33 protein-coding genes and 2 pseudogenes are annotated in these 44,799 nt (G+C 73.2%); 21 read left to right on the top strand and 14 right to left on the bottom strand.

The window, feature by feature from the left end:
• Positions 1-163 precede the first annotated feature (163 nt).
• On the bottom strand, positions 164-1,480 hold the full coding sequence (locus tag LZF96_RS23820) for an ROK family transcriptional regulator (protein ID WP_233876457.1): 1,317 nt from the start codon (positions 1,478-1,480) through the stop codon (positions 164-166).
• Between the two features lie 462 nt (positions 1,481-1,942).
• Here LZF96_RS23820 and LZF96_RS23825 point away from each other — a divergent pair, with 462 nt between their 5' ends.
• The 4 genes from LZF96_RS23825 (at position 1,943) to LZF96_RS23840 (ending at position 7,885) form a co-directional block, all read left to right on the top strand.
• Complete coding sequence (locus tag LZF96_RS23825; RefSeq protein ID WP_233876459.1) at positions 1,943-3,646, top strand: ABC transporter substrate-binding protein; 1,704 nt, start codon at positions 1,943-1,945, stop codon at positions 3,644-3,646.
• Between the two features lie 82 nt (positions 3,647-3,728).
• Positions 3,729-4,718, top strand: a complete 990-nt coding sequence (locus tag LZF96_RS23830) for an ABC transporter permease (RefSeq protein WP_233876461.1) — start codon at positions 3,729-3,731, stop codon at positions 4,716-4,718.
• 51 nt (positions 4,719-4,769) lie between these two features.
• On the top strand, positions 4,770-6,749 hold the full coding sequence (locus LZF96_RS23835) for a dipeptide/oligopeptide/nickel ABC transporter permease/ATP-binding protein (protein ID WP_233876463.1): 1,980 nt from the start codon (positions 4,770-4,772) through the stop codon (positions 6,747-6,749).
• Positions 6,746-7,885, top strand: a complete 1,140-nt coding sequence (locus LZF96_RS23840; RefSeq protein ID WP_233876465.1) for an ABC transporter ATP-binding protein — start codon at positions 6,746-6,748, stop codon at positions 7,883-7,885. Before LZF96_RS23835 ends, LZF96_RS23840 begins: the two co-directional genes overlap by 4 nt.
• A gap of 397 nt (positions 7,886-8,282) precedes the next feature.
• On the opposite strand, the gene LZF96_RS23845 is transcribed toward LZF96_RS23840, so the two are convergent.
• Positions 8,283-10,505, bottom strand: coding sequence for an alpha-galactosidase (locus LZF96_RS23845; protein WP_233876468.1), 2,223 nt, complete (start codon positions 10,503-10,505; stop codon positions 8,283-8,285).
• 256 nt (positions 10,506-10,761) lie between these two features.
• Between LZF96_RS23845 and LZF96_RS23850 the strand changes: the two genes are divergently transcribed.
• The gene (locus LZF96_RS23850; RefSeq protein WP_233876470.1) at positions 10,762-13,278 is read left to right on the top strand and encodes a glycoside hydrolase family 2 protein; all 2,517 of its coding nucleotides are present in this window, start codon (positions 10,762-10,764) and stop codon (positions 13,276-13,278) included.
• Positions 13,275-14,240 (top strand): LacI family DNA-binding transcriptional regulator, encoded by a 966-nt coding sequence (locus tag LZF96_RS23855; RefSeq protein WP_233876472.1) that lies wholly within the window; start codon positions 13,275-13,277, stop codon positions 14,238-14,240. The genes LZF96_RS23850 and LZF96_RS23855 overlap by 4 nt, the downstream gene beginning before the upstream one ends.
• 63 nt (positions 14,241-14,303) lie before the next feature.
• Here LZF96_RS23855 and LZF96_RS27200 read toward each other — a convergent pair whose 3' ends face one another.
• The 3 genes and pseudogenes from LZF96_RS27200 to LZF96_RS27210 form a co-directional block, all read right to left on the bottom strand.
• Positions 14,304-15,122: a TerD family protein gene (locus LZF96_RS27200; protein WP_308294276.1), complete on the bottom strand. Its 819-nt coding sequence runs from the start codon at positions 15,120-15,122 to the stop codon at positions 14,304-14,306.
• 381 nt (positions 15,123-15,503) lie between these two features.
• Positions 15,504-15,644: pseudogene (locus LZF96_RS27205) on the bottom strand (BRCT domain-containing protein); the annotation flags it as partial.
• Between the two features lie 196 nt (positions 15,645-15,840).
• Positions 15,841-16,311, bottom strand: a pseudogene (locus LZF96_RS27210) (exonuclease domain-containing protein); the annotation flags it as partial.
• A 134-nt stretch (positions 16,312-16,445) separates the two neighbouring features.
• Here LZF96_RS27210 and LZF96_RS23865 point away from each other — a divergent pair.
• On the top strand, positions 16,446-16,883 hold the full coding sequence (locus LZF96_RS23865) for a PPOX class F420-dependent oxidoreductase (protein WP_233876473.1): 438 nt from the start codon (positions 16,446-16,448) through the stop codon (positions 16,881-16,883).
• Here the strand turns inward: LZF96_RS23865 and LZF96_RS23870 are convergent.
• A complete protein-coding gene (locus LZF96_RS23870) occupies positions 16,852-17,658 on the bottom strand; it encodes an ATP-binding protein (protein ID WP_233876475.1) in 807 nt (268 codons plus the stop codon). The genes LZF96_RS23865 and LZF96_RS23870 overlap by 32 nt on opposite strands.
• Before the next feature lie 534 nt (positions 17,659-18,192).
• Here LZF96_RS23870 and LZF96_RS23875 point away from each other — a divergent pair.
• The 4 genes from LZF96_RS23875 to LZF96_RS23890 all read left to right on the top strand — a co-directional run bounded on the left by LZF96_RS23875 (position 18,193) and on the right by LZF96_RS23890 (position 23,317).
• Positions 18,193-19,089, top strand: coding sequence for an NAD(P)H-binding protein (locus LZF96_RS23875; RefSeq protein WP_233876477.1), 897 nt, complete (start codon positions 18,193-18,195; stop codon positions 19,087-19,089).
• Between the two features lie 98 nt (positions 19,090-19,187).
• A complete protein-coding gene (locus LZF96_RS23880; RefSeq protein ID WP_267941300.1) occupies positions 19,188-20,261 on the top strand; it encodes an AraC family transcriptional regulator in 1,074 nt (357 codons plus the stop codon).
• Positions 20,262-20,322: 61 nt separating this feature from the next.
• Positions 20,323-21,420, top strand: coding sequence for a glutamate--cysteine ligase (locus LZF96_RS23885; protein ID WP_233876479.1), 1,098 nt, complete (start codon positions 20,323-20,325; stop codon positions 21,418-21,420).
• Positions 21,421-21,622: 202 nt separating this feature from the next.
• Positions 21,623-23,317 (top strand): BCCT family transporter, encoded by a 1,695-nt coding sequence (locus tag LZF96_RS23890; protein WP_233876481.1) that lies wholly within the window; start codon positions 21,623-21,625, stop codon positions 23,315-23,317.
• 74 nt (positions 23,318-23,391) lie between these two features.
• Here LZF96_RS23890 and LZF96_RS23895 read toward each other — a convergent pair whose 3' ends face one another.
• Positions 23,392-24,816, bottom strand: a complete 1,425-nt coding sequence (locus LZF96_RS23895; protein ID WP_233876483.1) for an endo-1,4-beta-xylanase — start codon at positions 24,814-24,816, stop codon at positions 23,392-23,394.
• Between the two features lie 392 nt (positions 24,817-25,208).
• Between LZF96_RS23895 and LZF96_RS23900 the strand changes: the two genes are divergently transcribed.
• Positions 25,209-26,168 carry an oxygenase MpaB family protein gene (locus LZF96_RS23900; protein WP_233876485.1) on the top strand — a complete coding sequence of 320 codons (960 nt, stop codon included), beginning with the start codon at positions 25,209-25,211 and terminating at the stop codon, positions 26,166-26,168.
• Here the strand turns inward: LZF96_RS23900 and LZF96_RS23905 are convergent.
• A complete protein-coding gene (locus tag LZF96_RS23905) occupies positions 26,138-27,490 on the bottom strand; it encodes a D-arabinono-1,4-lactone oxidase (protein WP_233876487.1) in 1,353 nt (450 codons plus the stop codon). The genes LZF96_RS23900 and LZF96_RS23905 overlap by 31 nt on opposite strands.
• Before the next feature lie 282 nt (positions 27,491-27,772).
• On the opposite strand from LZF96_RS23905, the gene LZF96_RS23910 reads away from it, so the two are divergent.
• On the top strand, positions 27,773-29,089 hold the full coding sequence (locus LZF96_RS23910; protein WP_233876489.1) for an amino acid deaminase/aldolase: 1,317 nt from the start codon (positions 27,773-27,775) through the stop codon (positions 29,087-29,089).
• Between the two features lie 40 nt (positions 29,090-29,129).
• Here the strand turns inward: LZF96_RS23910 and LZF96_RS23915 are convergent, their stop codons facing one another.
• Positions 29,130-30,560, bottom strand: a complete 1,431-nt coding sequence (locus LZF96_RS23915) for a sodium/glutamate symporter (RefSeq protein WP_233876491.1) — start codon at positions 30,558-30,560, stop codon at positions 29,130-29,132.
• 613 nt (positions 30,561-31,173) lie between these two features.
• Here LZF96_RS23915 and LZF96_RS23920 point away from each other — a divergent pair.
• Together LZF96_RS23920 and dhaL are read left to right on the top strand one after the other, a co-directional pair.
• Positions 31,174-32,172, top strand: a complete 999-nt coding sequence (locus LZF96_RS23920) for a dihydroxyacetone kinase subunit DhaK (RefSeq protein WP_233876493.1) — start codon at positions 31,174-31,176, stop codon at positions 32,170-32,172.
• 134 nt (positions 32,173-32,306) lie between these two features.
• Positions 32,307-33,068 carry a dihydroxyacetone kinase subunit DhaL gene (gene dhaL, locus LZF96_RS23925; RefSeq protein ID WP_233876495.1) on the top strand — a complete coding sequence of 254 codons (762 nt, stop codon included), beginning with the start codon at positions 32,307-32,309 and terminating at the stop codon, positions 33,066-33,068.
• Between the two features lie 87 nt (positions 33,069-33,155).
• Here dhaL and LZF96_RS23930 read toward each other — a convergent pair whose 3' ends face one another.
• Positions 33,156-33,896 (bottom strand): HAD family phosphatase, encoded by a 741-nt coding sequence (locus tag LZF96_RS23930; RefSeq protein WP_233876497.1) that lies wholly within the window; start codon positions 33,894-33,896, stop codon positions 33,156-33,158.
• A gap of 184 nt (positions 33,897-34,080) precedes the next feature.
• Here LZF96_RS23930 and LZF96_RS23935 point away from each other — a divergent pair, with 184 nt between their 5' ends.
• Positions 34,081-34,218, top strand: a complete 138-nt coding sequence (locus LZF96_RS23935; protein ID WP_233876499.1) for a hypothetical protein — start codon at positions 34,081-34,083, stop codon at positions 34,216-34,218.
• A 280-nt stretch (positions 34,219-34,498) separates the two neighbouring features.
• Positions 34,499-36,205: a putative glycoside hydrolase gene (locus LZF96_RS23940; RefSeq protein WP_233876501.1), complete on the top strand. Its 1,707-nt coding sequence runs from the start codon at positions 34,499-34,501 to the stop codon at positions 36,203-36,205.
• A 74-nt stretch (positions 36,206-36,279) separates the two neighbouring features.
• On the opposite strand, the gene LZF96_RS23945 is transcribed toward LZF96_RS23940, so the two are convergent.
• The 3 genes from LZF96_RS23945 to LZF96_RS23955 form a co-directional block, all read right to left on the bottom strand.
• Complete coding sequence (locus LZF96_RS23945; RefSeq protein ID WP_233876503.1) at positions 36,280-36,636, bottom strand: STAS domain-containing protein; 357 nt, start codon at positions 36,634-36,636, stop codon at positions 36,280-36,282.
• 401 nt (positions 36,637-37,037) lie between these two features.
• Complete coding sequence (locus tag LZF96_RS23950; protein WP_233876505.1) at positions 37,038-38,015, bottom strand: sensor histidine kinase; 978 nt, start codon at positions 38,013-38,015, stop codon at positions 37,038-37,040.
• Positions 38,012-38,890: an MEDS domain-containing protein gene (locus tag LZF96_RS23955; protein WP_233876507.1), complete on the bottom strand. Its 879-nt coding sequence runs from the start codon at positions 38,888-38,890 to the stop codon at positions 38,012-38,014. Before LZF96_RS23955 ends, LZF96_RS23950 begins: the two co-directional genes overlap by 4 nt.
• A 272-nt stretch (positions 38,891-39,162) precedes the next feature.
• Here LZF96_RS23955 and LZF96_RS23960 point away from each other — a divergent pair, with 272 nt between their 5' ends.
• Both LZF96_RS23960 and LZF96_RS23965 read left to right on the top strand, forming a co-directional pair.
• The gene (locus LZF96_RS23960) at positions 39,163-40,467 is read left to right on the top strand and encodes a VanZ family protein (protein ID WP_233876509.1); all 1,305 of its coding nucleotides are present in this window, start codon (positions 39,163-39,165) and stop codon (positions 40,465-40,467) included.
• Between the two features lie 144 nt (positions 40,468-40,611).
• Positions 40,612-41,112, top strand: a complete 501-nt coding sequence (locus LZF96_RS23965) for a hypothetical protein (protein WP_233876511.1) — start codon at positions 40,612-40,614, stop codon at positions 41,110-41,112.
• A gap of 54 nt (positions 41,113-41,166) precedes the next feature.
• Here the strand turns inward: LZF96_RS23965 and LZF96_RS23970 are convergent, their stop codons facing one another.
• The gene (locus LZF96_RS23970) at positions 41,167-42,195 is read right to left on the bottom strand and encodes a glutathione S-transferase family protein (RefSeq protein ID WP_233876513.1); all 1,029 of its coding nucleotides are present in this window, start codon (positions 42,193-42,195) and stop codon (positions 41,167-41,169) included.
• A gap of 357 nt (positions 42,196-42,552) precedes the next feature.
• On the opposite strand from LZF96_RS23970, the gene LZF96_RS23975 reads away from it, so the two are divergent.
• Positions 42,553-43,275, top strand: coding sequence for an ion transporter (locus LZF96_RS23975; RefSeq protein WP_233876515.1), 723 nt, complete (start codon positions 42,553-42,555; stop codon positions 43,273-43,275).
• 387 nt (positions 43,276-43,662) lie between these two features.
• On the top strand, positions 43,663-44,697 hold the full coding sequence (locus LZF96_RS23980; RefSeq protein WP_233876517.1) for an arabinan endo-1,5-alpha-L-arabinosidase: 1,035 nt from the start codon (positions 43,663-43,665) through the stop codon (positions 44,695-44,697).
• The last annotated feature ends 102 nt before the right edge of the window (positions 44,698-44,799 follow it).

Here is a 44,799-nt window from a genome sequence, read left to right on the forward strand (position 1 = left end):
GGCCCCCCGGGGGGACCCCACCCCCCGCGACGCCCTCGGCACCGCCTCCGAGCCGCGACGCCGGGCGCCGCGCCGGCCGGTGGCCGGACGGGTCCCGGGAATGCTCGGACGTGGCAACCCCCGGCCGCCGATGGTCGCCGGGTCCGGCCGACGGGACGGCGCCTCAGCTCGTCACCGGGGGCCGGGCGGCGGCGTCCGGCAGCTTCTCGGGCAGCCGCAGCCCCTCCCGCAGCGGCACCAGCTCCGACCGCAGCACCAGTGCCGCCGCGCCGATGGCGGGCGCTCCCGCCGCCGACTCCGACAGGCGGACGGCCACCCCGTGCGCCCCGCGCGCGAAGAACGCCCGGTTCAGTTCCTCCTCCACCACCGGCAGGTAGAGCGACCCCGCGACGGCCAGGCCGGGACCGGTCAGGACGATCTCCTCCAGGTCCATCACGTTGGCCAGGGTGCGCACCGCCAGGGCCAGGTACCGGGCGGAGTCCTCCAGTAGTGCCCGGGCCCCGGCGTCGCCGCGCAACGCGGCCCGGGCCACGGCGGCGAACTCCGCGGCGGGGGTGCCGGGCCCGCCCCGGGGCCGTTCCGCCCGTCCGTCCGTGCCGTTCAGGCCCGCCGCGGCGGCGACCGCCGGATCGGCACGGGCCGCCTCCACCACGGCCGCCGGTCCGGCCAGTGCCTCCGTGCACCCACGGGCGCCGCACCAGCACTCGGGCCCGTCCGCCCGCAGGCAGATGTGTCCGATCTCCCCGGCGTTGCCGCTCACCCCCCGGTAGGTGACGCCGTTGATGAGCAGCCCGGCGCCGATGCCGGTTCCCAGGTACACGGCGGCGAAGGTGGCGGTTCCGCCCACCCCGCCGGACCAGTGCTCGCCCAGGGCCGAGGCGGTGGCGTCGTTGTCCAGGACCACCGGCAGGCCGGTGGCCGCGCCGAGTGCCCGGTCCAGGGGGAACGCCTCCCAGCGCCGCATGGCGGGCGGGGTGAGCCGCATCCCGCCGCCCCGGGCCAGGGGACCGGGCACGGCGAGGCCGACGCCCAGCACCCGGCCCCCCGCGACCCCGACGCTCTCGATCAGCGAGGCGATCTCCTCGGCCATCCCGCCGACCATGATCTCCGGGTCGGGGGAACCGCCGGGGCGGAAGACCCGGGCGACGACCGCGCCGCCGAGGTTGGTCAGCACGTACGTCACGCCGCCCTGGTCGAGGTGGACGCCCACCGCGTACCGGGAGGAGCGGTTCAGCGCCAGCAGCACCCGCCGCTTGCCACCGGTGGACTCGGCGTGGCCGGTCTCCACGACCAGCCCGTCGTCGATGAGCCGGCGCACCACGGTGGAGATGGTGGCGCCGGTGAAGCCGGTGGTCTCGACGAGGCCGACCCGGCTGATGGTGCCGGCGGCACGGATCACGTCCAGTACGGCCGCCCGACTGTTGGCGTGGAAGGCCGGACGTCCACCCGTCCGGCCGGTGGGTTCCTCGGATCCGCTCACTGGTCGCACTCGCCCCTGTTCCGACCACGGGCCGGCGGCCCCGGTCCGGTGGGGGCGATCGCGCCCCCACCCGTCGTTCCTCGCGTCGTCCACGGCCCCCCGGCTTTTCCCGGGGGGACCGGCTCCCACGGGTTCGCCGCCGTTCCCGTGACGTGTCGTCGATCGCGCCGGTCGGCGCCGTTCGCGGTCCGCGCCCGGCGGCCCCTCGCCGCGGTCGCCCGGTCCCGGCTCCGGGCGTCGCCCTCGGGCGGGCACCGGACGCGCGACACCGTGCGACATCGATCATCCCGGGCTTCCGGGTGGTGCCGCACACGCCGGCCCGGCTGTGCTTCCCCGTGCCCGTTCGGTGACGGCTAGTGGCGGCGGAGTCGCGCGAGGAGGCCGCGTCGCGAGGGTTGACTTTCTTTCTTCGGCTGCTTAACAATCACGACACCCCGGAGTCCCTCGAGAGGACCGAACATCATGAACCAGAACAGAAGGCGCCGAATCGCTCGACTGGTCGCGGCGGGTACGGCCGTGACGCTGCTGGCGACCGGCTGTTCCGGTGGCTCGTCGAACGGCGGGGGAGGTGACGGGTCGGGCGACACCGCGGCGGACACCCTGGTCGTCTACACCGGCCAGGCCGGCGACTACCAGAGCAACTTCAACCCCTACTCCCACAGCGTCATCGAGGGCCCGGGCACCATCTTCGAGCCTTTGTTCTATTTCAACCAGGCATCCGACGCGGACCCCGTACCGAGGCTGGGCACCGACTACTCATGGAACGAGGACGGCACCGAGTTGTCGATCACCGTCCGCGAGGGCGTCACCTGGACGGACGGCGAGCCCCTCACCGCCGACGACGTGGTCTTCACCCTGGAACTGATCGCGGAGAACCCCGCGATCAACAGCACCGGCTTCGAGGGACGTGCCGAGCGGGTGAGCGACACCGAACTGGTGGTCCGCTTCGACGAGCCCGCCTTCCTCGAGGGACCCCAGGTGCTGGGACGCATCTGGATCGTCCCCGAGCACATCTGGAGCGGGCTCGAGGACCCCGCGACCGACACCGTCCCCGAGCCGGTGGGCACCGGGCCGTTCCGCCTGCGGGAGTTCCGCCCCCAGGCCTTCACCCTGGAGGCCAACCCCGACCACTGGAACGGCGAACCGGAACTGAAGCGGGTGCGCTTCGTCGCCCTCTCCGGCAACCAGGCCGGTGCCGACGCCCTGGCGGCCGGGACCGTCGACTGGCAGACCGGCCCGGTCCCCGACATCCACAACGTCGAGGACAACTATCCCGGCTACCGGAGCATCACCGTCCCGCTCAACCAGATCGCACTGCTGACCTGCTCCGACGAGGAGCTGGGATGCGCCGGTCCGCAGACCGACCCGGCCGTGCGCAAGGCGATATACCACGCCCTGGACCGCACCCAGATCAACTCCCTCGCCTTCGAGGACACCGCGAGCGAGATATCCCCCGGCTTCGCGCCGGCCGGTCGCGACGACGCGGTGATCAGCGAGGGCCTGGAGGACCGGACCGCCCCCATGGAGCCCCGGGCGGAGGTCGCCGGGGCGCTTCTGGACGACGCCGGTTGGGAGATGGGCGGCGACGGCGTGCGGACCCGTGACGGCGAGCGCCTGGAGCTGACGGTCAGCGTCGTCACCGGTTGGACCGACTACATCACCGCGGTCGACGTCATCGGTCAGCAGCTGGCCCCGCTGGGCATCGACCTCACCACCCACCAGTCCTCCTGGAACGAGTGGTCCGACTCCCGTGGCCGGGGCACCTACCAACTGCTCATCGACTCCCTCTACCAGGGGCCGGCGCCCGACCCGTACTACCTGTACGGGTACTTCTTCCACTCCGAGAACACCGCCCCCGTGGGCGAGGTCGCCCAGCCCAACTTCGCGCGGTACACCAACCCGGAGGTCGACGCGGCGCTGGACGAACTCAAACGCACCGACCCGGCGGACACCGCCGCCCGGCAGCCGCTGCTGGACACCGTCCAGGTGGCGATCGAGGAGGACATGCCCTACATCCCGGTCCTCACCGGCGGCACCACCAGCCAGTACAACGCGGCGAAGTTCGAGGGCTGGCCGACCGTGGACGACCTCTACGCCTTCCCGGCCGTGTGGAGCCGCCCCGACCACTCGCAGATCCTCATGAACCTGCGTCCCGCCGCCGACTGACCGCCCCCCACCGAACCACCGTCGCCCGAACCCCCGACGACGTCCCGTCCGAGAAGCAGCCCACCCCGATTGGCGGCCGCCCATGAGGTACTACGCCCGCAAACTCGGCTTCTACCTGGTCGCCCTGTGGGCCGCCCTGACGTTGAACTTCTTCATCCCCAGGCTGATGCCGGGCAACCCGGTGGACATCCTGATGGCGAAGCTCCAGCAGCGGGGCGGCTCACCCGACCCGGCGGTCCGGCGGGCCTACGAGCTGCTTCTCGGCACGGACGGCGACGAGCCGCTGATCGTCCAGTACCTCGCCTACCTGGGGGCGATGGCCCGCGGCGACCTGGGGATATCCGTCAGCGTCTTCCCCACGCCGGTCTCCGAGGTGATCGGGCAGGCGCTGCCCTGGACCATCGTCCTGGTGGGGATCGCCACCTTCCTGTCCTTCCTGCTGGGGGTGTTCCTCGGGGCGGTCGTCGGTTGGCGGCGCGGCTCCTGGCTGGACTCCCTCGTCCCCGCCACCACGATCCTGGCCGCCGTCCCCTACTTCTGGCTCGCCCTGCTGCTGGTGGCGCTCCTCTCCTCGGTCCTGGGTTGGTTCCCCCTGCTGGGCGGTTACGACGTCTCCCTGATGCCCGGTTGGAACGCGGAGTTCATCGGCTCGGTCCTGCACCACGGCTTCCTGCCCGCCGCCACCATCGTCATCTCCTCGGTCGGCGGCTGGCTGCTGGGGATGCGCAACATGATGGTCTCCACCATGTCCGAGGACTACGTCCTGACCGCCCGGGCCAAGGGACTGCGCGAGAGCCGGGTGATGATCCGGTACGCCGCCCGCAACGCGGTCCTGCCGTCCATCGCCGGATTCGCCGTCTCCCTCGGGTTCGTCGTCGCCGGCTCGATCATCACCGAGCAGGTCTTCTCCTACCCCGGCATCGGCTCCAAGCTGCTGCAGGCGGTCCAGAACAACGACTACGCCCTCATGCAGGGGATCTTCCTGGTCATCACGGTGGCGGTGCTGGGCGCCAACCTCGTCGTGGACCTGCTGTACGGCGTCATCGACCCGCGCACCCGCGTCGAGAGCTGAGGACACGACCGTGGCCGTCCGAGGGACCGTCGAGGGCAAGGAGCCGTCACCGTGACCAACCCCGTCCACCTCACCGAACCGACCGGCGAACCCACCGCCCGGGTCGCCGAGGCCGAGGAGATCGCCCCCCGGCCCCGGCGCCGCTCCGCCGGTGGTTGGCGCTCCCTGCTGCCGACCCCCTCGCCCAAACTCGTCATCGGCCTCCTCCTGGTCCTCGCCATCGCCCTGTTCGGCCTCCTCGGCCCGTTGCTCGTCGGCGACCCCGACGCCATCGACAGCCGGGGCATGACACCACCGGATGCCCAGAACCTGCTGGGCACCACCCGCACCGGCCAGGACGTCCTCGCCCAACTCGCCCACGCCACCTCCGGTTCGCTGCGGATCGGGCTGCTGGTGGGCATCATGGCGACCCTGCTCTCCGCCCTGTTCGGCATCATCGGCGGCTACCTCGGCGGCCCGGTGGACGAGGGGTTCTCGCTGCTGTCCAACGTCATGCTGGTCATCCCCGGCCTGCCGCTGGTCATCGTCATCGCCGGGTTCGTGCCCGCCAACCAGCGCGGGGCGTGGACCATCGCGGTGGTCCTGGCCCTCACCGGCTGGGCCGCCTCCGCCCGGGTGCTGCGCGCCCAGACACTGTCACTGCGCAACCGGGACTACGTGGCCGCCGCGAAGGTGGCCGGGGAACGCCCATGGCGGATCGTCTCGGTGGAGATCCTGCCCAATCTCCTGCCGCTGCTGGCCTCGCAGTTCGTCTTCGCGGTGCTCGCCGCGATCCTCGCCGAGGCGGGCCTGTCCTTCCTGGGGTTGGGCGCCTCCAACTCCACGACCCTGGGCACGATGCTCTTCTACGCCCAGAACGGCTTCGCCCTCCAATGGGGCGCGTGGTGGTGGTTCGTGCCGCCCGGCCTGGTCATCGCCCTCTTCGGCTGCGGCCTGGCACTCATCAACTTCGGCATCGACGAGATCATCAACCCCAAGCTGCGCACCGGCGCCCGGCGCGACGCGGGAGGTCCCGGCGCCGTCGCCGGGCACGTCACCGCGAACGCCGGCGCCCCGGAGCCGACCGGCGGGGCCCCGGCCCCCGACCACGCGGCCCGCGAACCGGTGCTCACGGTGCGCGGACTGAACGTCGTCTACCGCGTGGACAAACCGGTGCACGCGGTCCGGGACGTCTCACTGACCCTGGGCCGGGGGGAGATCCTCGGCCTGGCCGGCGAATCCGGCTGCGGCAAGACCACCCTCGCCTACGCCGTGGCCCGGCTGCACCGACCACCCGCCGAGGTCACCTCGGGCACGGTCGTCTTCCACGACCGCTCCGGTGCGGACATCGACCTCCTCGCCCTGACGGGCGAGGACCTGCGCCGCTTCCGCTGGGACCGGATGTCGGTGGTCTTCCAGGGGGCGATGAACTCCCTCAACCCGGTCCTCCCCATCCGGGAACAACTGGAGGACGTCCTGATCACCCACCGGCCGGGGATGACCGCCGGGAAACGCCGGGCCCGCTGCGAGGAGGTGCTGCGCCTGGTGCGGGTGGACCCCCGTCGGCTGAACTCCTTCCCGCACGAACTCTCCGGCGGCATGCGCCAACGGGTGATGATCGCCATGGCCATGCTGCTCGACCCGCAGGTCATGATCATGGACGAACCCACCACCGCGCTGGACGTGGTGGTGCAGCGCGGCATCCTCGGCGAGGTCCTGCGGCTGCGCGAGGAGTTGGGCTTCGCGGTGGTCTTCATCACCCACGACCTGCCGCTGCTGCTGGAACTGGCCGACCGGATCGTCGTCATGCGGGACGGCGAGGTCGTGGAGCACGGCCCCGCCGAACGTCTCCACCGGTCCCCCGAACACCCCTACACCCGGCACCTGCTCCAGTCCTTCCCCAGCCTCACCGGGGAACGCGGGGCGTTCCTGCGGGACGGGGCAGGGGAGGCGGGGACCGTCGGGCCCCCCGACGGTCCCGCCGACCACCCCGGGTCCGACCGCGCGCGGACCCCGAACGGCACCGACAGCGGCGAGAGGGCACCTCGATGACCACCCTGCACGTTCGCGATCTCGTCAAGGAGTACCGACTCCGTTCCGGTCCGCGCCGCTCCACCCTCCGCGCGGCCGACCGGGTCTCCCTCACACTGCGCCCGGGCCGCACCGTCGCCCTGGTCGGGGAGTCGGGTTCGGGCAAGTCCACCGTCGCGAGGATCATCGCCCGGCTGGAACGACCCACCGGCGGGGAGATCGAGGCCGTCGACGCGAAGGGCCGGCGGATCCGCGACCGCGACTACCGTCACCACGTCCAGATGGTCTTCCAGGACCCCTTCGCCTCCCTGAACCCCTTCCACACCATCGAGCACCACCTGGTCCGCCCGCTGCGGCTGCACGGCCGGGCCCGGGACCGGGAATCGGGACGGACGATGGCCGGGGAACTGCTCGAGCGGGTGAACCTCACCCCGGCCGCCGACATCGCCGGTCGCCGTCCGCACGAACTCTCCGGCGGCCAGCGCCAACGGGTGGCCATCGCCCGCGCCCTGGCCCCCGGCGCCAGGGTCGTGATCGCCGACGAACCGGTCTCCATGCTGGATGTCTCCATCCGGCTGGGCGTGCTCAACCTGCTGGCCCGGCTCCAGCGTGAGGAGGACCTCGCGGTTCTCTACATCACCCACGACCTGGCCACCGCCCGGCACTTCTCCGACGACATCCTGGTCATGTACCGCGGCCGGGTGGTGGAACGGGGGCCGGCCGACGACGTGATCCTCGCCCCGGCCCATCCCTACACCCGGCTGCTGGCCTCCGCCGCCCCCGACCCGGAGGCGCGCGGACGCTCCCGGCAGATCACCGTGCCCGAGTCGGCCGGGAGTCCCACCGCTCTTTCCGGACGTGGCTGCCACTTCCGGGACCGCTGTCCCTCCGCGATGGAGATCTGCTCGCGCACCCCGGAACCGGTCGAGGTGGCACCCGACCACGCCGCCGCCTGTTGGCTGCACACCCCGGAGTCGGGCGACGGGACCGGGACCGCCCCGGGCGGGGCGCCGACCGGCGGTGCCGGCCGCCCGGCGGGGGCCGACCCCGACCCGGAGGCGCCCGCGGTGGGGAGGGGCGCGGGGGGAAGGGCCGGGTCGACCGACACCGGCACCGATCCCGGGACCGGCGGGGACTCCGACACCGGTGGGGAGTGAGAGCGGGCCGCCGAACCCCTCGCGGCGTCGAACCCCGCCCCCGGGTGGGGTGACCATCCGCTCCCCCCGCTCCCCGTACGCCCGCCGGGGGCCGGCACCGACCCGAACCCCGACACCGGTGTCCGACCCGGATCCCCACCGACGGGGCCCCGGGTCGGACACCGGTGTCGGGGACGCTTCCCCGGCGGCCACCGCCACGCCGACACCGTCATCGGCGCGCGTCCGCGGTACGCGGAATCACACCACCCGTCGGGACAGCGCGCCCGACCTGTCCGAACCGTGTCCGCGCCGGCGCGGACACGGTTCGGACAGGTGGCCACCACCGTGTCGGTCGCCTCCGACGGGGTGCCGGCCGCGCGCGCCCACACGGAGCCGGCGGTGGGGTCCGCCCGCCGGCTCAGCTCTCCCCATCTCCCACCCGGTCGGCCCGCAGCAGCACCAGCCGTTCGGGGAAGAGCACCGGGGCCCGCACCCCCACCCGCTCCAGCGTCCGCCCGGACAGGACGACCCCCTCCGGGGTCCACCACGGCAGTGGCTTGCCCCACCGGGCGGCGTTGCCGTCGGGCACGTCACCCGGAGGCTGTGGTCGGACCCGGTAGCGGACGGCCGGGTCCAGCCCCGGCAGCCGGACCGGGCCGGGTGGGTACTGCTCGCTCGACGCGAGGGCCACCAGCGAGTACAGCGCCCGTGAGCCGTCCCGCGCGACGACCCCGTGCAGCCGGAAGGCCGGATCGGGGAGATCGGCGTGGACGGCGGTCCCGGTGTGCAACAGGTCGCGGTTCTCCTTGAAGAGGGCGACCCACTCGGCCAGGCGCTCCCGCTCCGCCGGGGACGCGGCGGTCAGGTCCCACTCGACGCCGAAGTGGCCGAAGAGCGCGGTGCCCGCCCGGAAGTCCAGCGGGTGGCGGCGGTCGGTGGTGTGGCACAGTTCGGCCCCCACGTGGGTTCCCATGAGTTCGAGTGGGATGAGGGCGTTGGTCCACCGCTGGATCCCCTGCCGTTCCAGGGCGTCGATGCAGTCCGAGGTCCACACCCGGTCGGCGCGCTCCAGGATGCCCAGGTCCACCCGGCCGCCGCCGGAGGAACAGGACTCGATCTCCAGGTCCGGGTGTCGCCGGCGCACTTCGTCCATCAACCGGTAGACGGCCAGGGTCTGCGCGTGCGTGCCGGCCCGCCCGGTGGGAGGCCGGCCGGCCTCCACCAGGTCCCGGTTGTGGTCCCACTTCAGGTAGGCGATGGGGTGGTCGGTCAGCAGGGCGTCCAACCGGCCGAGAATGTGGTCGAACGCCTCCGGACGGGTGAGGTCGAGCACCTGCTGGTGCCGGGCGGGGCCGGGCAGCCGACCGGCGGTGGACATGATCCAGTCGGGGTGGGCGCGGGCCAGGTCGGAGTCCTCGTTGACCATCTCCGGCTCCACCCACAGCCCGAACTCCATGCCCAGGCCGGTGACGTGGTCGATCAGTGGGCCCAGACCGTCGGGCCAGACCTCCTCGGAGACGTACCAGTCGCCCAGCGCCCGCCGGTCGTCGCGCCGGCCGCCGAACCAGCCGTCGTCCAGCACGAAGCGTTCGGCGCCGATCCCGGCGGCGGCGTCGGCCAGCGCGGTGAGGCGGTCGAGGTCGTGGTCGAAGTAGACGGCCTCCCAGGTGTTGACCACCACCGGGCGGGGGCGGGAGGGGTGGTGCGGCCGGGCCCGCATCCAGCGGTGCAGCCGGTCGGACACCTCGTCCAACCCGATGCCGTACGAGGCGAACCGCCAGGGGGTGGTGTAGGAGCCGCCCGGCTCGAGGATCCCCTCCCCGGAGAGCAGCAGTTCCCCCGAACCGAGCAGCGAGATCGAGTGGAAGGTGCGCTCGGCGAAGGTGCGGTGGTTGCCGGACCACGCGGTGTGGATCGCGTGGATCTCCCCGGAGCGGTTGCCGAAGCCGGCGGTTCCGGCGGCGAGCAGGTGGACGCTGTCGTAGCCGGTCCGGCCGGTGCGGTTCTCCCGGGTCCGCAGGCCGTGGGTGAAGGCGGTGCGCTGCGGGCCGCGCTCGCGCAGGTGGTGACCGGTGAAGTCGAGGAGTTCCACCGCCTCGGCCGGGACGGGGAGGACGAGGTGGAGTGCCTCCAGGGTGAAGGGGGATCGCGCGGTGTTGGTCAGCACGGCGCGTTGGCGCACCACGCCCTGCGGCGTCAGTTCGACGGTCAGCTCCAGGTCCAGTTCGGCGACCGGGTCACCGGCCCGCACGGTCACCGTTCCGCCACCCTCCCCCTCCGCCGTGCCGCTCTCCACGTCGATCGAGCGGGTGCGGAAGGCGGTGGAGAAGTCGGTGCCGCCGGCGCGGTGACCGATCAGGCCGGGGGTGCCCAGCCAGCCGGCGGACTGCTCGGGCAGTACCGACACCTCGACCGCCTCGTCGGTGGAGAAGCCGATCGCCTGCGGGCGCAGCGCCAGGCGCAGGGCCACGGCGTCGGCCGGGTCCAGGGGGCCGGGGTCGGCGCCCCAGTGCAGCACCCGGGGGAGGGTGCCACCCCCGGTGTCGAGGACCAGGCCCACCCCGTCGGCGCGCAGGACGACGATTCCGTCGGCCGACGGGGCGGCCGGGGGGAGGGGGCGCGGGGACGGAGAGGGGGTCACGGGGCGGCTCCCGGTGGAGAGGGGCGGAGAGGTGCCGACGAGTCGGGTGCGAACACGGACAGCCGGAGTGAACTGGTGGCTCCCGGCGGTTGGTGGGGAATTCCGTGTGGCCACTCGACCCGGGATATCGGAGGTGGGGGGACGGACACAAGGATGTTGACTTAGTTAATTCAGTTGAGTAAGAATCAGGAGGCTTGTCGAAGGTGCTTCGACGCCTCCCGCCCCGGCCCGGTCGACCCGATCGAGGAGTACCCGTATGAAGCGAACGACCCTGCACGACGGCTGGTCCCTGACGGTGGAGGGGGACGGTGTCCCCGCGGACCTCGTCGGGCGCACCGTGCCGGCGGTGGTGCCGGGTTCCTCGCACCTCGACTTGCTCGCCGCCGGCCTCATCCCCGACCCCTACCTCGACCTCAACGAGACCGCGCTGCGCTGGGCCCACCGGGCCCGCTGGCGCTACGTCACCGCCTTCGGGGCCGAACCTGCCGCGCCGGGGGAGCGCGTGGACCTGGTCTTCGACGGACTGGACACCGTCGCCGGGATCCTCCTCAACGGCCGTCCCGTCGCCCGCTCGGTCAACATGCACCGCTCGGTGCGCGTCGACCTCCGGAACCGACTCGCCCCCGCCGGCGACGGCCGCCCCGGCGTCAACGAGCTGGTCGTCGCCCTCGAATCGGCCCTGGAGTACGCCGAGGGGATCGAGAAGGAGGTGGGCGCCCGTCCCCGCGCCTATCCCCACCCCTTCAACGCCGTGCGCAAGATGGCCTGTTCCTTCGGCTGGGACTGGGGACCGGACCTGCAGACCGCCGGCATCTGGAAGCCGGTCCGCCTGGAACGCTGGCACACCGCCCGCATCGCCTCCCTGCGCCCGCTGGTCTCCGTCGCCCCCGACGGCACCGGCGGCGTCGACGTGCACGTGGACATCGAGCGCGCCGATCCGGTCGACCGCCGGGAACTGGTGCTGACCGCCCGGGTGGGGGACCGGGAACAGCGGCTCGTCGTCCCCGCCGGAGCCGACACCGCGAGCGTGCGGGTCGAGGTGCCCGACGCCCGACTGTGGTGGCCCGCCGGATACGGCGACCACCCGCTGTACGACCTCGAGGTCGCCCTCGGCGCCCCCGGCCGGGACGCCCCCCTGGACGTCGCCCACCGCCGGATCGGGTTCCGCACCGTCACCGTGGACACCGCCCCCGACGAGCACGGAACCCCCTTCACCGTGGCGGTCAACGGCGTCCCGATCTTCGTCAAGGGGGCCAACTGGATCCCCGACGACCACTTCCTCACCCGGATCACCCGCGACCGCCTGGCCCACCGGGTGGACCGGGCACTGGGCGCCCACATGAACATGCTCCGGGTGTGGGGCGGCGGCATCTACGAGACCGAGGACTTCTACGACGTCTGCGACGAACGAGGGATGCTCGTCTGGCAGGACTTCCCCTTCGCCTGCGCCGCCTATGCCGAGGAGGAGCCACTGTGGGGCGAGGTGGAGGCCGAGGCGAGGGAGAACGTGGCCAGGCTCTCCTCCCACCCCTCCCTCGCGCTGTGGAACGGCGCGAACGAGAACATGTGGGGATGGCGCGACTGGGGTTGGCGGGAGGAGCGGGGTGACCGGAGCTGGGGGCTGCGGTACTACACCGAACTGCTGCCGGCGGTGGTCCGCGAGCTGGACCCCACCCGGTTCTACGCCGAGAACAGCCCGTACAACCCGGGTCGTCCCGTCGACGGAACCCACCCCAACGACGAGGACCACGGCACCCGGCACGAGTGGGAGGTCTGGAACCGGATCGACCAGACCGCCTACCGGGATCACGTTCCCCGCTTCTGCTCCGAGTTCGGCTTCCAGGGCCCGCCCACCTGGACCACCCTGCGACGGGCCGTCCGCGACGACCCCCTGACCCCGACCTCCCCCGCCTTCCTGCTCCACCAGAAGGCCGAGGACGGCAACGCCAAACTGGAGCGCGGCCTGGCCCCGCGCCTGCCCGTGCCCCGGGACTTCGCCGACTGGCACTGGGCCACCCAACTCAACCAGGCCCGGGCGGTGGCCCTCGGCGTGGAGCACTTCCGTTCCCGGTGGCCCCGCACCGCCGGCTCCCTGGTGTGGCAGCTCAACGACTGCTGGCCGGTCACCTCCTGGGCCGCGATCGACGGCGACGGACGCCTCAAGCCGTTGTGGTACGGGCTGCGCCACGCCCACGCCCCCCGCCTGCTGACCGTCCAACCGCGCGACGGCCGACCGGCCCTGATCGCGGTCAACGACACCGACCGCCCGTGGACCGGCGCGCTCACCGCGCGGCGGATCGACTTCCGCGCCGGCGAGGAGCGTGGGGGCGGCACGGTCGGACTGGACGTCCCGGCCCGCTCGGTGCGGCAGTACCATCTTGCGGACTCCCTGATCACCCCGGACGCCGCACAGGAGGAACTGCTCGTGATGACGGCGGAGGACGGCACCCGGGTCGTGCACCCCTTCCTCGAGGACCTCGACCTGGCCCTGGACCCCGACCCCGTGGAGGCCCGGGCCGTCGCCGAACCCGGCGGCTACCGGGTGGAGGTCCGCGCCCGGGCGCTGGCCCGGGACGTGGCGCTGCTGGTGGACCGGGCCGCCCCCGACGCGGAGGTGGACGATATGCTGGTGACGCTGCTCCCCGGCGAGACCCGCGACTTCCGGGTGCGCACCGGTGCCGATATCGATCCGGCCGTCCTGACCCGCCGCCCCGTGCTGCGCACCGCCAACGACCTCTTCCGGGACCGACCCGGAACCGGTGACGGAACGTGAACCCCCCGCGCGCCGGTCGGACCGCCGGCCCGGCCGACGCCCCCGCCCCGGCGGCGGACCCCGCCTCCCGGCGTGCCGGGTCGGTGGGGGAGCGCGCCGACGGTCCGCCCGACCACCGCCCCTCGCCGGGGGCGGTCGGACTGGTGTTGGCCCGGCCTGCCCGGCTGCTGGGCGTCGAACCCTTCTTCATGGAGTTCATCGCCGGCATCGAGGAGCGCCTGGCCGAACACGACCTGTCGGTCCTGCTGCACGTCGTCCCCCACCACCAGGCGGAGATCGCCGCCTACCGCCGCTGGGCGGCCCGTGGTCTGGTGGACGCCGTGGCGCTGGTCAACCCCGCCGTCGGGGACCGACGCCCGCGGGTCCTGGCCGAACTGGGCCTGCCCGCCGTGATCGTGGGGAACCCGGAGGGCGCCACCGACACACCGGCCGTGCGCACCGACGAGTCGGGCCCCGTCCGCGACGCCCTCGCCCGACTCCTGGAGCTGGGGCACCGGCGCATCGCCCGGGTCGGCGGCCCGGCCGACCTCCTGCACACCGTCGCCCGCACCCGCGCCCTGCGCGAGGGGTGCCGGGAGGCCGGGATCGAGCCGGTCGTGGTCGAGGGGGACTACTCCGACGAGGCCGGGGCCCGACTCACCGCCCGACTGCTCGCCGCGCCGGAGCCGCCCACCGCCATCCTGTACGACAACGACGTGATGGCGGTGGCCGGGCTGGAGGCGGCCGGGGCGGCCGGTTTCGCCGTTCCCGACCGGCTCTCCCTGCTGGCCTGGGACGACTCCCCGATGTGCCGGCTGGCCTCCCCGCCGCTGACCACCATGAGCGTGGACGTGCACCGGTTCGGTTCCCTGGTCGCCGACACCCTCCTGGAATTGGTGGCGGGCCGGCCCGCCACGCCCCGGGAGTCCCCGGCGGCCCGGTGGGTGCGGCGCGGAAGCACGGGGCCCGCCCCGACGGACTGAACCGTCCACCGGTCCTGCACCCTGCCGGGGCCGAGCGCCGGTCCCCACCGGTGCGGTCCCCGGTCAGCCCTCGATGTCGACGCCGTGCGCGCGGAGCAACTCGACCGGGCCGTGGTCGTGTCCCTGCCCCACGGCCCGACAGCGCCAGCCCGTCCCGCGGCGGTAGATCTCCGCCAGGACGAGGACGCGCTCGGAGTCGGCGGCGTCCAGGGTCGCGCGCAGCAGCGGCACCCCGGTCGCGGTGTCCCCGAGCGAGATCTCGATCGCGCCGACCTCGCCGAACGTGGCCCCGCCGTCCACGGCGGCCGCGACGACCAGCCGTCGGGCCTCCGCCGTCAGGCCCTCCGGTACCACCGTGACCGACTGCTCGACCGGACCGTCCACGGCCAACCGCACCGAACCCCCCGGATTCTCCGGGGCGTTCCAGAAGACCAGGTCCTCGTCCCGGCGGACCCGGCCCGTGTCGTCCACGATCAGTACCATGACATCGACCCCGACCGCCGGCCCTCCCGTTCCCTCGGCCTCCGGGAGGGCCCGGGAGGCCACGAGTGTCCACGAGGTGTCGGGCAGCGTGCGCGGCAGATCGATCACCCCTCCCCGGGGCAGCACCACGGCCGGATCCACCGGGCGTCCGCCCGGTCCGGCGGGCAGCGGCGCCGGTACGCCGCCGGAGGACAGGGCCGCGGGCGACAGTCGTTCCGGGGTGTGCACGGGCAACTCCAGCGCGGCCACCCGGGTCATGCGGCGGTCCCCCTCCCCGCCCGGCAGCAGCAGGACGTCCGTGACGCTCCCGGTGAGATTGACCGCCGCGGACCCGCCGAGTTCGACGACCCGGCCCCGGGCCGCGACCGCCTGCGGATGGTTGCCACCGATCACCAACACGCGCCGCCCCCGCAGCGGCTTCGTCGTCCCGGTGGGTCGGCCCGCCGCGGGGGCCGTCGGAGGGGGGACGTCTCCCGACGGGGAGCCGTCGGGAGACGCGGTGGTGACCCGTGACGGCTCGGGGTCATCGGCCCGGGCGTTCGGGACCGCCGCCGGCACGGGGGAGAGGGCATCGGCCGGGACCGCCGGGACGGCGGAGGCGTCCGGCGTGTTCGCGTCCGAACCGGCCCTCGCGTCGGTGTCCGTGCCCGGGTCGGTGTCCGTGCCGGCCGTTCCCGTGCCCGCCCTCGGCGTTCCCGGCCGCACGTCCCCGAGCATGCGCAGGAAGACCGCCTCGTCGACCATCGGTACCCCCTCGGCCCGGGCGCGGCGGGCCTTGCCCGTGGTCGCCGCCGGGTCGTCGCAGACCACCAGCGAGGTCCGTCGGCTCACCGAGTTCATCACGTGCAGGCCCGCCGCGGTCGCCGAGCGGGTCAACTCCGCCCGCTCGGTGACCGTCGCGCCGGTGAAGACCACCTTCATCCCCTGGACCAGCGGTCCGCCGGGCTCCGGTCGGCCCGGGTCGAGGAACGCGCACTCCGCCCGGGGCGTCCTCGCCGGGCGGGACCACGGGGAGTTCCACCTCCGACGTCTCGGCCGCCGAGAGCGATCCGCGCAACACCCCCACCAGGGTGCGGGCGTCGTCCAGCGCGTCGTGCGGGTTCAACTGCCGAACGCCGTAGTGGGCCGCGAGGGTGGCCAGCCGCAGGTCGGAGGTGGGCGGCCCGATCCGACGGTTCAGCGCGAGGGTGCACATCCGGCGTTCCACCGGTGAGTCGATGCCCAACCGGGCGAACTCCTCGACCAGGAAACCGTGGTCGAAGTGGGCGTTGTGCGCGACGAACACCCGACCGCGCAACAGTCCCGCCACCCGTTCGGCGACCGCGTCGAACGTCGGGGCGCCGTGCAGCCGCCGCCGGGTCAGACCGTGGACGTGGACCGGGCCCGGGTCGCATCCGGGGTCGAGCAGGGTGGAGAACTCCTCCACCCGCTCCCCGTCGGGCCGCAGCACCACCACGGCCAGGGAGAGCACCCGGTGCTCCCGGGCTCGCAGACCCGAGGTCTCCACATCCACCACGGCCCATTCCGGGCGGGAGGAGGGGGAAGCGGGGGTGAACGGGGACACGACGGAGGAGGTGAGCGGGCTCATGGCGGATCAGCATGCCGGTGCCGACCTCGCGTTTCAACCGATTCCGGGGAAGCCGGACACCCGTTCCCGTCCGGAGGGCCCCTCCCACCGCCCATCGGGGCGACGCCGCCGGTGGAACGCGTACCGTGGGGCCCATGAGTGACACGCGTGATCCGCGCGACGAGATCGCCCGCCTCGGCGCGGGGAAGTACCTCCTGGTCACCACCTTCCGTCGGAACGGTCGGGCCGTCCCCACCCCGGTGTGGGTGGTGGCCGGTGACGACGCCCTGTTCGTATGGACCGTCGCCGACTCCGGCAAGGTCAAGCGGTTGCGCAACCGAGCCGATGTCCTCCTCGCCCCCTGCGACGTGCGCGGTCGCCCGACCGGACCCGCGGTGCCCGGCCGGGCCGAACTGCTGGACGCCGCCGGCAGCGAGCACAGCCGGCGGCTCATCGCCCGCCGCTACGGTCTGTTCGGCCGGCTCACCCTGCTGGGCAGCCGACTGCGCCGGGGGCGGTCGGGGACCATCGGTGTACGGATCGTCCCCGACCCGTCGGGGGTCATACCGGAAGACCCGGCCCGACCGGACTGAGCGCCGGCGCCCGCGCCGCCGGGGCCGCGTCCGTCGGCGCGGGCGCGGGTGCGGGTGGTGGGTCGGGGCACACGGGAGTCGCGGTATCCGGGGCGGTCGCCGGCGAGGGGATCGGGACCGGGGGCGACGGCGCCGTCAGCCACTCGGTCTGCCCCCGGGTGAACAGCAGCGCCGTCCGGCACCCGAGCGGCGTGCGCCCCGCCTCCAGTTCCGCCACCAGTCGGGTCAGGGACCGCACGTGTCGGGCGAAGGCCCGACCGGTGACCGCCCGGCCGCGCCCGATCTGCCCGTCCAGGGCCTCGCGCGCCGGTACGTCCAGCACCAGCAGCAGAAACCCCCGCCCCCGTCGCCGGGCGTCCCGGGCGAGCCGCCGGCGCACCCACGGATGGCGTCCGCAGTCGTGCACCAGCACGCCGGCCCCCGAGCGCAGGGCACGCTCCAGTCGCAGGAAGTGATCCAACCGGGCCACCGGCCGGTAGACGGCGTAGGGCAAGCCCTCGGGCAACCGCTCCTCCCACCACAGCCGTACATCCTCGGAGTCGATCGCCACCGGGGAACCCCAGCGCGATCCGGCCTCCGTCACCATGCGGCGGATGAGGGTGGACTTCCCACTCCCGGGCAGCCCCGACACCACCACCCGGTCACCCGGCATCGCCCCCGACGGGGGGAACCCTCCGGGAGGCAGGTCGCGGGCGTCCACGACCCGGCCCCGAAGCATCCGGCCGGGCGCTCCGCCGGCCCTCCCTATGGGCCGCGGCCCGCTGTCGATCTTCATGGGGGCATGATGCCGCCTACCCGTCCGGACCCACCGCCCGAACGCGGAATTCGGCCACCCACGCGCCGGTCGGTGCCGCCGACACATCCGCGAGACCTCTCGACGACGCGCAAACCCGTGCCGCGCGGCAACCGGTGCCACCGGTTGCCGCGCGAGCGCCCCCACCGGGGCCGCCGCGCGGGCCCCGGCCCCGGAACTCCCGGGCAGTGGGATGGTGGTCGTTCGCAACCACGGATGACCGGTCGCCGCGTCGGCCGGGCGCCCCCGTCGGATCGGTGGTCACCGGCAGGTGCACGGGCCGTCGCGCGCCGGGCCGCGGCAGCGCCTCCTCGGTCGGTGCCCGGGTCGGCGGCCGGCCGTCGGCCGTCGGCAGGGAGCCGTCGGCGACCGGCTCCGGCGCGGTGGCCGGCGTCCCGTACGGGGCGCCGGGCGGACGGTGTCGCCGGGAAGGAGGAGCCGGGGCGTGGACGCGCTCGTATGGGAGCGAGAGCCGTGCGCATGGAACCTCCGGTCGAACCGTCCTTGACTGGTCGTATGACACACCGAACGGAACGCCCCGCCGGCCCGCCGGCCTCCTCCGCCCCCCACCCCGTCCCCGCCTCCTCACCGGGGGGACCCGCCCCGACCCTCGTCATCGGAGGCACCGGCAAGACCGGTCGTCGGGTGGCGAACCGACTCGCCGCCCGCGACCTGCCGGTGCGGATCGGTTCCCGATCGGGTGAACCCCCCTTCGACTGGGGGAAGCCGGAGACCTGGGAAGCCGTCCTGGAGGGGACGGGGGCCGTGTACATCACCTATTATCCGGACCTCGGCTTCACCGGCGCGGCGGAGGCGGTCGGAGCCTTCTCCCGTCTGGCGGTGGCCCGGGGGATCCGCCGGCTGGTGCTGCTCTCCGGCCGGGGGGAGGAGGGCGCCCTGCGCGCCGAACGCGAACTGCGGGAATCCGGCGCGGAGTGGACCGTGGTGCGAGCCGGTTGGTTCTTCCAGAACTTCGACGAGGGCTTCTTCCTGGAGTCGGTGCTCGCCGGGGAGTTGGCGCTGCCGACGGCGGACGCGGTCGAGCCCTTCGTGGACGTCGACGACATCGCCGACGTCGTGGTCGAGGTGCTCATCTCCGACGGCCACGTGGGACGGATCCACGAGCTGTCGGGGCCCCGGGCCCTGGACTTCCGGGAGGTCGCCGCCGAACTGTCCGAGGCCACCGGCCGTGAGATCCGGTACACCCCCGTACCGTTGGAGAGCTACCGCGCGGTGTTGGTGGAGCACGGCCTCCCGGCGGAGTTCGCCGACCTGTTCCGACTGCTCCTGGACGGACGCAACGCCCAGCCGGTCGACGGCGTGCGGGAGGTCCTCGGCCGGGCGCCCCGTGACTTCTCCCGGTACGCCCGGGAGACCGCCGCCACCGGCGTGTGGAACCCGACCGTCTCCTGACACCGGGAACGCACTGTCGACCGACCCGACCGGGGACGGTACGGTCGCTCCCGGCCGCCGCACCGCCCCGGCCCCCGACCCCGAAGGTGGACCCGGGCATGGACCCTCTTCCCCCACTCACCGGCACCGGCCCCCGCGGCCGGGTTCCGGAACCGGCCGAACCCGTCGGCCGGCCCGACGGGGTGGACGCGTTGACCGCCCTGTTGGACACCCCGAAGGCGCGCGGGGCCTTCCTCCTGAAATCGATCCTCAACCCGCCGTGGGCCCTGCGGATCGAGGACCGGGCCCCGATCTCCGTGGTGACCATGGCCCGGGGCGACGCAGTGGTGCGACCCGACGACGGGCCCGCCACCCGGCTGGGGCCGGGGGACGTGGCGGTGATCCGGGGACCCGGGCCGTACACCGTCTCCGACACCCCCGGGACGCCGGTCGGGGTGGTCGTGGGGCCGGGCCAGGACTGTGCGCCGGTGGGGCACCACACCGTCGGGGGCCCGGCCGAGCTGGGGATCCGACTCTGGGGCTGGAGCCCCGCGCCGGGATCATCGGTGATGATCACCGGCACCTACCGGGCGGAGAGCGAGGTCGGACGACGACTGCTGGCAGCCCTCCCGACGGTCCTGGTGCGCCCCGCGGTGACCGGGGACCCGCTGCCGGCCCTGCTCGCCGCCGAGATCGAACGGGATCTCCCCGGACAGGAGTTGGTCCTGGACCGGCTGTTGGACCTGCTGTTGGTGGGGGTCCTGCGCGGTTGGCTCGCCTCTCCGGCCGCCGCCGGAGCCGATCACCACCGGGCCCGGGGCGACGCGGTGGTCGGACCGGCGCTCCGGTTGCTCCACGAACGGCCCGCGCACCCGTGGACCGTCGCCTCGCTGGCCGCCGGGGTGGGCGTCTCCCGGGCGGCGTTGGCCCGGCGCTTCACCGAGGTGGTGGGCGAACCACCGATGGCGCACCTGACCGGGCTGCGGCTCGACCTGGCGGCGGACCTGCTCCGCGGACCGGGAGGCACCCTGGAGGGCGCGGCCCGACGGGTGGGATACGGCAGCGCCTTCGCCCTGAGCGCGGCCTTCAAACGGGTGCGCGGGGTGAGCCCGAGGGAGTACCGCGAGGGCGCGCGATCACCGCTGGGATCGCGCCCCGCCGGGGTACCGCACACCGTCGTTCTCGACGGCTGACGGCGGGTTCGGCGATCCCACCGGTGGGATTGCGCCACGGTCGCCGGGGTAGCCGCTGTCCATGATGACGCTGGGTGTCGAAGAGGAGTATCTGCTGGTCGATCCGGAGACCGGGTTGCCGGTCCCGGAGGCCGAACGGACGCGGGCCGCCATCGGTGGGGTTCCCACCGCCGGCGGCGACGAGGTGCAGTTGGAACTGTTGCAGGTGCAGGTGGAGATCGCGACCCCGGTGTGCGTCGGCCTGGATGAGGTCGCCGACCATCTGAGGCGGTTGCGCGGCTCGCTGGACGAGGCCGCGCGCAGCGTGGGGTGTCGGATAGCGGCCTGCGGGTCGGCGCCGTTCCTCGGGACGGATCCGGTTCCGGTGACCGATCGTCCCCGGTACCGCATGCTGTCCCGGGAGGCCCGGCAGTTGGTGGACGAGCAGTTGATCAACGGCATGCACTGCCATGTGGGGGTTCCCGACCGGGCCGCCGGGGTGGCGGTGCTCAACCGGCTGCGGCCGTGGTTGCCGGTGCTCGGCGCGATGGGCGCCAACTCCCCGATGTGGGAGGGTCAGGACACCGGGTTCGCCGACTGGCGCACGGTCGTCTTCGACCGGTGGCCGGTCAGCGGCCTGCCGCCCCGGTTCGCGGACGCCGAGGACTACGAGCGCCGGGTGGACGCCCTGTTGGCCACCGGGGTGATCGGTGACCGGGGCCAGTTGTACTGGCGGGCCCGTCTGTCGGAGAACTACCCCACGGTCGAGGTGCGCGGTCTGGACACCCAACTGGAGGTGGAGGAAGCCGTCGTGCTCGCGGGGATCGCCAGGGCACTGGTGACCACCGCCCTGGAGGACGAGAAGGCGGGCGTGCCGGTGCCGGACCTTCCCGACGAACTGCTGCGGGTCGCGGACTGGCACGCCGCCCGGAACGGTCTGGGCGGCACCCTGGTCGATCCCTTCGCCGGGCGTTCCCGGCCGGCCGCGGACGTGGTGGGCCACCTGTTGGAGCACATCGGCCCCGCGCTCGCCCGGCTGGGTGACGAGGGACGGGTCACCTCCGGTGTCGAGCGGCTCCTGCGCCGGGGCACCGGGGCCGAACGCCAGCGTCGCGCCATGCGGGAGGGGGGACCGGAGGCCCTGACCCGGTTGCTCGTCGAGCGGACCGCGGCGGGGTGAGACGGGCGGGGGTGGGGACCGAAACGCGCTTCGGTCCCCACCCCGGCCCGTCCGCGCGGACCGGCTCCCCGGTCCGGGAGCCGGCGCCCGGGGTGCGGGGACCGCTCCGTTCGGGTGGTTCGCCGGTGTGCCTCCCGCCGCGGGACCCCGACCTCCCCGATGGTCGGGGGAAGCCGCGTCCAGCCATCGGGGAGTGAGCCGGTTGACCGCGTTCCTGGATCGCCTCGGTCGTCGTCTGGGGTTGCGGACCGACACCGTGATCTTCTTCGTCTCGGCCGGGCTCACCGTCGCCTTCGTGGCCGTGGCGATCGCCCTCACCGAGACCGTGGACCGGGTCTTCCGGAACCTCTCCGGTTGGATCCTGGCCAACCTGGGGTGGCTCTACATCCTGGGCGTCACCACGTTCCTGCTGTTCCTGGTGTGGATCGCGCTGAGCCGCTGGGGCCATGTCCGGTTGGGCGGACACGACGCCCGTCCGGAATACGGCAACCGGGCCTGGTTCGCCATGCTCTTCGCCGCCGGTATCGGCACCATCCTGATGTTCTGGGGGGTGGCCGAACCGATCAGCCACTGGGCCGAGCCGCCGCGCGCCGATGTGGAGCCCCGCTCGGAGGAGGCCGCCGAACTGGCGATGGCCTTCTCCTTCTACCACTTCGGCCTGCACACCTGGGCGATTTTCTGCCTGCCCGCCCTGGCCTTCGCCTACTTCGTCCACCAGCGCCGGCTGCCGTTTCGGCTCAGCTCGGTGCTCCAGCCGCTGCTGGGGGACCGTATCCACGGGCCGCTGGGCCGGGCGGTGGACATCACGGCCGTGCTGGGCACCCTCTTCGGAGTCGCCGTCTCCATCGGTCTGGGCACCCTGCAGATCAACAGCGGGTTGGCGCAGCTGTTCGGCCTCGAGGAGAGCCAACGGGTCCAGGTGCTGTTGATCACGGTGGTCACGATCATCGCCACGATCTCGGTGGCGCTCGGCCTGGACCGCGGCATCAAGCGTCTCTCCACGTTGAACATCGGCATGGCGATCGGCCTGCTGATCTTCGTCTTCCTCACCGGTGCCACCGTCTTCCTGGCGCGCGGGGTCATCGAGATGATCGGGGTCTACCTCGGCTCCCTGGTCCCGCTGGCGTTCTGGAACGACGCCTTCGCCAACACCGGCTGGCAGGGGCAGTGGACGGTCTTCTACTGGGCGTGGACCATCACCTGGTCGCCCTTCGTGGGGATGTTCATCGCGCGCATCTCGCGGGGGCGGACCATCCGGGGGTTCGTGCTGGGCGTGCTGGGCCTGCCCACGGCCTTCACCATCATCTGGTTCAGCATCTTCGGACTCTCGGCCATCGACATCGAGCGGGAGGGCGACACCGGCCTGGTGGAGGCGGTGGTGGTACAGGGGGACGTCTCCCGGGCGCTCTTCGTCTTCCTGGAGAACTATCCGCTGGCGACCCTCGTCTCGGCGGTCTCGGTGCTCATCGTCGTCATCTTCTTCACCACCTCCTCCGATTCGGCCTCCCTGGTGGTGGACACCCTGTGCTCGGGGGACCGGGAGGAGCCCGGGCCGGTGCGGCAACGGGTTTTCTGGGCGATCACCGAGGGGGTGGTGGCCGGCACCCTCATCGCGGCCACCGGCAAGTCCGGTCTGGACGCACTGGCCGAGGTGATCACCGTCCTGGGACTGCCGTTCTTCCTGCTCGCCTTCCTGATGATGATCTCGCTGGTGCGGGCGCTCAACACGGATTACCCCGAGTTGCGGCGACCGCAGTTGCCGCGCAGCATCCGGCGGATGCCACGATCGGCCCAACGGGCCCGCCCGACGGCGGGCGGGCCCGTGCCGGGGCCGGGCCCGGGACCGGGGGACACCCCCGGGGCCCCACCCGGCGAACGGCCGATCGGGGGCGATTGAGGTTTCCCCGGCCGCTTTCCCCGGGCGGGGGCCGGGACCGCGGGATCCCGACCCCCGCCCGGGGAAAGAAGACGTCAGGACGCCGTGCAGGCACCGATCGTCGGGGCCGTCCAGGTGCCGTTGGCCATCACCGTGAAGCCGAAGCTGGTGGAGGCCCCCGCCGCCAGGTTGCCGTTGCCGTTGGGCCGCATCGTCATGACGTTGCCGCTGCCGTCCCAGGTGGGGCTGCCGTTCCAGGTCGCGGAGATCCGCTGCGGCGAGCGCACCGTGACGTTCACCGACCAGGAGGAGATGGGTCGGTTGCCGGCGGTCACCACGACCCGGCCGTTGAAGCGGTCGCCCCAGCGGTCGGTCTCGGAGTAGGTGACGGTGCAGGAGGCCGTGCCGCCGCCATCCCCGCCGCCCGTGCCACCGCCGGTCCCGCCGCCGGTGCCGCCCCCTCCGTCGGAGGAACCGCCCAGCGCCGCGAGCACCGCGTCGTAGGCGGGCTTCTTGTTGTAGTTGCCGTCGAACAGCAACGGGGTACCACCGCTGCGCCACGAGTACTTGTCCGTCACACCCCACACCGTGATGCCGGTGCACCGGGAGACGTTCAGACACGCCTGGATGACACGCCGGTAGTCGTTGGCCTGGGCGGTGCCGGAGCCCTCGATGTCCAGTTCGGTGATCTGCACCTCCACGCCGAGGTCGGCGAAGCGCTGGAGGTTGGCCTGGTAGTCGTTGGGCACCGGCGACTGGGGGTTGAAGTGGGACTGGAAACCGACACAGTCGATGGGCACACCGCGCTGCTTGAGGTCACGGACCAGGTTGTAGACAGCGTCGCTCTTGGCGTTGCGACCGTCGGTGTTGTAGTCGTTGTAGCAGAGCTTGGCGTTCGGGTCGGCGGCCCGCGCCATGCGGAAGGACTCCTCGATGTACCCGTTGCCCAGCACCCGCTGGAAGACCGAGTTGCGCCGCGCGCCGCTGCTCCCGTCCTGGAACGCCTCGTTGACCACGTCCCAGGAGTGGACCTGCCCGCGGTAGCGCCCCATCACGGTCTCGATGTGGGTCCGCATCACCGTCCGCAGTTCGGTGGCGTTGTTGATGTTGTCGACCCAGCCGGGCAGTTGGGAGTGCCACACCAGGGTGTGACCGCGCAGTGACATGCCCCGGCCACGGGCGTGGTTGGCGATCCGGTCGGCCTCGGTGAAGGTGAAGTTGCCGCGGGTGCGCTGCAGCGACTCCCACTTCATCTCGTTCTCGGCGGTGATGCTGTTGAACTCGCGGTTGAGCGTGTTCACGTAGTCCGATTCGCCGAGTCGGTTGTTGGCCACGGCGGCGCCGAAGTACCGACCCTTCTCCGCCGCGGCGGCCCCGAGGGTCGAGGCGGCGTTGGCGGTCCCGGACATCGACACGAGGCCGGCCGAGACCAGGACGCCCACGGCGCCGACGGTGAGGGCACGCCGCAGACGCGTCCGCAGCCGGGACCGCCCGGGGGCCCGGGGTGTTTCGTCGATCATCGTTGTCCCTTCTGGTGAACCGGCCGGGGCGTCCCGCCGCCCCGGCCGGATGGTGTCACCGGGCCCGTGGGGACGGCCGGGTGCGCGGCGGTGTCCCGACGGGGCGCGGGGTGTGCGGCTCCCGTGGCCTCCGGTGACGAACGTTCAGAAGTGTCCGCCCGGCCCCGAGGGGCGTCAACGAATGTTTCCGGAAAACTTCCGGACAATAAACTCCGAAAAACAACGATCGAGCATGCATCAGCAGCGCTTTTCCGTAGATCCGGACCCGTGGTGTGTGTCTTCGGCAGGTGAAGGGAAAGTTTTTCACCGATTCTTTCGAGAATTTTCCGAAATAGCTGTCGCGCGGAGGGGAGAGGAGGACCGTGCCGGTCCCACCCGGCTAGCGTGGGAGGGTGACCACCACCGGACCCGGGAACCGCGCTCCGGGTGCCACCGGAGCCGGCGGGCCCCGGCGGGCCCGCACCCCGCCGCCCCCACCGCGCGACGGCGTCGCCCACGAGGTCTTCGGCGACCTCCGCTGCCTGCTGATCGCTCCCCGGCTGCTCGTGCTCCAGGTCTCCCACCCCGTGGTGGGCGCCGGAGTGGCGGACCACAGCGACTTCCGCGCCGACCCGTGGGGGCGGTTGCTGACCACCCTGCTCTCGCTGACCACCGTGGTCTACGGAACGCCGGAGGAATCCCGCGCGGAGGCCCGCCGACTGCGCCGCCTGCACGCGGCCATGACCGGCACCGACGACACCGGTCGCCCCTACCGGGCCCTGGATCCCGAGGCGTACGCCTGGGTGCACGCCACCCTGGTCATGGGCCCGGTGGACGCCATGGCCCTCTTCGGCACCCCGCTGACCGGCGAGCGGCTGGAGACCTACCACCGGGAACTGCGGGAAGTCGGCCGCATCTGGGGCATCGCCGACCACCGCCTGCCCCCCGACCCCGCGGCCTTCGAGGCCCGATACGCCGAGACCGTCGCGCGGCGACTCGGGGACAACCGCGCGGTCCGGGACGTGCTGGAGGCCCTCGCCCACCCCACCCCACCCGTCCGCCGGATCCCGACGGCACCCTGGCGCGCCCTCACCCGTCCCGTCACCCGACGCCTGACCCTGGTCACCGTCGGTACGCTGCCGCCGATCCTGCGCGAGCGACTCGGCCTGCCCTGGACCCCTCGGGACGAACGCGACCTGCGTCGCCTCGCCCGCCGCGTGCGCCTGCTGGTCGAACCCCTCCCCGGACCGGTCCGGCTCGCCCTCCCACCGCTCCTTCTCCGCCTCGCGGCCCATCGCCGGGCGAGGGCGGCGCGGGCGGCCCGGCGGGCGGCGGGGCCGACTCACAACGGCCCGAGCACCCGCTCCAGATAGGGGTTGCCGAACACCCCCGCCGGGTCCAGCCGCGCCCGCACCCGCCGGAAGTCCTCGAATCGCGGATACAACCCCCGCAGCGTCTCCGCCCCCAACCGGTGCAGTTTCCCCCAGTGCGGCCGCCCACCCGCGGCGACCAACACCTCCTCGGCCGCCCGGAACCACCCGGCGTGCGGTCGCCGGTGGTACTGGTGCACCGCCACGTACGCGCTCCCGCGGCCGTGGGCGCTGGACAGCCACACGTCGTCGGCCGGTGTGAAGCGGACCTCGACCGGGAACCCCACCCGTTCCCCGTGCCGCTCCGGCAACCGCCGCAGCTCCCGCAGCACCTGCGACAGCACGGCGCGGGGGACGGCGTACTCCATCTCCCGGAACACCACCCGACGGGGCGAGGTGAGGACCCGGTGCGAGACGTCCGTGTACACCCGGGGGGACAGCGCCCGGGCGGCCACCGCGTTCAACCGGGGGATCGCGGCCGGCACCGCGCACCCCAGCCGGTTGACCCCCTCGTAGAGCGTGTTCGACAGGAACTCGTCCTCGAGCCGGGCCCGGATCCGGTTCAGCGGCTCGCGCCGCGCGGCGCCGAGCGGTCGGTTGTTGCGCTTGGTGAGTGTCCGGTCGGTGTGCGGGAACCAGTAGAACTCCATGTGCTCGTTCCCCTCCACCAACCCCTCCAGGTCCTCGATCACCCGGTCCAACGGCATCGGCGTCTCCACCGCGCGCAGCAGGAAGGCCGGCTCGCACCGCAGCGTCACCCGGGAGATCACGCCCACCGCGCCCAGCCCCAGACGGGCCGCGGCGAACACCTCGGGTTCCCGCTCCGCCGAACACCGCAGCACCGATCCGTCGGCCGTCACCAATTCCACCCCGCTCACCTGCGCGGACAGACCTCCCGAGGAACGCCCCGTGCCGTGGGTACCGGTGGAGATCGCCCCGGAGACCGTCTGGCGGTCGATGTCACCCATGTTGGTCAGCGCCATGCCGTGCGCGTCCAGCAGCCGGTTCAGGCGGTACAGCGGCATCCCCGCCTCCACCGTGACCAGACCGCGTTCGCGGTCCACCTCCACCGGCCGGTCCATCGCGTCCATCCGCAGGTGGAGCCCATCGGTGACCGCGACGCCGGTGAAGGAGTGACCGCTGCCCACCGCCTTCACCCGCAGCCCGCGCCCGGCGGCCTCCGCCACCAGTTCGGCGAGTTCGGCGGTGTCCCGGGGCCGGGCGGTGCGGGCCGGGCGGGCGCTCTCCGTTCCCGCCCAGTTCCACCATTCCGGAGTCGTTCCCCTCGCCCGGTGTGCCGTGGCCCGCCGTTGCCGTGTGCCCACCCGATCGTCCTCCCGCCCGGCGGTTCCGCCGCCCCGGCGCGGGACGGACGGGCGGCCAGTGTGGGGCCGGCCGCGGGAGGCGTCAACGGGTGGGCCGCGCTCCCGACCCGGCACCCCGCCCGCGCGCCCCCGAACCGCCCCGGACGCGTTCCGAACCGGGTGACGGGGCGCCCTTGACCCCGCCGGGACGGCGGCTACGGTGGTCGCCGACGGCCGGTCCCGTCGGATCCCCGACGGGATCCGACGGTCGAGCCGGGAACCATGTCGGGAGGGGGGACGTCGATGACCGCCGACGGCACCGTGCGCGGCCGCCCGGATTCCGCCCCGCCCCCCGCCGGTGGGACGGGCGGGCCCGAACGGGGATCCGAGGCGGCCCGGCGGGCGACCTTCCACCGTCTGGAGCGCGCCACCGCCGACCTCGAACCCCCCTTCGCGGTGGTGGACCTGCCGGCCTGGCGTCGCAACGCCGACGCCCTGACCCGCCGGGCCCTGGCCAAACCCCTGCGCACGGCGACCAAATCGCTGCGCTGCCGCTCCCTGATCCACCGCGCCGAACGTCTCCCCGGCTGGCACGGCGTCCTCGCCTTCACCCTCCCCGAGGCACTGCTGCTCGCGACGGACACCCCCGACGGGGAGTCGGGCATCACCGATGTGGTGGTGGGCTACCCCACCGCCGACCGGACCGCCCTGCGACGGTTGGCGACCGACCCGTCGGCCCGGGAGCGGATCACCCTGATGGTCGACTCGGTGGCCCACCTCGACCTGCTGGAGAGCGTGCTGGGGGAGGTGGGTCGCCCCGACCCGGAACCCCCGCTGCGGCTGTGCCTGGAGCTCGACGCCTCGCTGCGTCTTCTCGGTGGCCGGGCGCACATCGGCGTCCGCCGCTCCCCGGTCCACGACCCCGCCTCGGCCCGGGCCCTGGCCGAGGCGATCGCCCGCCGGCCGGGGCTGCGACTGGTCGGCATGATGGCCTACGAGGCGCAGATCGCCGGGATCGGCGACGCCCCCGCCGGGGCACCGCTGCGCGCCCTCGCGGTGCGGGGGATCCAGCGCCTCTCCGGCGCGGAACTGCGCGAGCGCCGGGCCGCGGCCGTGGCGGCCGTGCGGGCCGTGACGCCGCTGGAGTTCGTCAACGGCGGCGGCACCGGCAGCGTGGCGCGGACCGCGGCCGAACCGGCCGTCACGGAGATCGCGGCGGGCTCCGGCCTGTACGGTCCCGTCCTCTTCGACGGTTACCGGGACTTCCGGCCGATCCCGGCCGCGTTCTTCGCGCTGACGGTCGTACGACGACCCGCCCCCGGCATCGTGACGGTGCTCGGCGGCGGCTGGACCGCCTCGGGCCCGCCGGGACGCGACCGGTTGCCGCTGCCGGTCTTCCCCGCCGGGCTGCGGTACCTGCCCACCGAGGCCGCCGGTGAGGTGCAGACCCCTCTCGTCGGTGCCGCCGCCCGGGACCTGCGACCGGGGGACCGGGTGTGGTTCCGGCACGCCAAGGCGGGCGAGCCCGCCGAGCGGGTCAACCGACTGCACGTGATCGACGGCGATCGGATTGTCGAGGAGGCCCCCACCTACCGGGGCGAGGGCCACGCCTTCATCTGATCCCGGCCCCCCGACCCCTCCGCTCGCGCAGCGCCCGGGATCAGGCCGGGCGGTCGAGTCGGTCCACGCCGGGGCGGCGGCCGAACCACAGCAACCCTGCCCCCAGCGAGGCCACCAGCAACAGCCCCATGCCGCCCAGCATCCAACCGGCGCCGAAGTTGACGATCAGCGGCACCGCCGCCGCGGTGATCAGTCCGCCCCCGAAGAACGGCTCCAACGCCAACTGCTTGTAGCCGAAGGCCGGATAGGCGGGGGTCCGCAACTCGGGGTCGGCGATCCGCAGCAACACCAGGCCGGTCGCCGTCACGCCCAGGGACTGCCCCATGTCACCGATCCCGCGCTCGAACCAGTGGTCGGGCATCACCCGGGGGGCGAGGAAGAGGAAGGCGCCCACCGACCACAGCAGACCGGTCGCGGTGAGCAGCAGGAAGGGGCCCAGGTTGTCGGCGATGACCTGCAGCGACAGGGTACCCAGGGCGGCGATGATCAGCATGTCCAGGGAGAAGCCCTGCAACCGCTCCACCAGCTGCCGGTCCACGATCTCGTACCGGTCGAAGGACTGGATCGCCACCTGGACGACGATCCCGCCGATCATCGCCATCGGGAACAGCGGGACGTAGGCGAACAGCTCCACCGTGTCGATCCACAACCACCGCTCCACGGCCTGGAGCCCGGAGAGGATCAGCCATCCGATCATCACCGAGATGGCCAGCAGCCCGAAGTGCAGGGTGAGGGGCTCGATGGAGGAGGGGTGCACGGTCAGGGTTCCGGCGGAGCGGCGGTTCTCCTTCTCCACCAGGCCGGCCTGCTCGGAGACCGTGGGAGTGGCACCCGCGCGCAGTTCCGTGGTGCGTCCGGTCCGCACCCCCCAGTTGATCAGGATGATACCGACCACGATGCCGGAGAGCAGCCCCACGGTGGCCATGCCGAGCGCGAGATCCTGGCCCTCGGGGAAACCGAAGTCGGCGAAGGTGTCGCCCAACCCGGCGGCGGTGCCGTGTCCGCCCTCGAAGCCGATCTCGATCAGGGCGCCGGTCAGCGGTGGCAGGTCGAACACCGGCCCCAGCACCAGCAGTGCCAGCAGCAGGCCCAACACGTACTGCCCGCTCGCCAGGGTGGCCCCGAAGGCGATCTGCGGACCGGCCATCCGACCGGCCTCCCGGGGGCCGGGCAGCCGGTGACCGAGGAAGAGGCCGGCGAAGACCACCGAGATCAGCAGGCCGGGAAGGGTGCCCCACACCTCCAGCACCTCGACGGTGAACAGCCCCGCGTCGGCGAGGCCGTCCGCGCCCAGCGCCGGGGCCAACCGGCCGAGCACGTCGGGGCCGCAGATCAGCGCGATGCCCCCGCCGATGATCGAGCTGGGGACGAACAGCTTCTGGGCCAGTCGCCACTTGACCCGGACGAGCTTGGCGAGGAGTAGGAGCCCCCCGAGCAGCAGCAACGCGAAGCCGATGGTGTTCGGGGACATCTCACCTTTTCCGTGTCGGGGCGCCCGTCGGGGCGCCGGGCGCCGTTCCGGGCGCCCGGCGGGACCGTGGGTGCCGTCGGTGCCCCGGCCGCCGGGCCCGGCGGGGCCCCGGTCCGGCTCACCGTCGCACCGGACGCGCACCACCGTATCGGGGGAGCGCCCGGGAACGGGGATCGTGCGGGCGTGTCCCGCCCCGGCGCCCGGTGCGGGACACGGGAGGCGGTTCGCCCCGCACGCCGGGGCACGACCCCGGGTCGCACCCCGACCGGGTGGGCGCGCGCCTCCCCGGGACGTTCCCCGGGCCCCGAACGGGGGGCGGACACGCTCCTCGCTCACCCGTTCGGGCGCACCCGGCGAGGTGGATTCTCCCGGGCCCCTCCGGGATCACGCGGGTCCGACGTTCCCGGGAGGCCGTCCCCGGTGTCCCGCACGACCACCGACGACGCGCCCCCGGAGCACGGGCCGGGGATCGACGGGTGACCGGGGAGCCGTGCGTGCCCCGGTCACGCCGTCCGCGCGCCGGTTGCCGGCCCGATCCGGGCCCCGCACGCTGTCCGGAACGACAGGGCCGGCCCCCGGCCGCCGGGGGACGTCGATCACGCCGGGAGCCGCCATGCCCGCCTACTTCGCGACAGAGCCCGAGTCCCTGCTCGCCGACGCGTTGAACGGGTTCTGCCGGGCCCACACCGATCTGGTCGTGCGGGACGCCGGGAACGGGTACCTCCGGGCCCGTCACCCCTCCCGGGACCGGCGGGTCGGCCTGGTGTCCGGGGGTGGCTCCGGACACGAGCCGCTGCACATCGGTTTCGTCGGCGCGGGCATGTTGGACGCCGCCTGCCCGGGCCGGGTCTTCACCTCGCCCCACAACCGGCAGATCCTGGAGGCCTCCCGCGCGGTCGCCGGACCCGGGGGTGTGCTGCACATCGTGAAGAACTACACCGGCGACCGGATCAACTTCGGCATCGCCGCCGAACGTCTGGCCCACCTGGGCATCCCCTGCGCCCGGGTTCTCGTCGACGACGACCTGGCGACCGCGACCGGGGGACCCGGCCCCGGTCGCCGGGGCACCGCCGCCACGGTGCTGGTGGAGAAGGTGCTCGGAGCGGCGGCCGATCGGGGGGCGGGGTTGCCGGAACTGGTGCGGTTGGGAGAGCGGGTGACGGCCCGGTGCCGGAGCCTCGCGGTGGCCTCCCGGGCCCACGGGCTACCCGCCACCGGAGCACCCGCTTTCGAACTGGCGGCCGACGAGGTGGAGTTCGGTGTCGGCATCCATGGAGAACGGGCGGAACGGACCATCCCCGGTGAGCCGTTGAACCGACTGCTGGAACGGATGACCGACCCCCTGTTGGCCGCGCTCGCCCCCGCTCGGGGCGAACCGGTGATCCTGCTGGTCAACGGCCTGGGCGCGGTCACCGATCTGGAGCTGTACGCGATCCTCGACGCCGGTGAGCGACTGCTGCACAAGCGGGGGACGCCCCCCGCCCGCTGCGCGGTGGGCGAGTTCGTCACCACCCTGGACATGCGGGGGTTCTCGCTCACCCTCCTGGTCGCCGACGAGGAGACGCTCGACCTGTACGACGCCCCCGTGCACACGCCGGTGTGGCGGTGGTGATCGACCCGGTTCCCCCTCCGGGTCCGGCCTCCGGTCGCACCGGGTCGTCGGGCCGGGGGAGGAACGGGGTCGCCGGCCCCGTTGACGGGGACGGTACGGAAGTGTGGGGGAGGGCGAGGAAGGGAGTGAATGCCATGACATGCGACGGCGTCTTCACCGAGCGATGGGTTCGACGGTTCGCCGAATCGGTCGCGATGACCGAGCCCGAACTCACCGATCTCGACCGTCGGGTCGGGGACGGTGACTTCGGCACCAATCTCCTGATCGGTCTCACCGCCACCACCCGGGCCCTGGACCGCTCGCGGGCGGAGCCGGGCCCCCCGGTTCCCGACGCCTCCGTCCCGCTGGAGACCATGGCCGGTGTCTTCCTCGACGAGGTCGGCGGCACCAGTGGCCCGTTGTTCGGTCTCGTCTTCCAGGAGTTGGCCGCGGCGGCCCGGACGGCAGGCCCGGTGCTGACCGGGGCCGCCGTGGCGGACGGCCTCGAGGCGGGCCTCGCGGCCGTCCGCCGGGTGGGGGAGGCCGAGCCCGGTGACAAGACGATGGTGGACGCGCTCCTTCCCGCGCTGATCGAGGTCCGCCGCGCCGGTTCGCTGCCGGCGGACCGGGCCCTGGCGGTGGCCGCGCTGGGCGCGCGTCGGGGTGTCTCGGAGACGGCCCGCCTGCGGGCCCGGCGCGGGAGGGCCGGCTATCTCGGGGATCGGGTCACCGGGGTGCCCGATCCCGGGGCGGTCGGGGTGGCCCTGTTGTTCGCCTCGGCGGCCGGCCCGGTCGGGGCCCTGGCCCCCTGGTGGGAGCGCGGGGTGCCGCGCGCCCACCTTCCCGTCACCCGTATCGGGGACCCCGAACCGGGCACGGACACCGGCACCGGAGCGGGGGTGCCCGCGGGACGCTGAGGTGGTGCCCGGCCCCGTCGGGACGGACGCCCGGGGTGGGGCGTGTCCCGCCCCGGCGGGGTCCGACCGGGGGTCGGGCGTCGGTGCCTACCGGGCCGGGTGTCCCGGCCCGCCCGCCGGGTCGGGAGCGGGCTCCGCCCGCCGGGGGGAGACCAGCGCCGCCCCGGCGGGGGAGGGGGCGAACAGCGCGGGGTCGTCGAGACGCTCCACCCACCGTTCCACCCCTTCCGCACCCTCGGGGGGCTCGGGCCCCACGCCGATGACGCGCAGACCCGCCGCACGGGCCGAACGGATGCCGCACACCGAGTCCTCCACCGCCAGGGACGCCCGGGGGTCGGCCCCGCACAGACGGGCGGCGGTGGCGTAGGGGTCGGGATACGGCTTGGGCCGGATCCCCCCTTCCGGGACCACCACCCGGGCGAAGTAGTGGAGAAGTCCGGCCGACTCCAGACAGGTCTCCACGATGTCCCGCGGGCAGTTACTGGCCACGGCCAGTGGGGCCAGCTCGGCGGCGAAGCCGACGAACTCCACCGCGCCCGGCACCGTCACCGCGTCGACTGCGACCAGCTTCCGGAATTCATCCAGGAGTCGGCCGGTCATCTCCGTGGATTTCTCCGGCCGGCCGCACAGTTCGGCCATGAGGCGCCCGCATTCCGAATAGTGCATTCCCTTGGTTCGTGCGGAGAAATCGGTGTCCGGAGTGATACCCAGGTCCGCGAGTGCCACCCTCCGGGCCTCGATCCAGTGGTGCTCGGTGTCCATGAGGGTGCCGTCGCAGTCGAACACCACTGCGGAGAAGGAGGTGCCGAGGATGAGTTTCGACGTCATGTGTCGTCCTTTGTCGAGGGCTTTTCCGGAAAGCGGCCGTAATGCTGTCACCGGACGGGCGCACGATGAATCGGCGCGAGAATGTCGATCGGCTCTTCACCCGTGCGGGAACGCGGTGAATTCAAGAGGGGGCGGCCGTGCCCGGACTTCCGACCCGGCGTGAAATGCCGAAGCGATCGGAGTGATGGACGCCATCATAATTTCCGGATCCAACGAACGTCAATTCTTCGGGAAAAGTGTTTTGGCGCGAATTTATCAGGAATTATGGAATGCCATTCCGGTGGTGCGAAAATTGGGGCGCCCGCCGGAGTGGAAAAAGTGAATTCGGGGAGTGGGGAAAGGGCGTGAACGCCCCGCCCGGCCGGTGTGCGCGGAGTGCCCCCGCCCGGGGTCCCGCCCCGGGGCGCGCCGGGATCCGGGTGTCCGCCCCGGTGCGCGGGAGGGCCGTGCGTCACGGCCGCTCACTCCACCGGCACGTCCGAACGCCCTCCGCGCGCCGGTGGGGGGTACGGTCGTGAGCGCCCACCGATCCATCGACGGGCCGGGGACCCCGCCCGGATGCGGCGGGGTACGGCCCGGGAGCTCCCGGAGGGAGACCCCACATGTCCCTCGGTCAGATAGGCGAGCCGGAGCCCTCCCCGGAGGAGTCCGGCCGCGCCTTCCGCCGCCCCCCGCGCGGCCTTCTCGTCCTGCTCGCCCTCGTCCCGGCGCTCGTGCTCATAGGCGTCCTGGTCGTCGCCTCACCGTGGTCCGGTCCCGGCTCGGAACCGGAGATACGCGGCCTGCCGGAGGGCGAGGTCTTCAACGCCCACACACTGGAGGGCGCGGAACTCTCGGTCCACGGCTCCGGGCTCGGGGAAGCCGCCATCAGCCTCAACGGCGAACCGGTGGAGGCCCGATCCACCGAGGACGGTGTCGTCGTCGACGTCTCGCACCTGGACGACGGCGAGTACACCCTCCGGGTGGCCGCCGATGCCACCGCCTCCCGCACCTTCACCGTCCGCACCACCCCGCCCGCGCTGAGTCTGGATCCGATCGAGGCCGACGCCCCGGGCGAGCCGGTCACCGTCACCGGTACCGCGCCCGACGCAGTCGCCATCGCCCTGGCCGATGGGGAGGGGGAGGCCGGCGACGCGGAGGCATCCGCGGACACCGCCCCGGCCGCCCCCGACGGGCCCACCGCCGCGACCGTCGAACCCGACGAGGAGGGCGGTTTCTCCCTACCGGTCGACAGCCCCGGCGCCACCGTCCGGGTGATCGCCACCGACGCGGTCGGCAACACCACCACCGCCGAGGTGGAGATATCCGTCGGCTTCCCCGTGGTCCGCGCCGCCCACCTGACCGCCTCCGCGTGGGCTTACGACGCGCTGCGCGAGCCGGTCCTGGACCTGGTCCGGGAGGGCAAACTCACCGCGGTCCAACTCGACATCAAGGACGAGTCCGGGGAGATCGGCTACGATTCGCAGGTGCCGCTGGCCCGTGAGATCGGGGCGGTGCGAGCCCTCTACGACGCGCGCGAGGCCATCGAGGAGATCCACGAGGCGGGCGGTGAGGTCGTCGGGCGCATCGTGGCCTTCCGCGACCCCATCCTGGCCCGTGCCTCCTGGGAGGACGGACTGCGCGACCGGGTCGTGCAGACACCGTCCGGCGAACCCTACGGGGCGAACACCGCCTACGGTTCCCTCAGCTTCACCAACTTCGCCGACCCCGACACCCGGCAGTACCACATCGACCTGGCGGCCGAGGCGGCCGAGTTGGGCTTCGACGACATCCTCTACGACTACATCCGCCGCCCCGACGGACGGCTGGACGGACAGGTCTTCCCCGGTCTCGGGGACCTGACCCCGGAGGAGTCGATCGTCGCCTTCACCGCCGACACCCGGGAGGTGGTGCGGACGCACGGGGCCCGGCTGGGCGTCTCGGTGTACGGGATCGCGGCCACCCGCCCCACCGAGATCGCCCAGGACATCCCGGCCATGGCGGAGCACGTCGACTACATCGCCCCGATGATCTACCCCTCGCACTGGGGTCCCGGCGAGTACGGCGTGGCGAATCCGGACGCCCAGCCCTACGACATCACCCACCGCTCGCTGGCCGACTTCGCCGCGATCACCGAGGGCACCGGCGTGGAGATCGTGCCCTGGCTGCAGGACTTCTCGATGGGGGTGCGCTACGGGCCCGAGGAGGTGGCCGACCAGATCAGGGCCGCCGCCGACAACGACATGCCCTCGTTCCTGCTGTGGAACGCCGGGGCCCGCTACCAGGCAGAGGCGCTGGACATCGCGGCCGAGGCGCTCGCCGGGGACTGATCACCCGGGCCCGCCCCACCACCCGGGCGGGCCCGGCACCGGCGGATCCGCCCGGGGAGGGACGGCCCCCGCGCTCATGAGGAGAGCGCGGCGGCGGCCTCCTCCACGCTCGGCCGAATGGTGAACAGCTGGTCCAGCCCCACGATCCCGAACAGCCGCATCATCTCGTGGTCGGGCCCCGCGAGCACCAGTCGTCCCCCCGGGTCCACCACTCTTCGGTAGGCGCCGACCAGCGCCGCGATACCGCTGGAGTCGCAGTAGTTCAGACCCGAGATGTCCACGATCACCGCGGTGTCGGGGGCGGGGGGCAGGTCGTCCAGGGTGCTGCGCAGCCGGGGGGCGGTGTGGTGATCCAACTCCCCGGCCACCGCCAGCAGCCAATGCCCCCGTGGGTGGGCGCGCAGCGTCACGTCGAAGTCGTCGTTGTCCACACCGAACCTCCTGCCCCGGAACCGATCCCCGATCGACCACCGGGGCCCCGGCCGAACCGGGGAGGGAACGGCGACGTGCCACCCGGCGCGCCGATCCGTCCACCGGCCGTCCCCCGGCATCCGTGACGCGGGGACGCGACCGTGCCATCAGTCTACGAGAACGCCCGGTTCCCACCCCGGCGCCCGGTGGGGCGTGCCATGAACGTGCCGACCGGTTCGGGAAGGGGCGACGGAACGGCGGTCGTGCCCCGACCCCCACCGGCACCCGGGCGATCGTAGGGAAAACGGGTGCCGGTGGGTGCCGGAGCGGGAGGCCCCCGGGGGCACGACCGTCGCCGTGCCCCTGCGGATCGACCGGTGAACGGGCCCGCGTCCGCCCCGCCCCCCGGGGCGGAGCGTGATCACCGGCCGTCGGACGTGGAACCGCCGGGAGGGTCGAGCGACATCGTCATCCGGATCACCAGACCGTTCGGCAGGGAACGCATCTGGACCAGATCGCACAACCGGTTGATCATCCACAACCCGCGCCCCCCGGTCGCCGAGAACGGATCGGGGCGGCTGATGCCGGCCAGGGGATCCGTCAACCGTCCGGCGTCCCTGGTCTCCGCCCGGAGCCGGGGGCCCTCGACCCACAGCCGCAGCACCCCGCCGCCACCACCGTGCCGGACCGAGTTGGTCGTGGCCTCACCGACCGCCAACACCAGATCGGTTCGGCGTTCGACGGGCAGACCCGCCTCACGGGCCCGGGAGTCGGTGGCGGTCCGCACCATGCCCAGTCGGTCCTCGTCGTAGGGCAGCGATATCGCCCCCGCCGGTGGTTCCGGGAGCGGGAGATCCTCCTCCCACCGGTCGGTGTACGCCGGATTGGGCCGGTGCTTCCGACCCTCCAGCACCGCCGGATGGGAGCGGAGCGCATCCTCCAGGACCCCGGCGGGAACCGAGGACACGTCGTAGGAACACAGTGCGGAGGCCGAACTGCCCGCGAGAGCCGGGTTGATCAGCGCCTCGTGCCGCATCGCCTCCCGCACCTCCTCCGCGTCCCGGCCGGGCCACACGGGCTCGCCGACCAGCCGGGGGCGTCGCTTCGGGTGCCGGTCGACGAACTCCCGGAACGCCGACAGGGCCCGTCCCGGATTGACGCCGTACCCCCCGGTGACGAACCAGGTCACCTCCCGGGCCAGCGATCCGAGGTTCTCGCGCAGCAGCCGTTCCCGGCTCTCCGGCAACACCACGAGGACCGGTTCCCCGTTCTCCACCCCGGCCCGGACGAACGCCCCGACGCCGGACAGGAAGCCCGTTTCGCCGCGGTAGAAGAAGGCCGGGTGGGTGAAGGTGTCGACTCGTCTTCCGCCGGTCGCGGCCGCGGCGCCTCTCGTCATCGGGACACGACCTCCGGCGCGGCGCTCAATTCGGGAAAGACCTCCAGGAGTCGCGGCGGCGACGGTGGTGGACCGACCACCACGAGACGGCTCCCCGGCTCCCGCGTCGCGGCGGCCACCAGGCGGACCGCCCCGTCGAGGTCGATGTACCTCGGTTCCGACAGGTCCAGCTCCACCACGTCGTCCCCGAACCGCGTCAGCGCCGCGGCCGCGCCGGTCACCACGTGGCGGACGGCCTGGTTCACCTCGCCGTCGAGGACGAGGCCCGCACGGTCCGGCAGGGGGGCGACCCGCGGTGTCGGCGGGCCGAGCTCCTCGTTCCCGAGGCGTCGGTGCCCGGGGTGGACGCCGGCCAGGAGGGCCACCTCGGCGTCCGGTATCAACCTGAGGTCGTACAGGCACAGGGCGGCCGGCGACGGCAGCCGTTCGAAGATTTCGTGATGGACCCGCGGCTCGTACTCCAGCAACCGCTCGGAGCCCGGCACCCCGGGACCACACCAGGGCATCTCCCCGATCGCCCGCAGGCCCCCGAAGCCGGCTCGCTCGGCCTCCCGGAGCGAACGGTGCCACTGCTCCACCATGCGGTCCGGATCGAAGGGGCCGTCGGGGAAGTAGGCGTCCCTGGCCGCCACCACGGACAGCTGTCCCCGTTCCCGGGCGCCCGTGGCGTCGAACCCGTGCTCCTCGAGCATGTGGAGGACCGCCTCGGGCGGGGTGCTCTCGACGAAGTACCCCATGCGTTCGCGCTGTTCGAAGGAGGGGCGCGGGAAACGGACCACGGGGGCGTTCCGGGTCGCGTCATCGGAGAACACGGCGCTGAGATGATTGTCCCCGGGCCGGGTACCACTCGATCCCGCGACGACGGTGCGGGGCATGAGCGGACCTTCCGTGCGGGGCGGGGCGGGGCGGGGTGTCGGGTTCGTGACACACCACTGTAAAACAGGCCTTCCTTCCCGGGAACGGGGTCCGGCCCCGTTGGGAGCGGCGCCCCCGCCCGTCGGTCGCCGGTTTCCGCTCCGCCGATCCGGGGAAGCCACCCCGTCGGCCGTGCCGCGGCGGCCGGGGTTCCGGAGGCCCCCGTACGTCCGCTCCCGACCCGCCCGTCACACCCCGTCCCGTCCGGGGTCGCCACGCAGAAAGCACCACCGTGTTCCGTACCTACCTGCTGCCCGTCGAGGCGGCGGTCCTGGTCTTCCCCGTCGTCGTCGCCGTGATCATGATCCCCGTGGCCGTACGGGGCTATCGGCGGCGTGGTCGGGCCGGCGGTTGGTCGGTCCTCGTCTTCTACAGCTTCGTCTTCTACCTCATCGCGGCGCTGCTGCAGACGCTGATGCCGCTGCCGGCGGACACCGACGCGCACTGCTCGGTCACCCGCTACGCCGCGGTCCCGCAGCTGGAGCCCTTCGCCTTCCGGCACACCGTGGCGGGCGCCGCCGGCGGCGACTGGTCGCCGATGAACCTGTTGGGGCTGGCCCCCGCATGGACCACCCTGCTGAACCTCGTCCTGCTCCTGCCGCTGGGCGTCTATCTGCGGTACCACCTGCGCCGCGGGCTCCTCGCCTCCGGACTTCTCGCCCTCGGCACCTCGCTGTTCTTCGAGATCACCCAGTACACCGGTCTGTGGTACCTCTACGCCTGCCCCTACCGGCAGTTCAATGTGGACGACCTGGCGCTCAACACCCTCGGGGCGGTCATCGGGTGGTTCCTCGCCGGGCCGTTGGGCCGCCGACTGCCGGTCAACGACCCCCGGCCGGAGCGCCTGCGGTACGGCAACCGGGTCACCCTCACCCGGCGCGGTCTGGCCCATCTGCTGGATGTGATCGGCTGCCTGGTGGTGTGGACGATGGCCACCGGTCTCCTCGCCGTCCTCGGCACCCTGGACCTGGCCGCGGGGCGGCGCTGGGCCCTGCTGCTCGCGGCCGGGATCGGCCTGGTGTGGTTCTGGTTGCTGCCGGCCCTGCTGCGCACCACCCCGGGCAAGCGGGCCGTGCTGTTGCGCGTCGAGCGTCCCGGCGGCCGACGGGCGGGCTTCCGGCGGATCACCGCCCGGACGTGGCTGCTGTACTCGCCGTTCGCACTCCTGTGGTGGTGGGCCGCCGACCGCGCGGACGTGCTGCCGTTCCCGGTACCGGAGCCGGTGGCCCGCGCTCTGCCGTTCCTCCTGGTGGCCGCCGGGGCGCTGGTGTGGGTGTGGTCGCCGCTCGCCGCGGCGCTGCGGGGCGACCACCGCGCGCCGTACGAGCGCTGGACCGATACCGTCATCCTGGCCGTCCCCAACCGCCGCGAGCGCCGGGACGCCCGCCCCGTCGCCCCGTCGCCGCGGGGGCGTCCGGAGGCCCCCGACGGCGATGGGGAGTCCCCCGAGACGGACACCGCGACCGACGGCGCCGAACTTCCCGACCCGCCCGGGGTGGAGGGGACGAGGTCGGTGGGTCCGTCGTCCCGGGGCTGATCGGGTCGGCCCGCGATGCCGCGGGTCGCTCGCCCCGTCGACCGATCGCCCGACCGGGGAGGGCTTTCGCCGGATCTGGAGATTCCGGGGAGGTGCGGTCCGTGGCGATGACCCCGGCGTCGATTCGGGGCAGGCTGTGCCCCCATGAGGATCCGACCGACAGAGACGGTACTCACGGTGGCGGTGCTGCTCGTTCTCACCGTGGGGTGCAGCGCGGACGACGGCCCGGATGATCCGCCGGTGAACGAGGGCGGTACCTCCGCGCCGTCGCCGCCGGGAACGGATGCCCGGAGCGGGCCCGGCGCCGGGGAGCTGGTGGCGGAGTTGCGCGCGGAACTGGGGGAGGAGGGCTTCGGGGAGTCCAGGGACAACACCGAGGCCTGCTCCAACGAGGCCGCCGGCGGTGACCGGCACGAGAAGGACTGCGATCGACTCGTCGTCACCGATCAGGTCTCCGTCTACGAGTTCCCCACCGGTGAGGTGGCGGCGGAATGGGTGAACCGCTACGGGGACTTCCACGGCGAGGAGTGGCGGACGGTCGGCCGCTTCGCGCTGGTGTGGAACACCCCCGAGCAGGCCGCGGTGCCCGCCGAGCGGCGCGACGAGATCACCGAACTGGTCGAGGGCCGGGCCGGGGAGGGGTGACCCCCGGGTCGGGAACGTGCCCGCGCCTCCGACCCGGAAGAGGCGGGTGGCGGATCAGGGACGGCCGACGGCCGGGATCTCCTCCCCGGCCGGAGGGGGGCCGGGCGGGGTCCCGTCCCCGAACGGCCGACCGCCCAGGTCCTCCCGCCCGTGCGGGGTGAGCCACCCGGAGAGATCCGGTCCCGCCGGCACGATCCCGGAGGGGTTGATGCCGGTGTGCACCCGGTGGTAGTGCCGCTTGATGTGGTCGAAGTCGACCGTGTCACCGAAGCCCGGCGTTTGGTACAGATCCCGGACGTATCCCCACAACACCGGGTCCTCGGTCAGCTTGTACCGGTTGCACTTGAAGTGGCCGTGGTAGACGGCGTCGAAGCGCACCAGCGTGGTGAACAGCCGGATGTCCGCCTCCGTGATGGTGTCGCCCACCAGGTACCGCTGCCCCCGCAACCGCTCCGACACCAGTCCCAGACGACGGAAGACGTCCTCGTAGGCCTGCTCGTACTCCTTCTGATCCGAGGCGAAACCGGCTCGGTAGACACCGTTGTTGACGTCCCGGTAGATGCCTTCCATCACCTCGTCGATCTCGTCCCGCAGGGCCCGCGGGTACAGGTCCGGCGCGCCGGGACGGTGCAGCGCGGTCCACTCGGTGGCCAGGTCCAGCGTGATGCGTTGGTAGTCGTTGGTGACCAACTTCCCGCCGGGTATGTCCACGATCGCCGGCACGCTGACCCCGCCCGGGTACTCGCTTTCCCGCGCGTCGTACGCCTCGTGCAGGAAGCGGATGCCGAGCACCGGGTCACGGTCGTCCGGATCCAGGGTGAAGCGCCAGCTGCGGTCGTCCTGGATGGGATCCGTGACCGCCGAGGAGAGGGTGTCCTCCAGGCCGAGCAGCCGCCGCGAGATCAGCGCCCGACTCGCCCAGGGACAGGCCCGGCTGACCACCAGACGGTACCGGCCCGCCTCCACCGGCCAACCGTCCCGCCCGTCGGCGGTGATCCGGTCGGCGAAATGGCTCGTGGATCGTTTGAACGGCTTGCGGCCGTACGAGGCGTTGCCCTCCGTGCCGGCGCTGGTCTCGCTCACGGTCCGATCTCCTTCCCGGGGGAACGACGCCGATGGGCGCCCCTCCCCGCCGTGTGGACGTCACGCTGTGCCCTCTTCTTCCCGGAAGAGCCGTCCGGATGCCCCGGAATGTCCTCGGTCGCGAAACCGTGGCGGCGGGACCCGGCCCCCGGCCGGCATCCCGGTCCACGGGCCGAGCCGCCGCGCGTCGGCGCGTCGCCGGTGTGCCCGGGCCCGGCCCGGGGCAGGGTGCGAGGGGCGTACCGCGGAGGGAATCCCGGAAGGAGCCGGTGTCATGGCGGCGTTTCCCCGTCCCCCCGTCCCCCCGTTCCTCCCTCCGCGCCCGTCGGCGGGAGCGGAGGCCCGGGGGAGGACCCGATGACCGACGACCCGCCCCGTCTGCTCCCCGGCTCCGCCGCGGAGCGGGAGAGGTTCGCCGAGCAGCTCCTGGACCGGCTGACACCCCTGATGAGCGCTCTGGGGCTGCTCTTCCTGTTCGTGGTCATCGGTGAGCGCCTGGCCCGTCCGGACAGCCTGGTCGGCACCGTCCTCGCCCTGCTCGGTTGGATCCTGTGGGGCGCCTTCGTCGCGGAGTTCGCGGTACGTCTGATCGCGGCTCCCCACCGGCCGCGGTTCCTGCGGCGCAACTGGTGGCAGATCGTCTTCCTCGTCCTGCCCTTCCTGCGGATCCTGCGTCTGGTCCGCTCCTTCCGGGTGCTGCGCGGGGGCAGGGTGCTCTCCTCGACCGTGCGCTCCTCGCGTTCCGCCGGGAGGGTGCTGGGCAACCGCATCTCCTGGTTGGCGGTGGTGACCGCCATCGTGGTGCTGGGCAGCTCGGAACTGTTGCACGGCTTCGCGGTGTATCCCACCTTCGGGGACGCCCTCCACGCCACCGCGATGGCCGCCATCAGCGGTGCGCCGTTGGGGCAGGAGGATCCGTGGGCCAGGGTGGTCGAGGTGTTGTTGGCCATGTACTCGGTGGGGGTCTTCGCCACTCTGGCGGCCACCGTGGGGGCGTATTTCGTGGACGCCCGCTCCCGAGCGGGGGTCGCCGGCGAGCCCCCGGACGACCCGGGCCCGGCGGCCCCGGAGCGGTCGTGACGGGCCGGGGGCGGTTCGTCACGATGCCCCGGAGATCCCGCCCCCGGGATGCGGGGGTGGAGGGGGAGGTGGGTGCAGGTCGGGTGAAAGCGCTTTCCCCGAGGGGGGAACAGCCCGCCGGGATGTGCCATGCTGCGATCCGTCGGACGACGTCCCCGAGCCGGCGGCCCCGGACGGGACCCACCGGCCACCGGCCGTCGTCCCCGTCGATCCCGCCCCGCCGAACGGCCTCCCGGCCGGGGCGCCCGGATCGGCGCGGGGAACCCCAAGCCCGGACATCGCCCCGGCGCGGTACGCGTCGGCGACGCCCGGACGATCGGCGAGCGCGATCGGTGCTTCGGCCCGGTTCCCGGCGTCCACCCCCACACCCCCACCCGGAGGCACTCCGTGACCGACACCCCGGCCGCCCCGACCGGGTCCCCGACCCGACGCCGCCTGCTCGGCACCCTGCTGCCGGCCGGCGCCCTCGCGGTGACCGGACTCGCCGTCACCGCCCGGTACGGCCTGGCGAACACCACCCCCGACGCCGCCCCCACCGCGTCCTACCCCCACCCCGGCGTGGTCACCGGCGCCACCCGCCTGCACGACCCCAGCGCCGTGAAGCGCCCGGGTGGCGGCTACCTGATCGCCCACACCGCCCATCACATCGGCCTGAAGACCTCCACCGACCGGATCGCCTTCCGTGACGCCGGGACGGCCTTCCCCGGCGGGGCTCCCTGGACCACCCCCTACACCGGGGGCGACCGCAACCTCTGGGCGCCGGACATCTCGTACCGCGACGGCCGCTATTTCCTCTATTACTCCGCATCCACCTTCGGCTCCAACCGCTCGGCGATCTTCCTGGCCACCAGCACGAGCGGGAACTCCGGCACCTGGAACCACGAGGGCCTGGTGATCGAGTCCCGGACCACCGACAACTTCAACGCCATCGACCCCCACCTGCTGGTGGACGACGACGGCCGCTGGTGGATGTCCTTCGGCTCCTTCTGGTCCGGCATCAAGCTCGTGGAGCTGAACCCGGTCACCGGTATGCGGGCCGGCACCACCGTGCGCTCCATCGCGAGCCGGGGCGGTGGCGCCATCGAGGCCCCGGTCATCTTCAAGCGGGGGAACCACTACTTTCTGTACGTCTCCTACGACGCCTGCTGCCGTGGGGCGCAGAGCACCTACCGCGTCATGGTGGGGCGTTCCACGAGCGTCACCGGCCCCTACTTCGACCGCGACGGCGTGCCCATGATGTCCGGCGGTGGCACCGAGATCCTGGCCGGGCACAACGACATCCACGGCCCCGGCCACCAGGAGGTCTTCGCCGACACGGACGCGGACGTGCTGATGTACCACTACTACGCGAACGACGGGACGGCGCTGCTGGGCGTCAACCTGCTCGGTTACGACGCGCGGGGTTGGCCGTACGTGTACTGATCCCGGCCGTCGCCTGGATCTCCTGCTGACCACCAGTCGTCCCGGCCGGTTGCCGCGTCACGTGCCGGTGATGCGCCGTGACGCCCTCGCGGGCCCGTACAC

The sequence above is a fragment of the Streptomyces sp. ST2-7A genome (assembly GCF_021390475.1).
Taxonomy (GTDB): Bacteria; Actinomycetota; Actinomycetes; order Streptomycetales; family Streptomycetaceae; genus Streptomyces.

Coding starts and splice junctions, on each gene's coding strand:
- LZF96_RS23975 (WP_233876515.1), top strand. CDS start 42,553: ATGACCGACGACCCGCCCCGTCTGCTCCCCGGCTCCGCCGCGGAGCGG.
- LZF96_RS23910 (WP_233876489.1), top strand. CDS start 27,773: ATGACCGCCGACGGCACCGTGCGCGGCCGCCCGGATTCCGCCCCGCCC.
- LZF96_RS23825 (WP_233876459.1), top strand. CDS start 1,943: ATGAACCAGAACAGAAGGCGCCGAATCGCTCGACTGGTCGCGGCGGGT.
- LZF96_RS23840 (WP_233876465.1), top strand. CDS start 6,746: ATGACCACCCTGCACGTTCGCGATCTCGTCAAGGAGTACCGACTCCGT.
- LZF96_RS23935 (WP_233876499.1), top strand. CDS start 34,081: ATGGACGCCATCATAATTTCCGGATCCAACGAACGTCAATTCTTCGGG.
- LZF96_RS23965 (WP_233876511.1), top strand. CDS start 40,612: ATGAGGATCCGACCGACAGAGACGGTACTCACGGTGGCGGTGCTGCTC.
- LZF96_RS23940 (WP_233876501.1), top strand. CDS start 34,499: ATGTCCCTCGGTCAGATAGGCGAGCCGGAGCCCTCCCCGGAGGAGTCC.
- dhaL (WP_233876495.1), top strand. CDS start 32,307: ATGACATGCGACGGCGTCTTCACCGAGCGATGGGTTCGACGGTTCGCC.
- LZF96_RS23865 (WP_233876473.1), top strand. CDS start 16,446: ATGAGTGACACGCGTGATCCGCGCGACGAGATCGCCCGCCTCGGCGCG.
- LZF96_RS23950 (WP_233876505.1), bottom strand. CDS start 38,015: ATGACGAGAGGCGCCGCGGCCGCGACCGGCGGAAGACGAGTCGACACC.
- LZF96_RS23885 (WP_233876479.1), top strand. CDS start 20,323: ATGATGACGCTGGGTGTCGAAGAGGAGTATCTGCTGGTCGATCCGGAG.
- LZF96_RS23915 (WP_233876491.1), bottom strand. CDS start 30,560: ATGTCCCCGAACACCATCGGCTTCGCGTTGCTGCTGCTCGGGGGGCTC.
- LZF96_RS23920 (WP_233876493.1), top strand. CDS start 31,174: ATGCCCGCCTACTTCGCGACAGAGCCCGAGTCCCTGCTCGCCGACGCG.
- LZF96_RS23875 (WP_233876477.1), top strand. CDS start 18,193: ATGACACACCGAACGGAACGCCCCGCCGGCCCGCCGGCCTCCTCCGCC.
- LZF96_RS23880 (WP_267941300.1), top strand. CDS start 19,188: ATGGACCCTCTTCCCCCACTCACCGGCACCGGCCCCCGCGGCCGGGTT.
- LZF96_RS23930 (WP_233876497.1), bottom strand. CDS start 33,896: ATGACGTCGAAACTCATCCTCGGCACCTCCTTCTCCGCAGTGGTGTTC.
- LZF96_RS23830 (WP_233876461.1), top strand. CDS start 3,729: ATGAGGTACTACGCCCGCAAACTCGGCTTCTACCTGGTCGCCCTGTGG.
- LZF96_RS23850 (WP_233876470.1), top strand. CDS start 10,762: ATGAAGCGAACGACCCTGCACGACGGCTGGTCCCTGACGGTGGAGGGG.
- LZF96_RS23895 (WP_233876483.1), bottom strand. CDS start 24,816: ATGATCGACGAAACACCCCGGGCCCCCGGGCGGTCCCGGCTGCGGACG.
- LZF96_RS23955 (WP_233876507.1), bottom strand. CDS start 38,890: ATGCCCCGCACCGTCGTCGCGGGATCGAGTGGTACCCGGCCCGGGGAC.
- LZF96_RS23870 (WP_233876475.1), bottom strand. CDS start 17,658: ATGAAGATCGACAGCGGGCCGCGGCCCATAGGGAGGGCCGGCGGAGCG.